General features: G+C 64.2%; 40 protein-coding genes, 2 pseudogenes and 1 riboswitch (1 of these 43 running past the window's edge). Of the genes and pseudogenes, 18 read left to right on the top strand and 24 right to left on the bottom strand.

What is annotated here, in order from left to right:
* Positions 1–272 precede the first annotated feature (272 nt).
* On the bottom strand, positions 273–2,219 hold the full coding sequence (locus B0G62_RS17270; RefSeq protein WP_103705422.1) for a TonB-dependent receptor domain-containing protein: 1,947 nt from the start codon (positions 2,217–2,219) through the stop codon (positions 273–275).
* A gap of 91 nt (positions 2,220–2,310) precedes the next feature.
* A riboswitch (cobalamin riboswitch) is annotated at positions 2,311–2,517 on the bottom strand.
* Between the two features lie 148 nt (positions 2,518–2,665).
* On the opposite strand from B0G62_RS17270, the pseudogene B0G62_RS32735 reads away from it, so the two are divergent.
* Positions 2,666–2,810, top strand: a pseudogene (locus tag B0G62_RS32735) (IS3 family transposase); the annotation flags it as partial.
* 224 nt (positions 2,811–3,034) lie between these two features.
* On the opposite strand, the gene B0G62_RS31330 reads toward B0G62_RS32735, so the two are convergent.
* Positions 3,035–3,364, bottom strand: a complete 330-nt coding sequence (locus tag B0G62_RS31330) for a hypothetical protein (protein WP_146055317.1) — start codon at positions 3,362–3,364, stop codon at positions 3,035–3,037.
* Positions 3,365–4,027: 663 nt separating this feature from the next.
* On the opposite strand from B0G62_RS31330, the gene B0G62_RS17265 reads away from it, so the two are divergent.
* Both B0G62_RS17265 and B0G62_RS17260 read left to right on the top strand, forming a co-directional pair.
* Positions 4,028–5,107 carry a tartrate dehydrogenase gene (locus B0G62_RS17265; RefSeq protein WP_103705421.1) on the top strand — a complete coding sequence of 360 codons (1,080 nt, stop codon included), beginning with the start codon at positions 4,028–4,030 and terminating at the stop codon, positions 5,105–5,107.
* A gap of 199 nt (positions 5,108–5,306) precedes the next feature.
* Positions 5,307–5,660 (top strand): hypothetical protein, encoded by a 354-nt coding sequence (locus tag B0G62_RS17260; RefSeq protein WP_146055316.1) that lies wholly within the window; start codon positions 5,307–5,309, stop codon positions 5,658–5,660.
* A 120-nt stretch (positions 5,661–5,780) separates the two neighbouring features.
* Here the strand turns inward: B0G62_RS17260 and B0G62_RS17255 are convergent, their stop codons facing one another.
* The 4 genes from B0G62_RS17255 to B0G62_RS17240 all read right to left on the bottom strand — a co-directional run bounded on the left by B0G62_RS17255 (position 5,781) and on the right by B0G62_RS17240 (position 11,248).
* Positions 5,781–6,845: a helix-turn-helix domain-containing protein gene (locus tag B0G62_RS17255; RefSeq protein ID WP_103705419.1), complete on the bottom strand. Its 1,065-nt coding sequence runs from the start codon at positions 6,843–6,845 to the stop codon at positions 5,781–5,783.
* 738 nt (positions 6,846–7,583) lie between these two features.
* Complete coding sequence (locus tag B0G62_RS17250; RefSeq protein ID WP_103705418.1) at positions 7,584–8,546, bottom strand: PDR/VanB family oxidoreductase; 963 nt, start codon at positions 8,544–8,546, stop codon at positions 7,584–7,586.
* Positions 8,547–8,622: 76 nt separating this feature from the next.
* Entirely contained in the window at positions 8,623–10,083 is a 1,461-nt protein-coding gene (locus tag B0G62_RS17245; RefSeq protein ID WP_103705417.1) for an NAD-dependent succinate-semialdehyde dehydrogenase, read from the bottom strand.
* A 16-nt stretch (positions 10,084–10,099) separates the two neighbouring features.
* Positions 10,100–11,248: an aromatic ring-hydroxylating oxygenase subunit alpha gene (locus B0G62_RS17240; protein ID WP_103705416.1), complete on the bottom strand. Its 1,149-nt coding sequence runs from the start codon at positions 11,246–11,248 to the stop codon at positions 10,100–10,102.
* A gap of 443 nt (positions 11,249–11,691) precedes the next feature.
* Here B0G62_RS17240 and B0G62_RS17235 point away from each other — a divergent pair, with 443 nt between their 5' ends.
* The 6 genes from B0G62_RS17235 (at position 11,692) to B0G62_RS17210 (ending at position 17,481) form a co-directional block, all read left to right on the top strand.
* Complete coding sequence (locus B0G62_RS17235) at positions 11,692–13,137, top strand: purine-cytosine permease family protein (protein ID WP_103705415.1); 1,446 nt, start codon at positions 11,692–11,694, stop codon at positions 13,135–13,137.
* A 65-nt stretch (positions 13,138–13,202) separates the two neighbouring features.
* Positions 13,203–14,330 (top strand): porin, encoded by a 1,128-nt coding sequence (locus tag B0G62_RS17230; RefSeq protein WP_407671185.1) that lies wholly within the window; start codon positions 13,203–13,205, stop codon positions 14,328–14,330.
* Positions 14,330–15,313, top strand: a complete 984-nt coding sequence (locus B0G62_RS17225; protein WP_103705414.1) for a LysR family transcriptional regulator — start codon at positions 14,330–14,332, stop codon at positions 15,311–15,313. The genes B0G62_RS17230 and B0G62_RS17225 overlap by 1 nt, the downstream gene beginning before the upstream one ends.
* Positions 15,314–15,340: 27 nt before the next feature.
* Positions 15,341–16,597: an aromatic ring-hydroxylating oxygenase subunit alpha gene (locus B0G62_RS17220; RefSeq protein ID WP_208624234.1), complete on the top strand. Its 1,257-nt coding sequence runs from the start codon at positions 15,341–15,343 to the stop codon at positions 16,595–16,597.
* 209 nt (positions 16,598–16,806) lie between these two features.
* On the top strand, positions 16,807–17,061 hold the full coding sequence (locus tag B0G62_RS17215; RefSeq protein ID WP_103705413.1) for a hypothetical protein: 255 nt from the start codon (positions 16,807–16,809) through the stop codon (positions 17,059–17,061).
* 111 nt (positions 17,062–17,172) lie between these two features.
* The gene (locus B0G62_RS17210) at positions 17,173–17,481 is read left to right on the top strand and encodes a high-potential iron-sulfur protein (RefSeq protein ID WP_103705412.1); all 309 of its coding nucleotides are present in this window, start codon (positions 17,173–17,175) and stop codon (positions 17,479–17,481) included.
* Positions 17,482–17,540: 59 nt separating this feature from the next.
* Here the strand turns inward: B0G62_RS17210 and B0G62_RS17205 are convergent, their stop codons facing one another.
* The gene (locus B0G62_RS17205) at positions 17,541–18,038 is read right to left on the bottom strand and encodes a hypothetical protein (protein ID WP_103705411.1); all 498 of its coding nucleotides are present in this window, start codon (positions 18,036–18,038) and stop codon (positions 17,541–17,543) included.
* Positions 18,039–18,285: 247 nt separating this feature from the next.
* On the opposite strand from B0G62_RS17205, the gene B0G62_RS17200 reads away from it, so the two are divergent.
* The gene (locus B0G62_RS17200) at positions 18,286–19,953 is read left to right on the top strand and encodes an ankyrin repeat domain-containing protein (RefSeq protein WP_103705410.1); all 1,668 of its coding nucleotides are present in this window, start codon (positions 18,286–18,288) and stop codon (positions 19,951–19,953) included.
* Between the two features lie 4 nt (positions 19,954–19,957).
* On the opposite strand, the gene B0G62_RS17195 is transcribed toward B0G62_RS17200, so the two are convergent.
* On the bottom strand, positions 19,958–20,401 hold the full coding sequence (locus tag B0G62_RS17195) for a hypothetical protein (RefSeq protein ID WP_103705409.1): 444 nt from the start codon (positions 20,399–20,401) through the stop codon (positions 19,958–19,960).
* Positions 20,402–20,593: 192 nt separating this feature from the next.
* On the opposite strand from B0G62_RS17195, the gene B0G62_RS17190 reads away from it, so the two are divergent.
* From B0G62_RS17190 to B0G62_RS17180, 3 genes are all read left to right on the top strand, one after another.
* A complete protein-coding gene (locus tag B0G62_RS17190) occupies positions 20,594–20,992 on the top strand; it encodes an FKBP-type peptidyl-prolyl cis-trans isomerase (protein ID WP_103705408.1) in 399 nt (132 codons plus the stop codon).
* A gap of 109 nt (positions 20,993–21,101) precedes the next feature.
* A complete protein-coding gene (locus B0G62_RS17185) occupies positions 21,102–23,069 on the top strand; it encodes an amylo-alpha-1,6-glucosidase (protein WP_103705407.1) in 1,968 nt (655 codons plus the stop codon).
* A gap of 70 nt (positions 23,070–23,139) precedes the next feature.
* Positions 23,140–25,857 (top strand): MGH1-like glycoside hydrolase domain-containing protein, encoded by a 2,718-nt coding sequence (locus B0G62_RS17180; protein ID WP_103705406.1) that lies wholly within the window; start codon positions 23,140–23,142, stop codon positions 25,855–25,857.
* Between the two features lie 21 nt (positions 25,858–25,878).
* Here B0G62_RS17180 and B0G62_RS17175 read toward each other — a convergent pair whose 3' ends face one another.
* The 5 genes from B0G62_RS17175 to soxC all read right to left on the bottom strand — a co-directional run bounded on the left by B0G62_RS17175 (position 25,879) and on the right by soxC (position 29,558).
* On the bottom strand, positions 25,879–26,346 hold the full coding sequence (locus B0G62_RS17175) for a YaiI/YqxD family protein (RefSeq protein WP_103705405.1): 468 nt from the start codon (positions 26,344–26,346) through the stop codon (positions 25,879–25,881).
* A gap of 90 nt (positions 26,347–26,436) precedes the next feature.
* Positions 26,437–26,571: a hypothetical protein gene (locus B0G62_RS32500; protein ID WP_277397934.1), complete on the bottom strand. Its 135-nt coding sequence runs from the start codon at positions 26,569–26,571 to the stop codon at positions 26,437–26,439.
* 206 nt (positions 26,572–26,777) lie between these two features.
* Positions 26,778–27,560, bottom strand: coding sequence for an HAD-IIB family hydrolase (locus tag B0G62_RS17170; RefSeq protein WP_103705404.1), 783 nt, complete (start codon positions 27,558–27,560; stop codon positions 26,778–26,780).
* Between the two features lie 137 nt (positions 27,561–27,697).
* On the bottom strand, positions 27,698–28,258 hold the full coding sequence (locus tag B0G62_RS17165; RefSeq protein ID WP_103705403.1) for a c-type cytochrome: 561 nt from the start codon (positions 28,256–28,258) through the stop codon (positions 27,698–27,700).
* Positions 28,251–29,558 (bottom strand): sulfite dehydrogenase, encoded by a 1,308-nt coding sequence (soxC, locus tag B0G62_RS17160; protein ID WP_103705402.1) that lies wholly within the window; start codon positions 29,556–29,558, stop codon positions 28,251–28,253. Before soxC ends, B0G62_RS17165 begins: the two co-directional genes overlap by 8 nt.
* 254 nt (positions 29,559–29,812) lie before the next feature.
* Between soxC and B0G62_RS17155 the strand changes: the two genes are divergently transcribed.
* On the top strand, positions 29,813–29,998 hold the full coding sequence (locus B0G62_RS17155; protein WP_103705401.1) for a hypothetical protein: 186 nt from the start codon (positions 29,813–29,815) through the stop codon (positions 29,996–29,998).
* Between the two features lie 65 nt (positions 29,999–30,063).
* Here B0G62_RS17155 and B0G62_RS17150 read toward each other — a convergent pair whose 3' ends face one another.
* The 10 genes and pseudogenes from B0G62_RS17150 to B0G62_RS17110 all read right to left on the bottom strand — a co-directional run bounded on the left by B0G62_RS17150 (position 30,064) and on the right by B0G62_RS17110 (position 39,948).
* Positions 30,064–31,389 (bottom strand): LLM class flavin-dependent oxidoreductase, encoded by a 1,326-nt coding sequence (locus tag B0G62_RS17150; RefSeq protein WP_103705442.1) that lies wholly within the window; start codon positions 31,387–31,389, stop codon positions 30,064–30,066.
* Positions 31,390–31,567: 178 nt separating this feature from the next.
* A pseudogene (locus B0G62_RS32730) lies at positions 31,568–31,675 on the bottom strand (aliphatic sulfonate ABC transporter substrate-binding protein); the annotation flags it as partial.
* Between the two features lie 20 nt (positions 31,676–31,695).
* The gene (locus B0G62_RS17145; protein WP_407671184.1) at positions 31,696–32,547 is read right to left on the bottom strand and encodes an ABC transporter permease; all 852 of its coding nucleotides are present in this window, start codon (positions 32,545–32,547) and stop codon (positions 31,696–31,698) included.
* Positions 32,540–33,730: an ABC transporter substrate-binding protein gene (locus B0G62_RS17140; RefSeq protein WP_103705400.1), complete on the bottom strand. Its 1,191-nt coding sequence runs from the start codon at positions 33,728–33,730 to the stop codon at positions 32,540–32,542. Before B0G62_RS17140 ends, B0G62_RS17145 begins: the two co-directional genes overlap by 8 nt.
* A 60-nt stretch (positions 33,731–33,790) precedes the next feature.
* A complete protein-coding gene (locus B0G62_RS17135; RefSeq protein ID WP_103705399.1) occupies positions 33,791–34,582 on the bottom strand; it encodes an ABC transporter ATP-binding protein in 792 nt (263 codons plus the stop codon).
* Positions 34,579–35,694: an acyl-CoA dehydrogenase family protein gene (locus tag B0G62_RS17130; protein WP_103705398.1), complete on the bottom strand. Its 1,116-nt coding sequence runs from the start codon at positions 35,692–35,694 to the stop codon at positions 34,579–34,581. The genes B0G62_RS17135 and B0G62_RS17130 overlap by 4 nt, the downstream gene beginning before the upstream one ends.
* Positions 35,691–36,278, bottom strand: a complete 588-nt coding sequence (locus B0G62_RS17125) for a carboxymuconolactone decarboxylase family protein (protein ID WP_103705397.1) — start codon at positions 36,276–36,278, stop codon at positions 35,691–35,693. Before B0G62_RS17125 ends, B0G62_RS17130 begins: the two co-directional genes overlap by 4 nt.
* Before the next feature lie 138 nt (positions 36,279–36,416).
* The gene (locus B0G62_RS17120; protein WP_103705396.1) at positions 36,417–37,379 is read right to left on the bottom strand and encodes an AraC family transcriptional regulator; all 963 of its coding nucleotides are present in this window, start codon (positions 37,377–37,379) and stop codon (positions 36,417–36,419) included.
* A gap of 188 nt (positions 37,380–37,567) precedes the next feature.
* Positions 37,568–38,176 (bottom strand): VC0807 family protein, encoded by a 609-nt coding sequence (locus B0G62_RS17115; protein WP_103705395.1) that lies wholly within the window; start codon positions 38,174–38,176, stop codon positions 37,568–37,570.
* A 179-nt stretch (positions 38,177–38,355) separates the two neighbouring features.
* Positions 38,356–39,948: an FAD-dependent monooxygenase gene (locus B0G62_RS17110; RefSeq protein ID WP_103705440.1), complete on the bottom strand. Its 1,593-nt coding sequence runs from the start codon at positions 39,946–39,948 to the stop codon at positions 38,356–38,358.
* Between the two features lie 458 nt (positions 39,949–40,406).
* Between B0G62_RS17110 and B0G62_RS17105 the strand changes: the two genes are divergently transcribed.
* The 4 genes from B0G62_RS17105 (at position 40,407) to B0G62_RS17090 (ending at position 43,871) form a co-directional block, all read left to right on the top strand.
* Positions 40,407–41,306, top strand: coding sequence for a LysR family transcriptional regulator (locus tag B0G62_RS17105; protein ID WP_103705394.1), 900 nt, complete (start codon positions 40,407–40,409; stop codon positions 41,304–41,306).
* Between the two features lie 151 nt (positions 41,307–41,457).
* Entirely contained in the window at positions 41,458–41,751 is a 294-nt protein-coding gene (locus tag B0G62_RS31720; RefSeq protein ID WP_167401297.1) for an antibiotic biosynthesis monooxygenase family protein, read from the top strand.
* Positions 41,752–41,811: 60 nt separating this feature from the next.
* Positions 41,812–42,825 (top strand): zinc-binding alcohol dehydrogenase family protein, encoded by a 1,014-nt coding sequence (locus tag B0G62_RS17095; RefSeq protein ID WP_103705392.1) that lies wholly within the window; start codon positions 41,812–41,814, stop codon positions 42,823–42,825.
* A 122-nt stretch (positions 42,826–42,947) separates the two neighbouring features.
* Complete coding sequence (locus B0G62_RS17090; RefSeq protein ID WP_103705391.1) at positions 42,948–43,871, top strand: LysR family transcriptional regulator; 924 nt, start codon at positions 42,948–42,950, stop codon at positions 43,869–43,871.
* A gap of 221 nt (positions 43,872–44,092) precedes the next feature.
* On the opposite strand, the gene B0G62_RS17085 is transcribed toward B0G62_RS17090, so the two are convergent.
* Positions 44,093–45,483, bottom strand: partial view of a peptide MFS transporter gene (locus tag B0G62_RS17085; RefSeq protein WP_103705390.1) — the 3' portion only. The gene runs 118 nt beyond the window's last position; only the last 1,391 of its 1,509 coding nucleotides appear in the window; its start codon lies beyond the right edge, outside the window; its stop codon occupies positions 44,093–44,095.

Genomic DNA, 45,483 nt, shown 5'->3' with positions numbered 1-45,483 from the left:
CCGCTGCGCGCGTAGCGAGCAGCGGGATGAATGAGTCCTTTGTCACTCCGATTTAAGGCGCGACAAGCGAGCAATGCCCAGTCACCACTCCGCTGGTGGGCGAGTGGTGAACTGCGTCACATTGGCGGTGTGAGCGGCTTTCTTTGCTTACTTTCTTTGCCGCCGCAAAGAAAGTAAGTGCCGCCCCGCACAGGGGCAACACTGGCATACCGACACGATCACAAGGAAATGCCAACCCCCAAGAACAACGACAAAAAACCACAAGCACCAGATCAGAACGTATAACTCACCTTCCCAAACGCAGTCCGCCCGAGCGAGTTATACCCATAAGCCGTCACATACTGCCGATTGAAAAGATTGGCAATCGAAGCAGAAAGCACCAGATGAGCATTAACCTGATACGACGCACGCAGACTCACCGTAAGGAACGAAGGCAAATAAACCGAATTGAGCTGATCATCAAACGTCGAGCCGTTATATAACAGCGAAGCACCCGTACTCAACGCATGCAGATGAAACTCATCCCAAGTGTGATCGATGCTCAGACTCGCGGTTTGTCGTGGGCGGCGATTCAACCACGTCTGATCCGTCTCGTCCTGCGGATTCAAAAATCCCACCGCGAGACTCACAGGCGTAGCCTTCCCAAGCATCCCCTTATACGAAAGATCGATGCCCTGAATATGCGCGCGCACCACGTTCACGGGCAAAAAAGTCTGCGAATCATAAGTGATCAGATCGTGCACACGCGTGTCGTAAACAGCCGCCGTGAAAGTACCCAAAACGGTATTGGCATCGAGCGCAGCCTCGACCGTATCGCTACGCTCCGGCAATAGATCCGGATTCGAATAGCCAGGATAATAGAGGTCGTTAAACGTCGGCAGACGGAACGCATTGCCATACGACACACGCGCCGTGTACACCGGCGTAATCGCCCACGAGAGCGCCGCGTTGCCGGTATTCACAGACTTCCCCTGCACGACTTCATGACGCCCCGCGAGAAATAGCGTCACGTCTCCAAGCGTCGCCGCCTGGTGCAGCGACGCGGCGGAGTCGTAGCGCGCCGGCAGGCCGCTCGGGATATCGACAGGCAAATACGCCTGCTCGCGCGTGAAGTCATAAGCCAGCTTTGTTTCGCCGGAAAGAGGCAGGCCAAATAACGTATGCCCTGCTTCTTGATGCGTGATCGATGTCGACGTACTCAGCCGCGTCGAATCGATTTGATCGGTCGCGACAGCAGGATCGTTCGCGTAGATAAACTGGCGATCGTTCGCGTAGCCTATCGATTGATCGAACTGCGTGTCCGGCGTGATATCGAGGTGGAACGCGAGGCCTGTCGTGAGTTGATGGTCGAGTTGGCGGTCCGCGCCGCCCAGGTTGTCATAGGACAGGTCGGAACGGTGGTAGAGCATGAAGGTCGAAATCGACCAGTTGTCGCGCGCGTAACCCAGGCGCGCATCCAGATCCTGCGCGTGATACGGATTGCGGCCGTCCTCGTGGCCATAGGCGCCGGGCTGCGTGGCGTCGATGCCCGCCGTGTTGTAGTCGTGCAGGCCCAGCGAGTAGGTCAGGCCGCCCAGCGCCGCGAGCGGCCCCGTCGAGGGCACGGTGCCCGAGGTGCGCAACTGCGTGTCGAAGGTCTTGTTCGAGCCGCCGCCGAACGACACCGTGGTCTGGTTCGGCAGGTTCGAGGCGTGGCGCGTGAAGAGCTGGATCACGCCGCCCATTGCATCGGCGCCGAACGACGCCGCGGCTGGCCCCGAGATCACTTCGACGCGATCGAATGCCGAGGTCGGCAGGTCGGCCCATTCAGCGGTGCCAGTCGTCGCGGAGCCGATACGGATGCCGTCGATGAACACGGCCACCTGGCTGGCCGACGAGCCGCGAATGCTCACCGTCGCGAGCGAGCCGGGGCCGCCGTTTTGCACGACCGTCACGCCCGGCAGCGTCGCGAGCGCCTGGGTGATGCTCGGGTCGGCGGGCGAGAGGCGGTCGAGGTCCGTGCGCGTGAGCACCTGGGTGCTCGCGTAACGGCCGTCGAACGACTGCGGCAGATGCTGCGTGTCGCCGGTCACGAGGATGTTGGGCAGCGTGGTGTCGTCGGCGTGCGCGCTTTGCCAGGCACAGGCTGCAATGCCAGAGACGACGAAAGCCAGATACGTGCTGGCGGCGCGATGGCGCAGGCCGCTTCGCGTGGCGGCTAAGGGAAACTCGGTGGACATGAAACGGTTCCTGAGGTCGGGCTGTCCTTGCAACGGGCGGCCGCGCACGGGCGGCGCCTGGCGCATCGGGACACCCCGCCCGTTGCGGCTGCTTGGACCTCGGTCGATGGCAGGTCTCCTGGCTCGCGGGTCGTCGTCCGTGCCGGCCTTCCCGGTGACCCGTGCAGGTTCCCAGTGGCGCGTGTGGCGCGGACTCGCCGTTCACAGTTGCGGGGGCAGCCGCAGATTGAAGGCGCGTGCGCCTTGCCTGCGTTCCCTTTTGATCCCCTCCCGGGGAACCATCTCAACAGGGCGGGATGATATCAAACTCAACCCTATTCCACCAAAGCCAATATCGACGGGCCTTTCAGCAGGGTCGGTACACTCTCAATTGGCGCCAAAGTTGTCCAAAATCACCTGGAATTCAGCGATGCTTTACGCCAAGGCGGGGGCATGGCGGCATACAGAAAGTGGGGGAGTACATTGAACTGGCAACGCTGGAGTGGGTGGCCTGGTTCGGTCATCATCGGTTGATGGAATCCCTCGGCTATCTCCCGTCCGCCGAAGCTGAGGCCAAACTGCTATCGGCAACTTGAACCCGCATCAACTTAAACCAACCAGCCTCCACGATTTCCGGGGCGGTTCACGACTACTGCTCGATGCGGCCGGCTACGCCAGTTCGTTCGAACGGAACGTGCCACACTAGGCCCGGCAACGGCTGTTCGATGATGGATATACAGCGACGCAGGCTACCGTTGTTGGCATCAAGTCAGCGATCTCGATTCGCATGGCGGCCATGCGTTCAGAGGCCACTTGATAGTGGCCACCCGGGACTCTCAATTGGCTGTCGGACCGCTCTCTAGCCGGCAAGGATTAGCGCGTACACCAATTTGACGAGGAGTGAAATGACTTGCTGCGGTGTCTGCGACCAAAGACAGCGCCAGCTTTGTAGCGTTGATCGACAGCCCTTCCTTGCCCCACTCAACGGCCGAAGCGGTCAAGCGTTCGCAGTCGTTACCAGGACGATTGCCGGTCGCGTCGCGCATGCTGTATTGCAGGTTTTGTTCAACGATACTGCCGAACGAAGCACAGGGGGATGCGACTAACATGGTCACCAGCACTGCGCGCACCGCACTGATTTGCCGTCTCCAGTTTTTACTGGGCATGCTGTTCCTCGACATTACGCTTTACGTCTGTTTGTGAATTATTCTAGCCGTGCAAGCATTGCGGAGTCTTGGTAGGGGCAATCCGCAACGGTCGCATTATAGATCGGTTCGTCGGCGCTTTCGCGTTTTCCTGATTGCTCACCTTCCTTCGTTGATCCGTGCTTGGGACACCGGGATTAGTGCTGTGGTGCTGTGGCGGCCATTTTGGGCGCAAACGAAAATTTCAATGGTTCGCCTTGAAGTGGGCGCAGAGTGGAGGTCGCGTGGCTGTTTGACGCCGGGCTGAGTGGCGTAAGCCCAATACGCCAAATGGGGGGCTTCCATGGTGGATATGAGTTGCAGGGATTTTCTGATCCCCTCCCGGGGAACCATCAGCGCGCAAGGGTAGGGCCGCTCACGCTTAGCGTCAACTGCGAGCCGCGCGTAGCGTTGTGAAAATGTGCCATGGCATGGCGGCCACGCGGGCGCTACTGAAGTGGACGCTGAGCGGATTGGGCGCACCTTTGGCGCGTCTTCGCCAATCGGCTGCGCCGCTTTGTTCACGAATCGTGTTTAATGTCTCCACGCCTCGCGGGCTAATGTTCCAGCGCCACCTGAGGCATGCTTGCAGTTATCGAAGCGCGCCAATCGGGGCGCGCCGCAACGAGCAACGGAGAACGAGACATGAGCAAGACCTACCGCATCGCGGCGATCGCAGGCGACGGCATCGGCCAGGAAGTGATGCCCGAGGGCGTGCGCGTCGTGGAGGCGGCGGCCGCGAAATTCGGCCTGTCGATCGAATTCACGCATTTCGACTGGGCAAGCTGCGATTACTACCTCGAGCACGGCAAGATGATGCCCGACGACTGGTTCGCCACGCTCAAGGGCTTCGACGCGATCTACTTCGGCGCGGTCGGCTGGCCCGACAAGGTGCCCGATCATATTTCGCTGTGGGGGTCGCTGCTCAAGTTCCGCCGCGAATTCGACCAGTACGTGAATCTGCGCCCGGTGCGTCTCTTGCCCGGCGTGCCGTGCCCGCTCGCCAACCGCAAACCCGGCGACATCGACTTCTTCGTGGTGCGCGAGAATACCGAAGGCGAATACAGTTCGGTGGGCGGCAAGATGTTCGAGGGCACGGATCGCGAATTCGTGCTGCAGGAATCGGTGTTCACGCGCCAGGGCGTGGACCGCATTCTCAAGTACGCGTTCGAACTCGCGAACCAGCGCGGCCGCAAAAAACTCACGGCGGCGACCAAGTCGAACGGCATTTCCATCAGCATGCCGTATTGGGACGAACGCGTGGCCGCGATGGCGCAAGCGTACCCGGACGTGAAGTGGGACAAGCAGCACATCGATATCCTGTGCGCGCGCTTCGTGCTGCAGCCGGATCGCTTCGACGTCGTGGTGGCGTCGAACCTCTTCGGCGATATTCTTTCCGACCTCGGCCCGGCGTGCACGGGCACGATCGGTCTGGCGGCATCGGCGAATCTGAACCCGGAGCGCAATTTCCCGTCGCTGTTCGAGCCGGTGCATGGATCGGCGCCCGATATCTTCGGCAAGGCGATTGCCAACCCGATCGCGATGATCTGGTCGGGCGCGATGATGCTCGACTTCCTCGGCAACGGCGACGCGCAGTTCAAGGCGGCGCACGACGCGATCATGCAGGCCATCGAAAAGGTGCTCGTGGAAGGCCCGCGCACGCCGGATATGGGCGGCACGGCGAAGACGGGGGACGTGGGGCAGGCGGTGGCGGCGCAGCTTTAAGCGCGGGATCACGCTCGTCAATCATTTGACGAACTTCTGAACGGCGGGAAACGCGGCCTGGTAGCCGCGTTTCCCGCCGTAGTCGTATGTGTGTCCCTTGTCAGCAACGGTGAGGGATGAAGCCGCCCCTTTTTCAGGATGACCCTGCGCCCACTCGGGTTAGCGTTGACCCTTTGCAGGCATGACCGCGGAGTGGGAGATGCGTGAGAAAGGGGAGTTGGCGCAGCGCCTGATCGAGGCGATGCGCGATGGTGTGAGCGGCACGACTTCGGAACTGGCGCTGCGTGCGCAGGTCGACGTGCGCAGCGTGCGCGCGATCCTGCGGATGTGGCTGGATGCGGGCATCGTTCATGTGTCCGAGGTGGTCGCGCCGCGCCGTACGCTGGTCTATCGCTATGGCGAAGCGACGGCCGAGGCGGCAGGCGCCGCGGCGGTACGTCAACCGCGAGCGCGCGAGGCCGCCGCGGCGCCGCCCGATCGCTGGCCGCAACTGGACCCGGTTGTGGCAGCGGCTGTCGACGCCATGGTTCGAGTTAATCCGGGCGAAGAATGAAACGATGTATGTCATTCCTCGGATATTTCATTTACGCCAATTGAAATTTCTGGCAGCCGGTTTTCGCCTATTTCTTCGAATAATCGTTGCGGCTTGCTGGAGCAGTCGGCCAGGTGGTCTTCAGGCCGCGCCGTCCTGCGCCGGTTGCGCGCCGGCTTGCATGTCGGCAGGCTGCGCCGCGCGGCACAGCGCGGTGAGCCACACGTCTTCGCCATGCGGCGCCACGCGCGCGTGGCCTTGCTCCACCACGAGCCGCCACGTGTCGTCGGGCAGCGACGCGCGATACAGCACCCGATAATCGGCGCGCCGCGCCAGCGCGTCATTCACCGCGGCCTCGCGGGCGGCGCGATCATCGGGATGAATATGCTGCGAGAGTTCGATGTAGTGACGCGGCGCCTTCGCGGGATCGACGCCGAATAGCCGGCACCATTCGTCCGACACGATCAGCTCGTCTTGCGCGCGCAGCCAGCGCCAGGCGCCCACGCCCGCGATGCGCGCGGCGTCGTTGAGCAGTTGCAGGCGGCGCAGCAGCGCGGATTCGGCCTCCTTGCGCGCGCTGATGTCGATGGTCGTGCCCACCACGCGCACTGGCCGGCTGGCATCGTCGAGCAGCGTCGCCACGCGCGATTCGATCCAGCGGATCTCGCCGTCGGGCAGGATGATGCGGAAGTCCCAGACGCGCGGCGCCTTGCTCGCGACCATGTCCTTCAACGCATCGGCGTTGAGCCAGATCGAGTCCTCGGGATGCAGGATTTCCCAGAATTCTTCATTGCTATGGATTTCGCGGCCGTAGAGCTTTTCGCAGTTGCTCGAATAGATCAGTTCGTCGGTGACCAGATTCCATTCCCACGTCACGATGCCGGCCGCTTCCTGGGCGTGCTTCATGCGCGCTTCGTTCGACATGATCTCGGCGGTATAGCGCCGGCGCAGGTCGGTCATGGGCAGCTCGGTCGTGCCTGCTAGTCCGAGGTCCCGCACGGCTTCGTCGCCGTAGCGCAGCCAGACCCAGTTCACGTCGAGGAAGGCCGCGAGGCGGCGCAGGTTCGAATAGTCGATCTCACCGCCGCGCGTCCATTTGTGCACGGCCGGGCGTGATATGCCGACGGCGTCGGCGACTTGCTGAAGGCTCAGCTTCTTGTGCTCGAGCAGCACCTTGAGACGGAACGCGAACGTATCCTCGGACATCCATTTCCCTCTATGACGTATCGCGATTTGGCGGCTGGGCGCCGCTGTTTCAGGATTGTGCGCGCGGCTTGAGGCTCGCCCGTTGCTCCTCGTTGGAGGCGTTAGTTTAGCGGATCGGGGGCTGTGTCGTTTTGGGGGGGCGCTGTGGTGTCGCAGGGTGGGGGTGGGTTTTGTGTTTTTTTGGTTTTTTTGGGTTTTGGCGTTTCCTTGTTTTCTTGTCGGTATGCCAGCGTTGCCCCTGTGCGGGGCGGCACCTACTTTTCTTTGCCGCGGCAAAGAAAAGTAGGCAAAAGAAAGCCGCTCAAACCGCCAGTGTGACGCCGTTCACCACTCGCCCACCATCGGAGTGGTGACTGGGCAGCGCTCGCACCACGCGCCGTATAACAGAGTGGAGACGCCCGCCCATCCGGGGGCGCTGCGCGCCCCGTGGGGCATAACCAGCAAACCGTCGGGTGTTTCACCGTGGGTGTCCCAGGCAGACCCGACCGCTGCGCGCGTAGCGAGCAGCGGGATGAATGAGTCCTTTGTCACTCCGATTTAAGGCGCGACAAGCGAGCAATGCCCAGTCACCACTCCGCTGCAAGGTTAGTGGTGAACGGCGTCACATTGGCGGTGTGAGCGGCTTTCTTTGCTTACTTTCTTTGCCGCCGCAAAGAAAGTAAGTGCCGCCCCGCACAGGGGCAACGCTGGCATACCGACACGAAAACAAGGAAATGCCAACCCCCCAAGAACCACACCTCAAAGATCGATCACCAGCCTGGCTGTTCTTGCCCGCGACACACACAAAAGAATGGTCTTCTGCGCGGCCTTCTCATCATCGTCGAGATACTGATCGCGATGGTCAGCCTCGCCTTCAAGAATCGCCACTTCGCACGTCCCGCACACGCCTTCACGGCACAGCGACTCGACGGTCACACCGGCGCGCTCGATGGCTTTGAGGATGGTTTCATCCTCGCCGACCTCAAGCTCAATGCCCGATTTCGCAAGCACCACGGTAAAAGCCTTGCCCCCCGTGTCAGTGGCGGCAAACTGCTCCGAATGCAACTGCGCCTTGGGCCAGCCGAGCAGCGCGGCGTTGGCATAAACGGCGTCATTCAGACCTTGCGGCCCGCACACGTAAACATGCGCATCGGCGTCCAACTGCTTGAAAAGCTTCAGCAGATCGAGCCGTTGCCCTTCGCTATCGACATAGCAATGCACGTTGCCCGCGTGCGGCCCGGCCTTCAGCTCATCGACAAACGCGCCATGCTCGGGGCTACGAAACGCATAGTGCAATTCGAGATCAAGCTCACCGCCCGTATGCTCATTCAATTGCGCAAGAAACGGCGTAATACCGATCCCGCCCGCAATGAACACATGCTTCTTCGCGCCCCGCGCGAGTTCAAAGAGATTCGCAGGTGTCCCGATAGCGAGCCGCGTACCCGCCTGCACGCGCTCGTGCATGAAGGCTGAGCCGCCACGCGAGGCCTCTTCGCGTCGCACGGCGATCTGATACTGCCGCGTATCGTGCGGCGAACCAAGCAGCGAGTACGCATTGTGATACCACTGGTCGCCATCCTGCATCGAGACCAGCACGTGGGCGCCCCCGCTGAAGGCAGGCAGCGGCGCGCCGTCGGGCAGCGCGAGCGTAAAGCGCTTGATGAGCGGAGTGAGTTGCTCGACGGCGACAACGTCGACAGTGATCGATTCGCGGGCGTTCATGGTGTTTCTGGATTCGGAATTCGGATAAATAGCGGATGCGGTGGGCGCCGCATCCGCGTCGGGGATGCCGCGAGCCTTAGCGGGTCACGCCACCCATGCAGAGATACTTGATCGACAGATAGTCTTCGATGCCGTACTTCGAGCCTTCGCGACCGATGCCCGACTGCTTGACGCCGCCGAACGGCGCGACTTCGTTGGAGATCAGCCCCGTGTTGATGCCGACGATGCCGTACTCCAGCTGCTCGGCCACGCGCCAGATGCGGCCGATGTCGCGGCTGTAGAAGTACGCCGCAAGTCCATAGATCGAGTCGTTGGCAAGTTGCACGACTTCGGCGTCGCTCGAAAATCGCACGATCGGCGCGACCGGTCCGAAGATTTCTTCGCTGAGCACGGCCATGCCGGGTTTCGCGTCGGCGAGCACGGTGGGCGCGTAGAAGTTGCCGCCGCGCGCGTGCGGCGCGCCGCCGGTCACCACGCGCGCGCCTTGCGCCACGGCGTCGCGCACGAGTCCTTCGACCTTGTCGCGCGCCGCTGCCGTGATGAGCGGGCCGATGTTCACGCCGTCCGCGAAGCCGTCGTCCACCTTGAACGCCGCCACGCGCGCCGCGAAGCGCTCGCAGAATGCGTCGTAAAGCGAGTCGTGCACATAGAAGCGGTTCGCGCAGACGCAGGTTTGCCCCGCGTTGCGATACTTCGAGAGCAGCGCGCCTTCCACGGCGGCGTCCAGATCCGCATCGTCGAACACGATGAAGGGCGCGTTGCCGCCCAGTTCGAGCGAGACCTTCTTGACCGTGTCCGAGCATTGGCGCATGAGCAGGCGGCCCACTTCGGTCGAGCCCGTGAAGCTGAGCTTTTTCACGAGCGGGCTGGACGTCATCTCCAGGCCGATTTCGCGCGACTTGCCGGTGACGATGTTGAGCACGCCGGCCGGAATGCCCGCCTGTTCGGCGAGCGCCGCGAGCGCGAACGCCGACAGCGGCGTTTCGTTGGCGGGCTTGACGACCATCGTGCAGCCGGCGGCAAGCGCCGGCGCGGCCTTGCGCGTGATCATCGCGGCCGGGAAATTCCACGGCGTGATGGCGGCGCACACGCCGATCGGCTCCTTCGTCACGACGAGGCGCTGGTCCGGGTTCGGGCTCGGGATCACGTCGCCGTCGATGCGCTTGGCCTGCTCCGCGAACCATTCGATGAACGAGGCCGCGTAGGCGATTTCGCCGCGCGCTTCCGCGAGCGGTTTGCCTTGCTCGCGCGTCATCAGCTCAGCGAGCGTTTCCTGATTCGCCATGACAAGCTCGAACCAGTTGCGCAAGAGGCGCGCGCGCTCCTTCGCGGTCGTGGCGCGCCAGCCGGGCAGGGCGCGTTGTGCGGCGTCGATCGCCGCGCGCGTTTCGCTCGCGCCCATGTTCGGCACGTTCGCGATGCATTCGAGCGTCGAGGGATTGTTCACGGCGAGCGTGGCGCCGTCGTCCGCGTCGCGCCACTGGCCGTCGACATAGGCCTGCTGGCGGAACAGGCCGGGATGTTGCAGCGAAGTCATGGTCAGTCCTCGGCTCTCAGTCCTGGTAATGCTGCGCGAGCAGGTTGTGGAAGTGGGCGATGCCGTGTTCGCTGATGCCGCTGCGCTTTTCATCGACCATGATGCGGCCCTGGCCGCGATAGCCGCGCGACTTCAGGCCCTTCTGCACGCTCTCCACGAGGCGCAGGTCTTCGGGGCGGAACACGGTGCGATACCACTCGATCAGCTTTTGCTGCTCTTCGGTCGGCTCGTCGTTGAGGAAGTAGATGTCGTAGTGCTGGAGCGTGACTTCGGCGCTCATCGGGAATTCGTAGATGACCGTCATGAAGTTGCTGCCCGGCGGCACGTTGAACATCGTGCACGGCCAGGCCCAGTAGCCGTGGAAGCTCGGGTCCGTGATCGACGGATCGAGCTTGAACGAGCGCTCCGACGATTGTGCGTGCCCGAATTGCAGCGTCCATTTGCCGTGCAGCGTATGCGTGTACTGATCGACCTTGACCGAATCCGAGAAGCCGGGGTGCGCCGGGCCACAGTGATAGCACTCGAGGTAGTTATCGACGATCGACTTCCAGTTGGCGGGCGTCTCGGTCACGAAACGCGCGGCCAGCTTGAGGTCGTCGATCACGGGGCAGGCGTTGCGCAGGCTCGCTTCGAGGCCGGGCAATTGGGCTTCCACGTTGTCCGCATTCGGGTTCAGGTTGATGAACACGAAGCCCGCGTATTCCTCCACGCGCACCGGCACGAGCGTCGAGTTGTCCTTGTCGAACGACTGGACGTGGTCGCAGTTATTGGCGTGCGCGAGCGCGCCGTCGAGCTTGAACGCCCACGCGTGGTACGGGCAGGTGATGACGTTCTTGGCCTTGCCGCTGCCTTCGAGCAGTTGATGGCCACGGTGCGGGCAGACGTTATAGAACGCGCGCAGCACCTTGTCCTTGCCGCGCACGAGCAGGATGCTCTCGCCGACGATTTCCCGCGTCACGTAAGCGTTGGCTTCCGCCAGTTCGCTGCGGTGCGCGACGCAGATCCAGGTGTCCTCGAAGATGCGCTTTTCTTCCGCCTTGTAGACCGACTCGGCGGTGTAGTAGCTCGCCGGGATGGTCCAGGCGAGGTCAGGATTGGCGCAGAAGTCAGCCGGCAGCTTCGGCAGGTCGGGTTGCTTGTGGAATTCGATCGGGAGATAGGTCATGGGGTCCGCCGCAGTGAGAGAGCGTGCTAGGAAATTAACTGATGGTTACAACAAAACTATAGGTTAACTAAAGGATAAGAGATATTCCATCGCAGGGGGATCAGGGTTATCCCTCTCCGATCCGGCGAGCCTCGCGAAAAGGCCATGAAAGGCCGTGAAACCTGTTCCGTCTCTATGCGTACCGCGTATTCTTACTGTTAAATATCCGTAGCGTTTGAGTAGCCGCAAAGCAAATCGATTTCGTGAAGGTCGTCAATAGGAGGATGCGATAGTGCGTCTCCTTCCTCCAGGATGCGTACTATTGTTAACCAATGGTTTGTAGTTAACCATAGGATAACCGCGACGTGGCCGGAACCGGAAAAGCTTTCCGCAGCCTCGCGCGGCGCGCGGGACGGCTTCGCTTGACGCGGAGCCGACCGCGCCACCCCACAACTGGAGGAGACATGACACAAGAGGCAATGGCCGAAGCGCTGGCCGGCGAGCCGTCGCGCGCCAAATCACGGATCGAATCGCGCTCGATCGATTACGTCCCGCTCGCCGAACGCAAAGGCAAGGCGTGGCACCTGTGGCCGGTCTGGTTCACGGGCGACGCGAATCTGGCGACCATCGCGGCGGGTGCGATCGGCATCAGCATGGGCGGCAATCTGTTGTGGAGCGCGATCGCCATCGTGCTCGGCAATGTGCTGGGCACCTTCTTCATGGCGTTCCATTCGAGCCAGGGGCCGCAACTGGGCCTGCCGCAGATGATCCAGTCGCGCCCGCAGTTCGGCTATATGGGTGCGCTGCTCGTGTGGGTGGTCGCGCTGGTCACGTATATCGGCTACAACTCGTTCAATCAGCTGATGGCGGGACAGACCGCGCATCATCTGCTGGGCACCGAGCCGCATCTGAGCTATATCGTCTTCACCGTGCTGGCGGTGGGGCTCGCGGTGTTCGGCTATGACCTGATTCACAAGGCGCAGCGCTGGCTCGCCTTCGCGCTGCTCATCGCACTGACGATCTTCAGCGTGGGCATGTGCGTGAAGATGCCGTTCCCGGCCGCGCAACTGAGCTTCGCGGGCTTCAAGGCCACGCCGTTTCTCGTGCAGCTTTTTTCGGCGGCGGCTTACCAGCTTTCCTGGTCGATCTACGTTTCGGACTACTCTCGATACCTGCCGCCCAATACAGGTGTACGCGCAACGTTCTGGTGGACGTTCCTGGGCGCGCTGATCGGCGGCGTGTGGATGATGCTGGTGGGCACCGCCGCTGCCGCGCTCAATGCGCAGATCGAGATTTCGGATGCGGTCCAGCGCGCCGGCGACCTGATTTTCCCGGGCTTCGGCACGGTCACGCTGCTGCTCGCGTTGCTGGGTCTGCTCGCAATCACCGGACTGAACTTCTACGGCGCTTCGCTCACGCTCCTGAGCATCACGGATTCGTTCAAGCCGCTCAAGTCGAACGCGAGCAAGCGCATCGCGAGCCTGATTGTCGTGGCGCTGGTGGCGACGTCGCTGGCGTTCTCGGCGTCGGATAACTTCATGGGCAAGTTCGGCGACTTCCTCGGCATTCTGGGCTATCTGTTCACGCCGTGGACCGCCATCAACCTGATCGACTTCTTCGTGGTGCGCCATTCGCACTACTCGGTACGCGAGATCTTCAACCCGCGCGGCATTTACGGACGCTGGAACTGGCGTGGCCTGACGGCCTATGCGGTGGGTTTCGCCGCGATGATCCCGTTCTTCAAGACGGATATATACACCGGCCCGGTCGCCCGCATGTTGGGCGGCACCGACGTGGCGATGCTCGTGGGTCTGCCCGTGGCCGCGTTGGTCTATCTGTGGACCTGCCGCTCGCTCGACATCGAACAGGAACGCCGGCTCGTGCGCGAAGCCGATCGCGGCCTGAACTGATCCAGCACGATAACAACGACAACACTGACAAACATCGCGACATGAATTCGATGAAGACTCTGCGCATGAGCGCACTGTATGCGGCCGTGCTGACGCTTGCTGCACTACCCGTTGCGGCGAGCGCGCAAAGCAGCGTGACGTTCTACGGCGTGCTCGATGCGGGCGTCACCTATGTGAGCAATGCGGGCGGCGCGCATCAGGTGAAGTTCGACGACGGCATTTCGTATGCGAACCGCTGGGGCATCAAGGGCACCGAAGACCTGGGCGGCGGCCTGAAGGCCGTGTTCGAGCTGGAGAGCGGCTTTCACGTGGGCAACGGCCAGATCTCGAACGGCGGCTCGCTGTTTGGCCGCGCCGCCTTCGTGGGCCTGAAGAACGACTGGGGCACGCTGACCTTGGGCAACCAGATCGACATGACCGAGGAGATGGTCTATCTGTACAACGTCTCTGCGTGGGCGAGCGGCTACGCCATCAACCAGGGCGACTTCGACCGCATGAACGGCGACCATCTGCCCAATGCGGTGAAGTTCATGTCGAACACGTTCGGCGGATTTCAGTTCGGCGGCATGTATTCGTTCAGCAATACGCCGGGCAGCTTCCACAACGGCAGCGCGTGGAGCGTGGGCGCGCAGTATCAGCGCGGCGCGTTTTCGATGGGCACGGCTTATACGCAGTTGAACAACCCGTCGGGCATTTACGCGTTCGATCCTTACGCGATGATCGGCGTGCACTCGTTCTTCGGGCAGCCGACCGTGAGCGTCGATCCTGGCACGGGCGCCATCAACGATCTCTACGCGAATACGCCGTTCCCCGTGGACAAACAGGGCGCGTTCGGCGTGGGCGCGAGTTACGCGATCGGCAACGTCACGCTGATGGGCGACTTCACCTATACGCAGATCAAGGCGTTGGGCGAAAGCCAGCACATGCAGGTAGGCGAAGGCGGCGCGAACTGGCAGGTCACGCCCGCTTTGAGTCTCGTGGGCGGCTACCAGTACACGCACTTCGATGCGCATCACTGGAACCAGTTGTCGGCGGGCGTGCACTATCTGCTCTCGAAGCGCACGGACGTGTACCTCTCCGGCGACTGGCTCAAGGCGTCGCAAGGCGTCGATGCGGTGATCGGCTATAGCTTCACGCCGTCGACCACCACGACCCAGGCCGATGTGCGTATCGGCATGCGCCATTCGTTCTGATGCTCAATCTGCCTGGCACTCCAGAACTGGACGACTTGCGCGTGTTCTGCACGGTCGCGCGCAAGTCGAGCTTCAGCGGCGCGGCAGAAGCGCTGGGCGCGTCGGCGGCTTATGTGAGCAAGCGCGTGGGCGTGCTAGAGGCATGCCTCGGCACGCGCTTGCTGCATCGCTCGACGCGCCGCGTGGCGATCACGGCGGCGGGCGAGCGCGTGCTGACATGGGCCGAGAAGATCCTCGACGACGTGGACCAACTGGTCGAAGACGTGTCGAGCACGCAGCGCATTGCGCGCGGCACGCTGCGCGTGTCGAGCAGCTTCGGCTTCGGGCGCAAGTTCGTCGCGCCCGCACTGGCAACGATGTCGGAGCGCTATCCGCAACTGAACGTGCGGCTCGATCTGTTCGATCGCGTGGTGGACGTGGCGGGCGAGGGCTTCGATCTTGACGTGCGTATCGGCGACGAGATCGCGGGTCATCTGATCGCGAAACGTCTTGCCGCCAACTATCGCGTGCTATGCGCCTCGCCCGCCTATCTCGCGCTGCATGGCGCGCCGCGCACGATTGCCGATCTCGAATCGCACGCCTGTCTCGCGATCAAGGAGCGCGATCACCCGTTCGGCGTGTGGCGTCTCGATGCGGGCGGCGAACCGGTCTGCGTGAAGGTGACGGGACCGCTCTCGACCAATCACGGCGAGGCCGCCGTGCAATGGGCGCTGGCCGGGCGCGGCATCGTGCTGCGCTCGATCTGGGACGTGCAGCCGTTACTGGACGACGGGCGGCTCGTGCGCGTGCTGCCCGACGTCACGCAGCCCGCCAATGTCTGGGCCGTGTTTCCCGAACGGCTCGCGCAATCGGCGAAGGTCAAGGCGTGCGTGGAATTTCTCGCGGAAGCTTTCGCGTTGGCCGGACTCGGCGAGGCTGCGGCGATTGGCTCATTCGCGCCCGGCGACACTCGCGCGCCTGAACCCTTGTTTGAATCCGAATAACAAGGAAACGGAAAAAGGAACCGAAACGTGATCGATCCCGCCCATCTGCGCAGCCTGCTTGCCGCGCGCCGCGAAGGCTACAGCCTCGAACGCCCCTTTTACACCGACGCCGCGTTTCACGAACTCGATATCGACGCGGTGTTCTCGAACGAATGGCTGTTCGCCTGCAATGTGGCGGAGATTCCGCGCGAAGGCGATTACATCACGTTTGCGATCGGCGAAACTCCGGTGGTCGTGCTGCGCGGCAAGCATGGTGAAGTCGGCGCGTTCTTCAACACCTGCCGTCATCGCGGTTCCGTGATTTGTACCGAAGAGTCGGGGCACGCGAAGCGGCTCGTGTGTCCGTATCACCAGTGGGTCTATGAACTCGACGGTTCGCTCAAGAGCGCGCGTCAGATGCCCGCGGATTTCGATCGCGGCGAGCACGGCCTGCGCCCCGTGCACGTCGAAGTGATCTGCGGCATGGTCTATATCTGCATCGCCGATACGCCGCCCGATATCGCGCGCTTCAAGGCGGCGGTGACGCCGTACATCGCGCCGCATCATCCGGAGCGCACCAGGGTGGCGTTTTCGATGACGATTATTGAAGACGCCAACTGGAAGCTCGTGATCGAAAACAATCGCGAGTGCTATCACTGCATCGGCAGTCATCCGGAGCTGCTGGCCACGCTGATCGAATTCGCGTTGCCCGACGATCCACGCGCGAACCGCGATTTCCAGTTGCTGATGCAGGAAAAGACGGCGCTGTGGGATAGCCTTGGCCTGCCGCATCAGCCGGCCGACGGCGGCACGGAATTCCGCTGTATCCGCTTGCCGTTCCATCGCGGCGCGGTGTCGTTCACCTCGGACGGGCGGCCCGCGTGCAACAAGCTGCTCGGCGACTTCACCGAGCGCGATCTGGGATCGGTGAGAATGTTCAGGGTTCCGAACAACTGGAATCACTTCCTGTCGGACCACATCATTCACTTTCGCGTGCTGCCGATATCGGCGACGCAGACTGCGCTGAAGACCACCTGGCTCGTGCATGAAGACGCGGTGGAAGGCGTTGATTACCACATCGATACGCTCATCGATGTCTGGCGCGCCACCAACGCGCAGGACGCGACGCTCGTGGCGCATAACCAGCGCGGCGTGAGTTCGAAAGCCTATACGCCGGGACCCTACGCGCCCTCGGAATTCATGCTGACCAATTTCACGAACTGGTATGCGCGGAAGCTCGGCGAGCACGTCGAGCGCATGGCGGGAGGCGAGAAAACGATACGCCTGGCGGTGGCGCAAGGATGAGCGCTATGGGGGGCGCGGACGTATAACGCGCTGACGACGGCGCGCAACGCCGTGGCATGGATGCGCTCAAGGGCTGTCCCGCGTGCGGCTGGGCCTGAATGCCGATGCGTAGCCGGTTTCGTTCCGGCCCGAAATGAGGGTCGCAGACGTCGCCGGGAACCCGAGGCCACCTTCCTAAAGTTTGTTCGCCGTCTGCCGAAAATCCAGGCATGACGCACGAACAACCCAAACTTCCCGATAACGACCCGGTCTGGGCCGAGGCACGTGCTCTTGAGGCCAGCATCCGTGCGATCCGGCGCGCCCAGGGCAAAAGGAACCCCGAGGACTACGCCCCGGACGACCCCGAATGCATCGCGGCGATGGAAGAGTTCGTGCGCGATGTCGGCCGCGTGCTGACGCTTTACGCCCGGGAAGCCGCCCGAGGCGACGACAGCGATCTGTACGGAGCGGGCGCGACGGGCTAGTTCGCCACGCTGCATGAAATCAAGCAGCCTGAGACACTACGGGGCGGTGTGGCCGTTCATTTGAGCGAATCGCACCGGAACCCCACTCATACAAAAAGTGTCTCCTCCACGATGAATACTTCGCGTCGAAAGTTTCTGGTTTTGAGCCTGTGTTCCGCCACTTCGCTGGCGCTCGCCCCCGAAGTCCTGGCCGATGAGCCAACACTTGCCGAATCCGACGAGCAGGCACGCCGCGTGGGTTACAAGGCGGTCGCCACGACCGTGGACCCGAAGCAATTCCCCACCTACAAGCCGGGCCAGGATTGCCGCAGCTGCTCGCTGTTTCAGGCGGGCACGGACGACAAATGGGGCGATTGTTTGCTGTTCAGCGGCAAGCGGGTGGCCGCAGGCGGTTGGTGCAGTTCGTTTAGCACCATGTGACGCTGGCGATTGCGCAGCGTTCGGGTCATTGCGGCCGCGCGCGGCAATGACCCAGAGCCTTATTCGCCCTTGGCCGGACGTCCGGTCTTGACGGTTTCGAGCGCCGAGATGGCAGCCAGCAGGCGCTTCGACGAAGCCGCGTCCAGCAACTGGATGCCGGCGCGCAGCAGCTCGCTCTTCTTGACGGTGATGCCCGCGTCGAGGCACTTGCGCTTGAGCACGGCGATGCGCTCATGATCGGCCTTCGGCATCGTGAAGCTGTCGCGAATGACCTTCTCTTTCTTCGCGTTTTTGGCTTTCGCCTTAACGGCGGTTTGCTGCGCGCGCGTTGCTTTCGTCGACTTTGCTGCCTTTTTCGTCGCCTTCACGGCCTTCACGGCTTTCGCGGTTTTCGTCGATGCAACGTCGTCTGCCTGCGCGTCGGGCTCGATCGCGACGTTGGCGGCTTCTGCGGCTTCGGCTTTCGCCGCGGCCTTACGCTGCGCTCTTTTCACATCCCCCGACGTCGGGAAGTAAAACGCTTTCTTCGTGGGCTTGCGGGCGATTTCGGTGGTCATACTGGATTCTCGAATGTAAAACAATGAAACAGTATATACGGTTTATGCGCCGGATTTATGTCCGCTCCCGGCTTCAGGCAAGCTTGACGGCGTCGCCGGCCGTCCCATACGATCTGCCTCAGAGCGGTGCAGGCCGCTTCCGGGTCCGCGGAAAGGGTTGAACCCACCTGTCGCCATCAGGCCCGGATTTCTCCATCCTTTGTGCTGCCGGTATTGCGGACCTTCGGCACGACTGCACGAGGATGTCATGCAAACCTTGCCTCCCAGGGCTCATCCCGATCATCTGAAAAAGCAGGCCAAGGAACTCTTGCGCCTGTATCGCGACGGCGACCCGCAGGCGCTCGCGCGCTTGATCCAGTCGCTTCCCGCCGCCGCCCATCGCACCGCTGCCGAGGTGATCGCGCTGCAACTGCGCCTGCACGATGCACAGTCCTGCATCGCGCGCGAATATGGCTTCAGTTCGTGGGCGGATCTCAACGCCTTCGTGGAGGCGGACGCCGTGGCCCGGCAAGCGCAGTCCACGCTCGTGCGCCGCTGGCTCGATCTGGCCTATGGCGGCGACGTGACCGGCAACTACGACGCGGCGCGTCCGCGGGTCGCGGCCCAGCTTCTGCTAGCGCATCCGGAACTGGTTTTCGCCGATGTCTGGGTGGCTTGCGCGGCGGGGCATCTCGAAGCCGTGCAGCGGGCTATCGACGCCGATTCCGCCTGGGTCAACCGCGTGGACGGTCCGCTTGCGCTCGTGCCGCTCGTCGCCGTCACGCATTCGCGCCTGGGGCAGATACCGGAGTACGCCGGACGCTTGCGCGATTGCGCGAGATGGCTGCTCGATGCAGGCGCCGATCCGGATCAGCACATCGGCAACCGTTATCCGCCTGCCTCGCTCGCCGCGCCCGACGAAAACGGGCCGCTCAGCGCCTTGTATGGCGCGGCGGGCGTCAATCGCGATCCGGCGCTCACGGCGATGCTGCTGGCGGCGGGCGCGAATCCTAACGATGGCGAATCGCTGTATCACTCGCTGGAGAACCCGGCCTGCACGCGCCTGCTGCTCGATCACGGCGCGCGCGTGAGCGGCACGAATGCGCTGCGCCGTGCGCTCGATATGCCGGACTCGACGGCGCTTGAATTGCTGCTCGCGCACGGCGGCGATCCGAACGAGCCCGCGGGCGACGGGCCGACGAAAACATGGGGCGCGCCGCTGTTGCGAGCGATCGCGGTGCGCCGCTCCGTTCGCCATATCGATGCCTTGCTGAAAGCGGGCGCCGATCCCCACGCGCAGACCGCAACGGGCGTGAGCGCCTGGCGGCTCGCGATGCGCACCGGTCTGGTCGATGTGGCCGAACGCCTGCGCGCCGCCGGAGCGCACGACGCCTTGAGTGATGAGGACCGCTTCGTGGCCGCGTGCGCCCGCGCCGACGCCCGCGAAGCCCGGCGCGTCCAGGCGCGGCGTCCGGAATTGCCGCGCACGCTTACGGGCGACCCCCTACGTCTTTTGCCCGATGCCGCTGCCTGGGGATCGGACGATGCGGTCCGGCTCATGGTCGAACTGGGCTGGCCCATCGATGCGCGCGGCGGCGACTGGGACGCCTCGGCGCTCAACCACGCCGTATTTCGCGGCGACGCCGCCTTGACGGCCTTCCTGCTCGAACACGGCGCGAACTGGCGCGAGCCGCACGGCTACGGCAGTGACGCGCTCGGCACGCTGTCATGGGCGAGCGTCAACGAGCCGGCGGGGTTCGCGCAGCCCGACTGGCCCGCGTGCGCACGTGCGCTGGTGGCCCACGGCTTGCCGACGATCGAATGCGACCCCGCGCATCCTGAGCGCGTGCTGATCGAAGGGCGGCCGATGCGGTTTTCGGAGGAGGTAAGCGAAGCGTTGCTACAGGCGAGCGGCGCACCGCCCGCCTCGACGTGAAGCTTTAGTGATACGTCATCTTCGACGACGTCAGTTTGGTGAGCGTGCCGTTCCTGAAGCGGAACCAGCCCTCGGGGCCTTGCATCACGACTTCGTCGGGTTGCCAGAACACGCGCTTGACGGTCATGGCGGTGCGCACGTGTTGCACGAGCGGCGGCTGGCGGCGCAGGTCGTACAGCACCGGGCCGTAAGCGCTTTGCACCAGCACGCGCGAGACCGTGTCGCCCTGGGCGCCGGTTTCGTCGAAATGCGTGAGCGTTTTCGCGTCGAAACGATCGATGACGTCGCGGTCGAGCATGGCCACGAAATCGTGGTCGTCTCGCACGAACTGCAGGGTGCCTGCGGGCGTGTTGAACGGGCCGGGCGCGCTGAGCTGCGCATGAGCGAGCGTCGCGAATGCGCAGGCCGAAAATCCCGCGATCAGGAGGCGGTGTAAGAGTCGTTTCATCGTGCTTTCCAGGGTTCAGGCGTTTGACAGACGTGGGCGGGGAGCATTGTCGCCAATCCTGCGCGAAACGTCGAATCGCGTCGAATGCGTCGAATCGCGCCGGATCGAAGTGCTGACGGTTCGCCGCCACGCAGTTGCGGGGCCAGAGGAGGCTCCCGATATAATCGGCGCTCTATTCAACGAGGACCTCGCATGAAATCCCTGATTGCCTTGATCGCCGCTGCGACTGTCGCATCGAGCGCCTTCGCCGCCAATCCCGTCGAGAAGCTGCCCTCGGGCGTCGTCGTCGAAACGCTCAAGCAAGGCACCGGCCCGTCGCCGGCGGCACAAGACGTCGTGCGCGTGAACTATCGCGGCACGCTGGCGGACGGCACGGAATTCGATGCCTCGGCCAAACATGGCGGCCCGGCGAGCTTCCCGCTCAACCGCGTGATCCCGTGCTGGACGCAAGGCGTGCAGAAAATGAAGGTCGGCGGCAAGGCGAAGCTGACCTGCCCGGCGGACACCGCTTACGGCGACCGCGCGGTTGGCCCGATTCCGCCCAACAGCGTGCTCACGTTCGAAATCGAATTGCTCGGCATCGGCCAGTAATTCGTTTCAGAAGTAGAGAAGCCCAGGACGCGCCCGCCGCGCGAGCGCTTCCAGGGTGGCTTCCATTACACTCGGCGTCATCCGCCAACCTCCGCCGCGAGGCCACCCGATGACGCGTCTTGTCCCTCCCTTCGATGCAGAGCGCCTGGACGCCGAATGGCTCGAAGCCGATGGCGAGGGCGGATTCGCCTCAGGCACCGTCGGCACCGCGCGCACGCGCCGCTATCACGCGCTGCTGCTGGCGGCGACCCGACCGCCCACGGGCCGCGTGGTGCTGGTCAATGGCATCGAAGCGTGGCTTGAACACGGTGGCGGCAAGATAGCGCTCACCATGCAGCGCTATGCGCCCGATCTGCTTTCTCCCGATACGTCGAATCGCATCGCGAGTTTCGACACATCGCCGTGGCCGACCTGGCGCTACGCGCTGAACGATGGCGCGGCGCTCGTCGCCGAGGTGTTCGTTGCCAAAGCGAGCCGCGAAACCGTGCTGCGCTGGCGTCTTGAAGCACCCTCTGAAGCCCGCTCCGAAGCCACAACATTCACGCTCAAAGTCCGCCCGCTGCTATCGGGCCGCGACTATCACGCGCTCCATCACGAGAACCCGGCCTTCGCCTTCGGCGCGCAAACCGACGGCGAGCGGGTGCGCTGGCAACCCTACGGCGATCTGCCCGCGATCGTCGCGCAATCCAACGGCGGCTATACGCACGCGCCGGACTGGTATCGCCACTTTTACTATTCGCGCGAAGAGGAACGGGGTCTCGACTGCATCGAGGATCTCGCGACGCCCGGTGTATTCTCGTTCGACCTCGACAAAGGCGACGCCGTGCTGCTGCTGCGAGCGCAGACCGGCCCTCGTGCGGCTGATCCTGCCGAAAGCGCGGCGGACCGCGCGCGGCGCCTGGCGGGTCTGGAGGCCTTGCGCCGTGCCTCGCGCGGCACGCGGCTGCGAGGCTCGGCCGACGCCTACGTGGCGGCGCGCGGCGATGGCCGCACGATCGTCGCGGGCTACCCGTGGTTCACCGATTGGGGGCGCGACACCTTCATCGCCATGCGCGGCCTGCTGCCCGGTAAAGAAACGCAGGATCGCGAGGATGCGGGCGCAATCCTGCTCGAATGGGCCGCCACGGTCTCCGAAGGCATGCTGCCGAATCGCTTCCCCGATGCGGGCGGCGTGCCCGAATACAACTCGGTCGATGCGTCGCTATGGTTCGTCGTGGCGGTGCACGATTTTTTCGCGGCGGCGAATGTGCCTGCGCAAACGCGGTTTGTGTTGCAAGGCGCGGTGGACGCGATTCTCGACGGCTACGCGCGCGGCACGCGCTATCGTATCGCCGCCGATGAGCGCGATGGACTGCTGCGCGCGGGCGTGCCCGGCGTGCAACTCACGTGGATGGACGCGAAGGCGGGCGACTGGGTCGTCACGCCGCGCATCGGCAAGCCGGTGGAAATTCAGGCGCTGTGGATCAACGCGTTGCGCATTGCAGGCGCATGGGACACGCGCTGGCGCGAACTGGAGGCGCGCGCGAGCGCGGCATTTGCGCAGCGTTTCGTCGATCCCGCGACGGGTGCGCTGTTCGATGTCATCGACGCCGATCATATCGACGGCAAGCTCGATCGCTCGATCCGGCCCAATCAGATTTTCGCGGTCGGCGGTTTGCCGTTTGCGCTGCTCGAAGGCGACACGGCGCGCGCAGTCGTCGCGCAGGTCGAAACGCATCTGCTCACGCCGATGGGTTTGCGCACGCTCGCGCCCTCCGACCCCGGCTATCGCGGGCGCTATGCCGGCGGCGTGCTGGAGCGCGATGGCGCGTATCACCAGGGCACCGTCTGGCCGTGGCTGCTCGGCCCCTTCGTGGACGCCTGGTTGCGTGTGCATGGCGATGACGCGGCGCAGCGTGCGAGCGCGCACAGGCGCTTCGTCGCGCCGCTGCTCGCGCATCTCGATCGTGCCGGACTCGATCACCTCAGCGAAGTCGCCGATGGCGACGCGCCGCACCATCCGGGCGGCACGCCATTCCAGGCGTGGTCGCTCGGCGAATTGCTGCGCATCCTCAAGCGGCTCGGCGAGCCGGGCTAGCCCGGCGATCAGCAAACCGCGCTAGCATGAGCATCCCGGCGCGCCTCTCGCGCCGACCCATGAGAAGGGGATGCCCATGCTGCAGCGCGCCGCCGGTCTCGACCTCACTGCCGAGGGCCAACGCCTCTATTCGAGCGACTATGCCCGCTGGCAGCGCTGGGGACCGTACCTGAGCGAGCGCCAGTGGGGGACGGTGCGCGAGGATTACAGCGAGCACGGCACCGCATGGGACTACTTTCCGCACGATCACGCGCGCATGCGCGCCTATCGCTGGGGCGAGGACGGCCTGGCTGGTTTCGCCGACGAGCGGCTTGGCTGGTGTGTCGCGCTGGCGTTGTGGAACGGCCGCGATCCGATCCTGAAGGAGCGTCTGTTCGGCCTCACGAACGAGCAGGGCAATCACGGCGAGGACGTGAAGGAGCTGTACTTCTACCTCGACGGCACGCCCACGCATTCGTACATGCGCATGCTCTACAAGTATCCGCAAGCGGCGTTTCCGTATCAGGATCTGATCGACGAGAACGCGCGGCGCGGTACATCCGTGCCCGAATACGAGATTCTCGACACCGGTGTATTCGACGACGAAAATTATTTCGATATCCATATCGAATATGCGAAGCACACGCCCGAAGACGTCGTGATGCGCGTCACGGTGGAAAACCGCGCGGGACGGCATGCGTCGATCGACGTGCTGCCGCAGATCTGGGCCCGTAATACGTGGTCCTGGAAGCCGACAGGCGGCAAGCCGTCGCTCACGCTCGCTTCATCGGCAGAAGGCGATCATGTGTTCGCGCGCGGCGACCGGCACGAGCCGCTGATCGTGACGGCCGCATCGAAGGATGCGATGAGCGTCGAGTGGCTGTTCTGCGAGAACGATACCAACGTGCAGCGCCTGTTCGGCATGGACGGCGCGGGACCGTTCAAGGACGGCTTCAACGAGTACATCGTGCACGGCAACGAAGCGGCGATCCGCCGCGACGCCGGCACGAAGGCGGCCGCGCGCGTGCATTTCGAACTCGCGGCGCACGCACGCGCGGTCGTTACGTTTCGCTGGCGGCCCGTGTCCGCGCCGAAAGAGGATGTGCCGCTCGATATCGACGCGCTCTTCGCGCACCGCATCGCCGAAACCGACGCATTCTATGACGCGCTTCAGCGCGATACCGAAAGCGCCGACGCGCGCCTCGTGCAGCGTCAGGCGCTTGCGGGCCTGCTGTGGTCGAAGCAGTACTACGAGTACGACGTGCATCGCTGGCTGGAAGGCGATCCGTTGCAGCCCACGCCGCCCGCAAGCCGCCGGCGCGGGCGCAATGCGGACTGGCAGCATCTGTGCAACGCGGACATTCTGTCGATGCCGGACAAATGGGAATACCCGTGGTACGCCTCCTGGGACCTCGCGTTCCAGGCGGTCGCGTTTGCGCTGATCGACCCGATGTTCGCGAAGAAGCAGATGCTGCTGCTCGTCAAGGACCGCTACCAGCACCCGAACGGCCAGCTTCCCGCCTACGAATGGGCATTTGGCGATGCGAATCCGCCGGTGCATGCGTGGGCCGCATGGCGCGTCTATGAGATCGACCGCGCGATTACCGGTCACGGCGACCGCGAGTTTCTTGAGCGCGTCTTCCACAAGCTGCTGCTGAATTTTTCCTGGTGGGTCAACCGCAAGGACGCGGACGGCCACAATATTTTTCAGGGCGGTTTTCTCGGCCTCGATAACGTGGGCATCTTCGACCGGTCGTCGCCGCTGCCGACGGGCGGGCGTCTCGATCAGGCCGACGGCACTGCATGGATGGCCGCGTATGCGCTGGATCTGATGCGTATCGCGCTCGAACTCGCGTTCGACAATCATGTCTTCGTCGATATCGGCGTGAAGTTCTTCGAGCACTTCCTGTACATCGCGGGCGCGGTGAGTTGCGACGATGGCTGCGATACGGGCCTGTGGGATAGCATCGACGAGTTCTTCTACGACAAACTGCGGCTGCCCGACGGCACCAGCGAGCCGCTGCGCATGCGCTCGATCGTCGGCCTGATCCCGTTCTTTGCGGTGCGCGTGCTGGAAGAGCAGGTGCATGGCGGCCTGCCCGGATTGCGTGATCGGCTGGTCTGGTTTCTTGAACACCGGCCCGATCTGGCGCGGCTGGTGTCGCGCTGGAATCAGCCAGGCAAGGGCAATTCGCTGCTGCTGTCGCTGTTGCGCGGGCATCGCATGAAGGCGCTCCTCAAGCGCGTGCTGGATGAAAGCGAATTCCTGTCCGCCCATGGCGTGCGCGCGCTGTCACGCTCGCATCTGGACGAGCCGTTCGTGTATCGCCACAACGGCTGCAAATTCGGCGTGCAATATCTGCCAGGGGAATCGGATTCGCGCGTGTTCGGCGGCAATTCGAACTGGCGCGGGCCGATCTGGATGCCGGTCAATTATCTGCTGATCGAATCGTTATACGAATTCCACCGCTATTATGGCGACGATTTTCTCGTTGAATATCCGACGGGCTCGGGCAAAAAGCTGTCGCTCGCGCAGATCGCCGATGAACTCGCGCGGCGCGTGACGACGCTATTTTTGCTGGACGGCAAGAACGAGCGCCCGGTGATGGGTGCGTACCCGCAATTGCAGGCCGACCCGCGTTGCCGCGATCTCGTGCTATTTCACGAGTATTTTCATGGCGATAACGGGCGAGGCATCGGCGCTTCGCATCAGACGGGCTGGACGGCGCTGGTGGCGCTGATGCTCCAGCCCCGCGCGATGAGCGTATCGGGCAACGTGCCGGTCGCGGCGGAACTCGGCGAGGTGTAATTCGAAAAGTAATTCGAAAAACTACGGCGTTTTGCGAGGCGAATTGCCGTGGCGAGCCAGGAATCGATCGAGCTGGCTGGCAAAGGTATTACTGTCGCGTGTGGAAAAAGGCGCGGGACCGCCTGTTTCAATGCCGGTGCTGCGCAATTGATCCATCACGTCGCGCATCGTCAGGCGCTCCTTGATGGTGTCCGGCGTGAACCAGTTGCCGCGCGGATCGAGCGCATGCGCGCCCTTGTCCAGCACGGCTGAGGCAAGCGGGATATCCGCGGTGATGACGAGATCGCCGGATTCGGCCATCTCGACAATGCGGTTGTCGGCGACGTCGAAGCCCGCCGGAACCTGGATGGCCTTGATGAACGGCGACGGCGGGGTGCGCAGATATTGATTGGCAACCAGCGTGACGCAGATCTCGACGCGACGCGCGGCCCGAAACAACATGTCTTTGATGACGGACGGACAAGCGTCGGCGTCGACGAGGATCTGCACGGGGCAATCTTCCGAAAAATCAAACCGGGATCATATAGCAAAAGCGGGCAAAAACGCCCGGCCTGCGCTCAGAACCCCGCCGCTCGCGCGTCAGTGATGGCAGCGCGTCTCCCAATGATGGTGCACCTTCACCTTATGGCAGTTGTGATGATCGTAGGCGAAAGCCGGTTGAATGGCGGCGAGCGAAACAAGTGTCGTAGCGGCGATCAGAAGCAGCTTTTTCATTACGGATTCTCCCTGTGTTGAGGCGGCCGGAATGGGGAATTGCGTGGCCGCGCTCTGCAACAGCAATTTGCTTGCCCGAGCGAAAAAATGCAAGTGCTGGCTAGATGCGAATGCCGCTTGCGACTTCAATCGATGAGCACAGCAGCCACTCCTGGCGGACAACCGGATGCGGTCGAGGCGCTCGGCCGGCTGACGCCTCGTTCAAATCATGGGCTTCGTGCGCGCAGGATCGCATTGGCGAACTCGACAAAACCCGCACCGCCCGGACCTTTGGTAATCCACCGGGGCGCGACGGGGAGTTGCGGCAGATAATCGACGACCGTGCTGACCCCAACCGTGTGCCTGAAATAGCTGAACATCGGCGCATCGTTGGTCGAGTCGCCAGAATAGGCGACCACCTCCGTTGCCGTCCCCGGCGTGACGCCGAACGTTCCGGAAAGCACCCGCAGCGACATCGACAACTTGTCGTAGCCGCCGAGCCAGCCCAGCACCCATAGGTTGTTGACGGTTGCGTCGGCACCGGCGGCTCTTAGCGCCGCGACGATCTGCTCGTCGCGCGCGGTACCGGTGCGTTGCCACGCGAGGCTGGAAAGGCGGAACGCCTGGTCGTCCGCGGCATGGGCTTCGGGCACGGCGGCCTCGACACGCTTCGCGATCGACGCGAGTTGCGATTGCATCGACGTCACGCCTTCCGCTCCAACCCACCATGACCGCTCGACGCCATGGCCGCCGGCCTCGCGCCGCATGAAGATGCCGCCATTTTCGGCGATGACGCCGTCCACCGGCCACATACGGGCCATCTGGTCACACCATCCGGCGGGAGCCGCGGTGACGGGGATGACGCGAATACCGGCCGCCTGCAACCGCTCAAGAGCGTCATAGGTGGCCGCCGCGAGACGGCCCCGATAGGTCAACGTCTCGTCCATGTCGGTCAGAACGAACTGAACGCCGGAAAATTCGTGAGCTGGCGCCGACGACAACGACTGCATAGGCATACCTTCAGGGTTTGAATAATCGTTCGTGCTGGCAGCGCCACGCCGGCGGCCGACAGCAATAGACCCCGCCACCAGCAGGCTTGCGTGTGCGAACGCCCGGCGTACGCGGCAAAGGTCTCCAACGGCACAGTCTACAGTTTGCCGGGCCGTGGATCGGGCACGAACCCATCGCGATTCGGCATGCGGATGGCGGCGAGCGTACGCGCATCGAGCCGCGCATCGTCCGGCACGATCCCATTCCGGTTAAGGATCCAGGCGCTCACGGCGTACACCTCGTCGGCGCTCAACGACTGCGGCGCGTTGTAGGGCATCGCGCGGCGGATGTAGTCGAACAGCGTGGTCGCAAAAGGCCAATAGCTGCCGACCGTGCGCCTGGGCGCGGCGCTCTGGAGCGTGCCGCTTCCGCCCACCAGCGGATCGCCGATCAACCCCTGGCCCTGGGCGCCATGGCAGGCTGCGCACTTTTGCGCGAAGACCAGGGCGCCCGTCTTGACGTCGCCACTACCGGGCGGCAGGCCGCGTCCGTCCGGAGCCACGTCGATGTCCCAGGGCGCGATGGCCGATGCGCCCAGCGGCGTGCCGACCTCGCTCGCCATGCGCGACACAGCGGCTGTTTGCGTCGTGACGCCAGGCGTGCAGGCGCAGGCGAGCAAGGTGGTTGTGAGGACAACGAGGCCGCGCGCCTTACGCATTGCTCACGCTCCCGTCCGTGCCGATCCGCCACGATTGAATCCCGTTGTAGTGGTAGTAGGAATTCAGACCGCGTGCGGCCACGAGCGCTTCGCGCGTGGGCTGGACGTAGCCTGTGGAGTCGGTGGCGCGCGAAAGCAGCGTAGCCGGCTTGCCTTGCCATGCCCAGTCGAAGGTGAAGCGCGTCAGCGCCCGGTCCCGTATGGGGGCTTCAAGTCGCGCGGTCTGCCAGTTCGCGCCGCCATCAGTCGAGATCTCGACGGTGCGGATCGAACCGCGTCCGGACCACGCCAGGCCGACGATCGGATAGTAGCCGGGCCGCGTCAGCCGTTGGCCCGGCGACGGGCGGGTGATGACCGACTTCGCATCCATTTCGAACGCGAACTGACGGGCGCGGCCATCGGGCAGCAGCCCCGTGTATTTCGACGTCTCCTCGCGGGTTTCGAGCGGACCATCGACCACCTTGAGGCGTCGCAGCCATTTCACGTGCGTGTTGCCTTCATAGCCGGGCACGATGAGCCGCAGCGGGTAGCCGTTCTCAGGTCGCAGCCGCTCGCCGTTCTGCGCGTACACCACCAGCGCCCGGTCGAGAATCGCATCGAGCGGCAGCGAGCGGGTCATCGCGGCGGCATCGGCCCCTTCGGCGAGTATCCAGCGCGGCGGCGCGCCCGATGCGGGCCGCGTGCTGCCGCCGACCGCTTCGAGAAGTGTCGAAAGCCGTACACCGGTCCATTCGCAACATGACAGCAAACCGTGCGTAAGTTGCAGCGGCAGCCCGCTCGAGCCCTTCCATTCGCTGGCGGTGTTGCCCGAGCATTCCATGAAATGAACCCGCGATTCCGAGGGCAGGCGCAGCAGATCGTCCATTGTGAAGAGTTTCGGCTCGGCCACGAGGCCGTGAACCGCGAGGCGATGCACGTCGGGATCGATGTCGGGCACCCCGCCATGGTGGCGCTCGTAGACGAGTCCATTCGGCGTCAGCGTCCCGTGCAGGTCGGCGAGCGGCGTGAGCGACGAAGCGGCGCCTGGCATGGGCCACTGGCGCGCGGCGCGGCGCACGACATGCGACTCGAACGAGGAGGGAAGCCCATAAGGGTGTTCGAGAATCGGCGCGCCCGGCGTGCGGGTCCACGGCGGCACGGCGAGCGGATCGAGCAGTTGCGCTGGCGTGGCGGTCGCGGCGCGCGCGTGCGAGGCGGCAAGTGCAGAGAGCGCGGCGCTCCCGAGCAGCCGTCGACGGCGCGAAGATGTCGGCGCGCCATCGGCTGGGAGCGAAGGCTTGCGATCGGGAATAAAACGCATGTTTCGTGTCTCGGGGCCGTGCCGCCCGCAGGGTCCGTATCTGGCGAAGCGGGCAGTATAGGAAGGGGCGTGTGCGTTGCCTAATAGCGATTCGGACTACGTATATATGAAGACGTGATAACGCGGCAATACGCTGGACAGGCGGCAAAAGCGGCTTCTATGTCGAATACGAAGAAGCATCGTAGAAATGCTTGTTTGGCCGATCGGGAAACGCTAACTAGATTTGATCGTATGCCTTACGCGAGGACTTTTTCATGTCGAATCTCATCTTCCCCCGCCTGCGCCGTTTCTTTACCCGCGATCGTGTCGAAATCGAGTCAGAGCGTCCCGATGCCCACGAGCAGGCCGAGCGCGCCGCGCTCTATGCGAGCCACGGCTACTTTCACTCCAGCTTCACGCCGCTTCTTTTTCCCTTTGTGCCGGAAATCCCGCTCGAATAGGTCCGACGCTTAACTCTTGCGAGCCGCGCGCCCGGCCTTCCCGCGCCGGGCCGACCATCCGGCAATCAAACGAAGAAGCGGTTGAGCGGCCGCCGCAGGCCCAGATGGTCGCGCAGCGTCGTCCCCGTATATTCACGCCGGAAAATACCGCGTCGCTGCAACTCCGGCACCACCTTGCCGACAAAATCCTCCACGCCCGCGGGCAGCCAGGGGAACATGATATTGAAGCCGTCGCTGCCTTCTTCGACGAGCCATTGTTCCATCTGGTCCGCGATATCTCGCGCCGTGCCCACCATCTCCAGCCCTGAGTAGCCACCCACCCGCTGCGCCAGTTCGCGGATCGTGAGCTTTTCCTCGCGTGCCCAGTCAACGACGCGCTGGCGCGCGCTGCGGCTCGCATTGGATTCGGGAATCTCGGGCAGGGGGCCGTCGGGATCGTAGCCAGAGACGTCATGACCGAGCGCGATCGACAGCGAGGCAATGCCGCTGTCGTAGTGCACGAACGTATCGAGCCGCGCGCGTTGCGCCGCAGCTTCTTCGCGCGTCTCGCCCACGACCACGAAGACGCCGGGCAGGATCTTCAGATCGTCGCGCGTGCGGCCAAAGTGTTCGAGCCGGCTTTTAAGATTCGCATAAAAGCGCTGACCGGCGGCGAGCGTGGGCTGCGCGGTAAACACCGCATCGGCGGTCTGCGCAGCCACCTGCATCCCGGCCTCGGAAGAGCCGGCTTGTACGACCACGGGCCAGCCCTGCACGGGACGCGCGATGTTGAGCGGCCCGCGCACGGAAAAATAGTCGCCGCGATGATCGAGAACATGCAGCTTCGCGGGGTCGAAGTACAAACCCGTGTCGACTTCGCGCACGAAGGCGTCATCGGCCCAGCTATCCCATAGGCCGGTGACGACCGCGTGGAATTCGAGCGCGCGCCGGTAACGCTCGTCGTGTTCCATGTGGGTGTCGCGGCCGAAATTGCGCGCGGCCTCGGGATTCGACGTGGTGACCAGATTCCAGCCTGCGCGGCCGTTGCTGAGATGGTCGAGCGAGGCAAAGCGGCGCGCGATGTGCCACGGCTCTTCGAAGGTGGTCGAGGCGGTCGCCACCAGGCCGATGCGCTCGGTGACGGCAGCCAGCGCCGAGAGCAGCGTGAACGGCTCGAACGAGGTGGCCGTGTGACTGCGCTTGAGCGCGTCGATCGGCATGTTCAGCACGGCGAGGTGATCCGCCATGAAAAACGCGTCGAAGCGCGCTTTCTCCAGCAGTTGAACGCAATGCTTCAGATGCGCGAAGTTGAAATTGGCGTCGGGCCACGCGCCGGGGAAGCGCCATGCGCCGGTGTGGAGGCTGACGGGGCGCATGAACGCGCCGAGGTGGAGTTGCCGGTTGCGAGTCATCGTGTGGCCTATGCGGGGCGTGCGCACGTGCTGTGCTGTGTGCACCATCCAGTGATGATGGTGGCCCGTGCTCGCAATGGTCAACGGCCGGCTTAAAAGTATTTCTGCTTCGCAATTCACGCTGACGGGAATAGGGCGCGCGGCGCGATGGGGCGGTGAGGCCAGCGGGTCGGATCAGGGCGAGAAGCCATGCAGCGCGCGCACGCTTGACGACGATGGCCCGCGCGCCCGGCGAAGGCGCTTCCTGCGCCACGCAGACGAAGCGTGCGTGGGCGGCCTGAGCGAAGAACGCGCTCGCCGCCGTGTTCACTCGCGCTCGCGCACCGTCCCAAATCGCTGATAGACGACGCGCGCGGCCGTATCAAGCAGAAAACCCAGCGCGCCGATCACCAGCACGACCGCCATCAGCTCAGCGTACGCGAGCCGGTCGCGGCAATCGAGAATCAGAAAACCCAGCCCGGAATTCACACCGAGCATTTCCGCGGGCACCAGCACGATCCACAGAATGCCAATGGCGAGGCGCACGCCGGTCAGCACGTGCGCCGCGATGCCGGGCACGTAGATGTGCCAGAGCATTTCGGCGCGCGTTGCGGCGAGACTTTCGCCAAGCTGGACCCAGCGCGCGTCGATCTGCTGCACGCCGGCCGCCGTGCTGATGACGATGGGCCACACGGCCGCGAAGGTCAGCAGGAAATACACCGGCGGGTCGCCGACGCCAAGCGACATCACGGCGATCGGCATCCACGCGAGCGGCGAAATCATGCGCAGCAATTGGAGCGCGGGCGACAGCGCGGTTTCGAGCGTCTTGAAGCGGCCGATCAGAAAGCCGAGCGGCACGCCGAACAGCATCGCCCACGCGAGGCCCACGCCGATCCTGCGCAGACTCGCGCCGATATGCGTGAACAGCCGGTCCTCGGAGACGAGTTCGGGAAACGTGCGCCACGCCGCCAACGGCCCGAACTGCGCCGCCAGTGCGCTATGACGCGACGCCAGCGCCACGCCGATCCACCACGCGAGCACGATCGCCGCGAGTCCGGCCATGCCGAGCAGCCAGCGTGTCGCGCGCCGCCGCGCGCGCCCGGCGTCGGCGAGTGCATCGACGACCTGGCCGCCGCTTACGCCGTCTGGCGCGCCCGAGTGTTCGCTGAGGCTAGACAACGATGGTCTCCGTGCGCGCGTAGGTGTCCGGCAGCCCGAAAGTCTTCATGCCGCCGACGGCCTCGATGCTCTTCTTCACGAAACGGTCGTCGACGAGATCGCGCGCGACGAAGGCCGGGTCGAGCGCCGCGAGGAACTGCCCGTTGCCCTGCAACTGCGTCGTCTTGAGCCGCCGCACGAGTTCCTCGGTATAGGCGGGGTACGGGTACGGCTGGAAGTCGATGCGCTTCTCGTGCCAGTCGGCGTGCACAATGGCGCGGTCGGCCAGATAGCGGCCTTCGTCGGCGGGCGAGGGCGCGAGCACGTTTTGCAGAATGCCGGCCGGGTGCGGCGTATAGCGGTTCGGGCCGCTCTTCGAGAGCAGTTGCGCCGCTTCCTGAGGATGCGCGCGCGTCCACGCCTGCGCCTTGACGATCCCGTCGACGACTTTCTGCGACCACGCGGGTCGCCCGTTCAGGTCGCGCTCGTGCATGAAGACCACGCAGCACGCGTGGTCGCGCCATACGTCGCCGGTGAAACGCAGCACCTTGCCGACCTTGAGCGCTTCCGCGGCGGCGTTGAACGGCTCGGCGACGATGAAGCCCGCGATCTGCTTCGCCGCCAGCGCGGGCGGCATGTCCGAAGGCGCCATGACGACGAGTCTGACTTCGTTCGGCTTGAGCGCGCCGTCCTGGCTGAGCACCGGCGCGAGGCCCTGCGTGCGCAGCATGTCCTGAAGCACGACGTTGTGAATCGAATACCAGAACGGCACGGCCACGGTCTTGCCGCCGAGGTCCGTCAGCTTGTCGATCTCGGGGGCGACCGTGAGCGCGGATCCGTTCACGTGGTTCCACGCGACGACTTTCGCGCTCGCATGGCTGCCGTAGCGTGCCCAGATCGTCATCGGCGCGAGCAGGTGAACGACATTGATCTGACCGGACAGAAAGGCCTCCACCAGTTGCGCCCAGCTACGCAGGAGCGTGGGCTTTTCGACGTTCAGGCCCGCTTGCTCGAAATAGCCGTTGTTGTGCGCGACGAGCAACGGCGCGGCGTCGGTGATCGGCAGATAGCCGATGCGCAGCGGCGCGTCGGCTTCGGTGGCCGCGCGCGCGCTGGCAGCGCCAAGCAGCGGCGCGGCGCCCGCGACGGTGAACATCGACGCGAGCTTGAGCCATTCGCGGCGGGTCATGGGGAGCTGGCACATGGGCGGGCCTTCCTCTTGTGGATATCGGTCTGTGTATCGGACTGTGTATCGGTCTGTGTTTCAGGCGGGATGCGGCGCGCGCGCCATCGTCGCGTGCAGCGCGCTCACCAGCCGCACGCGTAGCGCGCCGAGCGCTTCGACATGCGCATCGCGCGGCTCGGGCAGTCCCACGGCGAGATCGAGCGCGATGCCGTCCGGGCCCAGCACGGCGACGCGGTCGGATACCAGCAGCGCTTCGTCGATGTCGTGCGTGACGAGCAGCGTCGCCGCGCCGCTTTCGCGCACGACGCGTACGAGCAGGCGTTGCATGTCGCCGCGCGTGAGTTCGTCGAGCGCGCCGAACGGTTCGTCCAGCAGCAGCGTGCGCGGCGCACGCGCCAGGGCACGCGCTAGCGCCGCGCGCTGCGCCATGCCGCCGGACAACTCGCGCGGGGAGAAATGCGCGGCGTGCGCGAGACCCACGGCGTGCAGCGCGGCGTGCACGCGCGCGTCACGTTCGCGGCGCGACAGCTTCGGCTGCTTGCGAAAGCCGAGGCCGAACGCCACATTGCGCTCGACCGACAGCCACGGCAGCAGGCACGCGTCCTGAAAGGCGAGCGCGACGTCCGGGCGCGGCCCGTCGAGCGGCGCGCCATCCACGCGCACGGCGCCCGCATGCGGCGCGATCAGGCCCGCCGCGACGCGCAGCAGCGTGGACTTGCCCGCGCCGCTCGCGCCGATGATCGAGACGAGTTCGCCGGGCGCAACGTCGAGATCGACGTTCGCAAGCACGCTGCGCTGCTGACGGCGCAAGCCGATGCCGCGCAGTTGCAGACGCGGCGCGCCGCCCGACGTGTCGACGAAGCCGTTCATGCGGCCTCGCTGCGCCGTTGCTGCGCGAGTTGCGATTTCAGTTGCACGAGGCTCGGCGTGACGATCGGCACGAAGGCGGCTTCGCGGCTGCGCCGTGCGGTGTCGTTCGGGCCGGGATGCGAAGCGTGCGCGCGCAGATAGCCGCGTCCGCCCGCGGCCTGGACGTCGAGGCGCGTTGCCGCGTCCACCACGGCGGCCAGCGCGATGCGCAACTCGAACTGCGCGGCGGGCGCGGCGACGAATGCGCCGCTCGCCACACCTTCATGGAGGCGCACGGCGAGGGTGTCGAGTTCATGACGCAAGGCGTGGGCGTCGTCGATGAGCGCGGCACGCACGGCCGGGCTGCTCGCGTCCACGGCGTCGAGCGCGCGACGCGCGAGGCCGATCGACATCCCGCATTGCAGGCCCAGAAAGGCGGGGCGCGCACGGCCGAGAAAGGCGCGCGCATCGGCGTCGATCAGCCATCCGGCGTCGAGTTCGGCGCCCTCAAGCGTGAGCGCGGCGGTATTGCTGCCGCGTAACGCGATCAGGTCGAGGTCGTCGCTGCGCGTCATGCCGGGCGCGTCATGCGGCACCGCGAAAATCGCGGGCGGCGCGCCATCGTGACGATCGAAGGCCGCCGCGACGACAAAGCCCTCGCGGCGCAAGTTGGTGATCCACGGCAGCGCGCCGTCGAGCGCGAAGCGCGTGCCGGCGGTATCGAGCGGCCTCGCGTGCATCTGCAACGGCTCGATTGCGCTGAGGTATTTCATGGCGTTCGAGAGGCCGGTGGCGCCTGCATGGTCGCCCGCGAGCAGCGCGGGCAGCCAGCGCGCACGCAGGTCCGCATTTGAGCTTTGCAGCAGATATTCGATGAAGGTGCGCTGGCCCCAGAACACGAACGCGCTCGCGAGCGAGCGGCGGGCAACGGCGGCAATGGCCTCGATCGCGTCGCCGGTGGTGCCGCCCGCGCCGCCGTGCGCCTCGGGCACGCCCACGCGGAAAAGGCCGGAGCGGCCCAGACGCGGCACGACATCGGCCGCGTGCGTGGCGTCCGTGTCGAGCGATTCGGCGTGCGCATCGAGCCAGCCTGCGAGATCGGCGGGCAGCGCGTGCTCGGCGGGGCGCGTCATGACGTCTGTTCCACGGCGCGGTTCGTGTAGTCGTCCGGGTTCCAGCGATAGTTCGCGAGTTGCGGATTCAGATCGTTCTGCGCGAAGTTGTTGGCGAAATTGCAGAGCGTGGCGAGACTCACGCCCAGGATCACTTCGAGCGCGTTGGCGTCGCTGAAACCGGCGGCGGCGAATGCAGCGCGCGCGTCGTCCGCCACGGCGCCGCGCGTGGCGATCACGGCGCGCGTGAACGCGGCCACCGCGTCAAGGCGCGCGTCGCCGCTCTCGCGGCCCGTGCGTAGCGAATCGACCACGGGGGCGGCCAGTTGCGCCTTCTTCAATGCCACGGCCGTGTGGCCCGCGACGCAGAATCCGCAGCCGTGAATCGCGGCGGCGGTGATCTGCACGGCTTCGCGTTCGGCGAGCGTGAGGCCGCTGCGGCCATTGATCTCGCCGACGCTCAGATAGGTTTCGAGCGCGACGGGCGCATTCGCGAGCGACGCCACCAGGTTGGGCAAAAAGCCATTCGCGGCCAGAGAGCGCTCAAGGAACGGGCGGCTCGCCTCGGGGGCGCTTTCGACGGTATGCAGCGGCAAACGGCTCATGAGTAGTCCTCGCGGGTAGGCAGATCAATGCACCGATTCTCCGCGCGCCGACGTGCGCGGAGAATGCGCCGCTGTCCGCGATTCATGCGGGATTGTCTTGCTCGGCGGGAAGCCCGGTTGCGTCCGGAACGGCGTGGCTTAGTGTAGCGCGGCAAGCGCTGCGTCGCCCGCGGCCGCGCGCCGCCATGCGCCGGGCTGAACGCCGGTCACGCGTTTGAACGCCTGCGCGAACGCCGATTCGGACTGATAGCCCACTTGCCCGGCGGCATCGAGCAGGCTCTTGCCGGTGCTCAGCATCGACGCGGCGAGCTTCATGCGCACGAGCGTGAGGAATTGCGCGGGCGGCTGACCGCACAGTTCGGCGAACTGTTTGCAGAAACGCGCGCGTGACATGTGAACGAAGTCGGCCATGTTCGCGGTGGTCCAGCGCTTGCCCGGCTCGGCGACGATGGCCGCGACGAGCGGCACGAACGCCGGGCGACGCAGCAGCGCCCAGAAACACGGCGTCAGTTCGACGTTCGAGTCGAGCGCGCGCAGCGTGTAGAGAAACAGCAGGCTTGTCAGACGCGCGATCAGCGGCGAGGGCGTGTGCGGATCGAGATGCGCCTCGGCGCGGATCAGCTCGAAGATCTGGCGAGCGCCGTGCAGCGCGGGTTGATCGTGCCGCGCGATCACATAATCGGGCAACAGATCCAGCATCAAGCCATCGAGACCGGACTTGAATTCGAAGAAACCGCAGGCAAGCCCGAGACTGCCCGGTTCGGGTTCGTTGGTCGTGCCGAGCGGCGTCATCGCACCGTGGCGCGCGCTTTCGTGGCCAGCCTGCGGAGGCCGCGCCTGGGGCGACAGACAGTGCGTCACGTCGTCGAGCAGGAATACGGCGTCACCGGCCGCGAGCGGGACGCTGTGCGCCGGGCGGCCGGGCCGCGCCGGGAGATGCAGCCAGCAGCGCCCGTGCAGGACGAGGTGAAAACTGGCGCGGCGATGGCCACTCGTGGAGGCTTGCCAGGCGCCGCAATACTGACCGACGTGAAACAGCGTGCTGGTGACTTCGAGGCCTTCGATCAGCCAGGCGGAAAACGCATCGACGTTGGGCGGCATGGAATCGGGACGCGACAAAACGCGCGCGGACGTCGCGCACAGTATCTCACCGTAATGCTTTTTGGCCGCAGGCCCAACCAAGTTATCGTTCGATACTTATGCGGTCTGGCGCATTGGTGCGCCGCCGACTCGTTGTGCACGTTCGCTAACACCCAATCCGGTGTCAGTTGCAGTCTTTAAACGGGTGGTTATGCCCTCTTTAAATACGCGTGTCGGTACAGAATCGACCACGCTGTCAGCCCGGCATAAGTTCCATATCTGACCAAAGTGGAAAGTCGATCGACATCGTGATCGCCGACGTGCCTCACGATAGCGACACGGATCACGCATTCACCAACAAGGCCGACTCCCCAGACGGCCGTCATTACCCGGATGGATTTTCTGAGTCCCGGGCGGGACATCCACATCTCGTCGAATTCCTGCTCACGCCCCTGGTGCTCGCGCGCCAACGTCGATCTCCCAAGATAGAACACGAGTGGGCGACTAACCAATAAAGAGACGAGGAAGAGCACGCCAATAAAGCCGCTCACCAGTGGTTCACCTGATTCGCGCAGCCATCGACCGGCAGGCGACATGAGCAAAAGCAGCGACATGGCGAGGCTTGCAAGCACGATTGCGCTCAACGCATCAAAATGCCTGAAACGAGCGAAATCGAACGTCATCCAGCCGAGCAACGGTAGGCTCGACGCCATCAGCGCGCCCGACAGCCCCCAGTCGGGAAGTGTCATCCGGTAAGTCACTGCGGGCAAGGCCACGTTGACAACGAATGCCAGGACATACCGGGCGGAGGGAATCATCTTGGGCGCGCGGAGTCAGGCGAGGGCCGGTATTGGCGCGAAGTGGACGTCCAAACGTCCGGGACGCCCTACCGCCGGTTGATCGCCGATGGCCGCACTGCGAGCCGCGAGCCGGCACACCGCGAAGCGCTCGCTTACGCATCGACGGCGCGTACCATGCCGTCCCCGCCTGTATGGCTTCATTGCGGGCTCAAGCCATCCAGCCAGCACCTGATTGCAGCGCCCGAACAGTCGTCACTTCTCCAGCCAATATGACCGTCTGGTCTGGCGATCCATACTTCACCGCCCTTCGCATGGAACGTCCTCGCAAAGTCACCCGTGGCGTCCGTCACTATCGTCATGAGTTCGGACACGGGCAGTTCGCAATCCGCAGGCGTGACGAGCACGGCCGATGCGGCGCCGGGTAGCGACTCGGCAAGCGCGCGACATCCCTCGATGAAGGCGTGATATTGCGGCCCGTCCGCGTCAACATAGCCGATGAGCCAATGTCGCCCCGCGCCGACATAGTCATGCAATCGCCTTGCATGGCCGACGAAGCGCTCGGCCAAGCCCTGCGCATCAGGCAGGCGGTCACCGGGGGCGGGCGATTCATCATCTGCGTGAGCACAAAGGTCAGTAACAATGGGGCTCCCGCGATAGGTGACCAGCAGTTGGGTCTCACGCATCGCCGGGTTGGCGGCCTGGCGCGTGAGGACTGCATTAAGCGCCGCACTCGTCGACTTGACGACATCGATGCCCACGGGACGCCGCTCTGCGGCATAGCTGTCGAGCAATGCCGGACCCGCCAGTCCCTTCGCGACATGCGCAAGTTTCCACGCGAGATTGTGCGCGTCCTGGAGGCCCGTGTTCATGCCCTGTCCACCGACGGGCGGATGAATGTGCGCGGCGTCGCCGGCAATGAACACCCGGCCTCGCCCATAAGCGGATGCGATACGATGGCTGACCCGATAGACCGACGACCATCGCATCGACGATAGTCGTGTGCCTTCCGGCAGGGAGGGCAGCATGAGGCTGCACATCGTTTCGAAGTCGGGAGCGTCAGTGCCCGCGAGTGAAGCGGCACGTTCTTCGGGCACGATCATCGAGAGCCGATAGCGCTGCGCGGAGCCTCGAATGGGGACAGCCGCGAGGCTGGTTTTCGCGCGCGCTGCATCGGTCCACTCGAATCGATACATGGGCCCGCGCGGATACGGCCAGTCCACGTCGAGATCGGCCAGTGCAAAAGTTTGCGGGTATCGCTCGCCTTCGAAGGTTAGTCCCAGCCCTGACCGGACCTTGCTGTGCGCGCCATCGCACCCGACCAGCCATTTGCAATGAACAGTGAGCGCTTGACCCTGCGGTCCGGTCAAATGGGCCTCGACTGCGTCGCCGTGATCGATGAAACTATCTAGCGTGCAGCCGTAATTCACCTGACCGCCGTGTTCCGCGTACGTCGCTTCGAGCAGCCGTTCCGTCTCGTATTGCGCAAGCGAAAGGGACCCATAGGGCAAGCCTTCTTCTGGCACCTGCATGCTTCGCTTAGGCACCATTGCCCCGTCGACCCACGTTTCAACGCCGGTGAGCCATACGCCGGCAGCGATTGCGCGATCGGCGATTCCTAGATCATCGAAAATCTCAAGCGTGCGAGGCGTCACGCCGAGCGCTTTGCAGAAAAACCCTCTTCCCGCCATGCTGTCGATCACTTTCACCGCGACGTGGTCGCGTCGCAACTCGGCGCCCAGCAGCAATCCGACCGGGCCCGCGCCCACGATGAGTACGTCCACGTCTTCCATGATCTGCTCCTGGCAGGGCGTTTGCCCATCCTCGGATATGAACAAAAGCACTGTACGGGCAATGGTCTGGCCCTTCTTCGAAGGCTACTTTGTCAACCATGTGCCCTTGATTGTCGCCGATTCGGGCGACCGAATCGAGTGACCGTTTCTCGGGCGTACCGCCGCGCTTCCACGCACGATAGCCGTTGACGCTTACCCTGAAGATCTCGCACAACGCCGACTTCTGGTCTAATGCTGCCCCAGAAGGTAAGGTAGCTGAACAAGAAGAAAGACGCGATGCGGGTTATCCGCCGAACAAAAATCGTTGCTGTGGAAGCGATGGAAGGACGCTGAGTCGTCAAGCGACATCGGCCGTTCGTCGGGCAAGCACGCTGCTCGATTTCCTTGAATAGAAATTCACTACGGTATCCGAAGTATTTAAACCTTATCTGGCGTAACAGGACCGTCCACGCAAACTCATGATCCGACTCGAAGACCTCGTGATTTTTGTCTCCGCGGCGGCTAACGGCAGCCTTTCGGCCGCTGCGCGCCAGCTCGATCTCACGCCCGCCGTGGCGAGCGCGGGCCTCAAGCGGCTGGAGGCGGAACTCGGCGCGCGGCTCTTCGCGCGCTCGACCCGCAGCCTGAGGCTGACCGCCGATGGCGAGCGCTACCTGGCGTTCGCGCGCAACGCCATCGAGCAGCTGGAGGCGGGGCAGAACGCCGTCGCACATGGACGCAAGATGATCGGCGGCACGGTGTCGCTGTCGATGCCCTCGGATCTGGGGCGCAACCTGCTGATCGGCTGGCTCGACGATTTTCAGGCCCAATATCCGGCGGTTTCGCTGCAGGTGCGCATTGGCGACCAGATCGCGGATATGTTCCGCGCGCCGATTGGCCTCGCGATCCGCTACGGCGTCCCCGAGGATTCGAGCCTCGTGGCGCTGCCGCTCGTGCCCGACAATCGCCGCGTGCTGTGCGCCACGCCCGATTACTTCGCGCGTCACGGCAAACCCGCGACGCCCGCCGATCTGGCGCGTCACAACTGCCTGCGTTTCGCCTTGAGCGACACGTTGCACGACCGCTGGACCTTCTTTAGCGACGACGAACCCGTCGTCGTGAGCGTGCACGGCAACCGCAGCAGCGACGACGGCGAACTCGTGCGCAAATGGGCACTGGCGGGAATGGGGCTGGCCTACAAGTCGCGCCTGGACGTACACGCCGATCTCAAGGCTGGTTTGCTGGAGCCGGCCATGGCGCACTTTGGCACGGAGCATGCGCCGCTCAATCTCGTCTGCGCACACCGCGCGATGCTTTCGCCCACGGTTAGCGCGTTGCGCGACTTTCTCCAGCAGCGCTTCGCCGCCTATCTCGGCTGAGCCGCTGCTTGTGCCTCCTTGTGCCTGCTCGCGCAGGCGCATTTTCAATCGTGCTTTGAAACTGCTTGCGCGCCTGGCCTCTGGGCCGGGCGCGCCACTTCGTCCATCATTCCATCCCATGACGAACAGCAAACGCAATGGGAGGCGCACCGTGCTGATCGCAATCGCGCGTTTTCATTTGCGGCCCGAGAAGGCATCGGCGTTCGAAGCAGTGTGGCAGACGGCAAGCGGTTTGCTGGCGAACAAGGAGGGCTATCGCGGCCATCGGCTTGGTCCACAATGCGAAGACGCGGGCTGCTACGTGCTGGAAATCGAATGGGATAGTCTCGATGCCCAGAGCGCTTTTATGGCGCACGCCGATTTCGCGCCGTTTCTGCATATGCTCTGGCCGTATTTCGCGGCGGACCCCGAACTGATTCATTTCGAGCCGCTGCACGTCCGTTGAGGTTTCGCTGTTTTTCCTTCGAATCAAATCAATTCAAGTGTTTTCAACCGGAGAAGCATGATGAAAGCGATTGGCTACCACCGCAGCCTGCCGATTACCGACCCCGAATCGTTGATCGATCTCGAACTGCCCGATCCGACGCCGGGCGCGCACGATCTGCTGGTCGAAGTACATGCCGTGTCGGTCAATCCCGTGGATGCGAAGGTGCGGGCGCGCATGGCGCCCGAAGACGGTCAGCCGAAGGTGCTGGGTTGGGACGCGAGCGGCGTGGTGCGCGCGGTCGGCAAGGATGTGACGCTCTTCAAGCCGGGCGATAAGGTCTGGTATGCAGGCTCGCTCGTGCGGCCCGGCACCAATAGCGAACTTCATGTGGTGGACGAGCGCATCGTTGGCCACATGCCCGCGACGCTGGACTTCGCGCAGGCGGCGGCGCTGCCCCTCACGGCCATCACGGCGTGGGAGTTGCTGTTCGACCGGCTCGGTGTGCCGGAAGGCCGCGAGGCCAATGGCCAGGCCTTGCTCGTGATCGGCGCGGCGGGCGGTGTCGGCTCGATTCTCGTGCAGCTTGCGCGGCAGTTGACGGGCCTCACGGTGATCGGCACGGCCTCGCGTCCCGAGACGGCGCAATGGGTCACGGAACTGGGCGCGCATCACGTGATCGACCATACCCGACCGCTTTCGCAGGAACTCAAGCGCATTGGCTTCGACGGCGTGGAATACATCGCGAGCCTGAACCAGACCGATCGTCACTTCGACGAGATCGTGGCGTCGATCAAGCCGCAAGGCCGCGTGGGTCTGATCGACGACCCCGAGATCATCGACTTCCGCAAGCTCAAGACGAAGGCTGTGTCGCTGCATTGGGAGTTCATGTTCACGCGTTCGATGTTCGGGACGGCGGACCAGATTCGCCAGCATGAACTGCTCGACCGCGTCGCGCGCCTGATCGACGAAGGCGTGCTGCGCACGACGCTCAACGAACGCTTCGGCAGCATCAATGCCGCGAATCTGCGTCGCGCTCACGAACTGATCGAGACCAATCGCGCGCGCGGCAAGATCGTGCTCGAAGGCTTCTAATCGTCTAAAAGGCGCATGGTCGCCGGATATACTTCGCTTCGTCATTTGACACCGGCAAGCGCACGCGTTAGCCGCGCTTGCCCACCCTTCATACGAAGCAACGATAATTCCGGCGGTGATCCATGGACCTCGTCCAAAGCATGCGGGTCTTCATACGTGTCGTGGACGCGGGCAACTTCACGGCGGCAGCCAACGCGCTCAACACGACCACGGCCTATACCTCGCGTGCGGTGTCCGATCTCGAAGCGCATCTGCAAACGCGTCTGTTCAACCGCACGACGCGCAAGATCACCCTGACCGAAGCGGGCGAGCGCTTTCTCGCGCGCAGCCGGCCTATCCTCGACGATCTCGAGCAGGCCGAATCCGAGGCGCGCAACGCAACCGTGGTGCCCTCGGGACGACTGCGCATTCATTCGATGAGCGGCTTCGGCACGCGTTATGTGGTGCCGCTCGTGTCGCGCTATATGGAGCAGCAGCCGCTCGTCGAAGTGGATCTCACGCTGCATCAGCGCATCCCCGATCTGCTCGAAGAAGGACTCGACATCTCCATCGTGCTCGCGCAATCGCTGAAGGAGTCGAACTATATTTCCCGTTCGCTCGGCCGTTTCCATAGCGTGATATGCGCGTCGCCCGATTATCTCGAACGGCATGGCACGCCGCAGACGCTCGCCGATCTCGATCAACATGCCTGCCTGAAGCTCGTCATGCCCTCTGGCGAATCGGAATCATGGGTGTTCGATAGCGACGCGGGCGAAGAGATTTTCGCACCGCGCAAGCTGCCGTTCTCGGTGAATCTGCCCGAGGCGCTGGCGGAAGCGCTCGCATCGGGCATGGGCGTGGGCGTGTTGCCGGCCTCGACGTTCGCACGCGAACATGCGCAAGGACGTCTTGCACGCGTGCTGCCCGATTACCGGCTCGATGTGCGCAACATCTACGCGATCTATCCTTCGCGCAAGTATCTGGATGCGAAGGTCCGCACGTGGGTCGAGTTCGTGGGAGAACATCTGCCGGCGTTGCTGGCAAGCGACAACGCCGTGATCGGTTGAGCGATCGGGTCACCCGTCATTGCGCGCGCAACCTTTCTGCGTTCATGCACCGTTGCTGTGCAGACGCGGTGCGCCCATCCTGAACCAGGCTTTCGCGATCTTGCCTTCGACGATTCTAGGCTTGCCAGTCGCACAAAAGAGAACGGGATCGATGCGTTGGCAACGATCCCGCTCAAGAAACGAGGCCGGCGAGAGGTGTATCGCGTGGCCTTACGACAGTGTTACTTCGTCGCGAGTTCGCCTTCGGCGTTCGAGGCGGTTTGCTCGCCTTGCTGCTGGTGCGCGCGCGAGAGGCGGCCCATCAGCGGCAGCAGCAGGATCGCGAGCAGGGCGCCCGCAGCCGCGAGCCAGCCAAGGCCATCGAACAGCTTCGTGTAAAGCGGCAGCGATTCGAGCGGCGAGAGGTTGCCTTGCGGCATCTTCGCGAACGTGGCGACCACGCTGCCCAGGTATTGCGACACGCCCGTGGCCACGAAGTACGCACCCATCATGAAGCCGCTCATGCGGGCCGGCACATAGCGCGCGATCATCGCGAGGCCCAGACCGCTCACGAGCAGTTCGCCCAGCGAGTAGAGGCCGTAGCCCGCCACCATGAACCACGACGACACGCGGCCATCGACGGCGTAGCGGCCGCTCAGCGCATAGACGAAGAAGCCCGCGGACACCACGACGAAGCCCAGCGCGTACTTGGCCGCGACGGGCACGTCGCCGCCACGGCTGGCGAGGCGCGAGTAGAGCGTCGCGAGCACCGGACTCATGATCATGATCCAGATGGGATTGAGCGCCTGGAATTGCGCCGCGCTCCAGCTGAACAGCGTCGTGCCGAACAGGCGGAAGGCCGGATCGACGTTATGCACCGCGAACAGCGTGAGCGAGGTGGACATCTGCTGGTAGAACACGAAGAACAGGATCACCTGCAGCACGAGGATCAGCGCGGCCACGAGACCCGCGCGCTCCTGGCGCTCGCAGGTCATCAGCATCCAGCCGAAGATCGCGAGGATCGCCACGCCCGCCGTGTAGACGCACGTTACGGCAAGCTTCTTGTCCTGCAGCACGAAGATGGTCGCCACGCCCAGTACGACGCCGCCCGCGATCACCCACGCCAGACGACGCCACTGGATCGGCTCCGCATCCGGCATCGAGCCGATCTGCGCGAGCGTGCGATGCATCAGGAAGAAGTTGGCGATACCCAGCAGCATGCCGCCGCAGCAGACCGCGAAGGCGGCGTGCCAGCCCCAGTGGTCCTTGATCCAGGGCGTGAGCAGCATCGACACCGTCGAGCCGATGTTGACCGCCATGTAATAGATCGTAAACGCCGCGTCGATGCGCGATTCGTCCCCTTCATAAATGCGGCGCACGAGGTTGGCGGCGTTCGACTTGAACAGACCGTTGCCGACCACGATCACGCCGAGCGACGCATACATATGGACCAGATGATCGTTGGGCATGGCGAGCATGAAATAGCCCGCGAACAGGATGGCGGCGCCCAGCACCATCGAGCGGCGCGAACCGAGCACGCGGTCGCCGATCCAGCCCCCAATCGAGGGCGATGCATACACGAGCGCCGCGAACGCGCCCCAGGTGAGGGTGGCATGCTCCTCGTTGAAACCCA

Source organism: Paraburkholderia eburnea (assembly GCF_002917095.1).
In the GTDB taxonomy this organism is placed as follows: Bacteria; Pseudomonadota; Gammaproteobacteria; order Burkholderiales; family Burkholderiaceae; genus Paraburkholderia; species Paraburkholderia eburnea.
This window is presented reverse-complemented; position numbering and strand designations above follow the sequence as displayed.

Bases quoted from the DNA above. Each gene is read 5' to 3' on its own strand.
- B0G62_RS17270 (WP_103705422.1), bottom strand. From the start codon at position 2,219: ATGTCCACCGAGTTTCCCTTAGCCGCCACGCGAAGCGGCCTGCGCCAT.
- B0G62_RS31330 (WP_146055317.1), bottom strand. From the start codon at position 3,364: ATGCCCAGTAAAAACTGGAGACGGCAAATCAGTGCGGTGCGCGCAGTG.
- B0G62_RS17265 (WP_103705421.1), top strand. From the start codon at position 4,028: ATGAGCAAGACCTACCGCATCGCGGCGATCGCAGGCGACGGCATCGGC.
- B0G62_RS17260 (WP_146055316.1), top strand. From the start codon at position 5,307: ATGCGTGAGAAAGGGGAGTTGGCGCAGCGCCTGATCGAGGCGATGCGC.
- B0G62_RS17255 (WP_103705419.1), bottom strand. From the start codon at position 6,845: ATGTCCGAGGATACGTTCGCGTTCCGTCTCAAGGTGCTGCTCGAGCAC.
- B0G62_RS17250 (WP_103705418.1), bottom strand. From the start codon at position 8,546: ATGAACGCCCGCGAATCGATCACTGTCGACGTTGTCGCCGTCGAGCAA.
- B0G62_RS17245 (WP_103705417.1), bottom strand. From the start codon at position 10,083: ATGACTTCGCTGCAACATCCCGGCCTGTTCCGCCAGCAGGCCTATGTC.
- B0G62_RS17240 (WP_103705416.1), bottom strand. From the start codon at position 11,248: ATGACCTATCTCCCGATCGAATTCCACAAGCAACCCGACCTGCCGAAG.
- B0G62_RS17235 (WP_103705415.1), top strand. From the start codon at position 11,692: ATGACACAAGAGGCAATGGCCGAAGCGCTGGCCGGCGAGCCGTCGCGC.
- B0G62_RS17230 (WP_407671185.1), top strand. From the start codon at position 13,203: ATGAGCGCACTGTATGCGGCCGTGCTGACGCTTGCTGCACTACCCGTT.
- B0G62_RS17225 (WP_103705414.1), top strand. From the start codon at position 14,330: ATGCTCAATCTGCCTGGCACTCCAGAACTGGACGACTTGCGCGTGTTC.
- B0G62_RS17215 (WP_103705413.1), top strand. From the start codon at position 16,807: ATGACGCACGAACAACCCAAACTTCCCGATAACGACCCGGTCTGGGCC.
- B0G62_RS17210 (WP_103705412.1), top strand. From the start codon at position 17,173: ATGAATACTTCGCGTCGAAAGTTTCTGGTTTTGAGCCTGTGTTCCGCC.
- B0G62_RS17205 (WP_103705411.1), bottom strand. From the start codon at position 18,038: ATGACCACCGAAATCGCCCGCAAGCCCACGAAGAAAGCGTTTTACTTC.
- B0G62_RS17200 (WP_103705410.1), top strand. From the start codon at position 18,286: ATGCAAACCTTGCCTCCCAGGGCTCATCCCGATCATCTGAAAAAGCAG.
- B0G62_RS17195 (WP_103705409.1), bottom strand. From the start codon at position 20,401: ATGAAACGACTCTTACACCGCCTCCTGATCGCGGGATTTTCGGCCTGC.
- B0G62_RS17190 (WP_103705408.1), top strand. From the start codon at position 20,594: ATGAAATCCCTGATTGCCTTGATCGCCGCTGCGACTGTCGCATCGAGC.
- B0G62_RS17185 (WP_103705407.1), top strand. From the start codon at position 21,102: ATGACGCGTCTTGTCCCTCCCTTCGATGCAGAGCGCCTGGACGCCGAA.
- B0G62_RS17180 (WP_103705406.1), top strand. From the start codon at position 23,140: ATGCCCATGCTGCAGCGCGCCGCCGGTCTCGACCTCACTGCCGAGGGC.
- B0G62_RS32500 (WP_277397934.1), bottom strand. From the start codon at position 26,571: ATGAAAAAGCTGCTTCTGATCGCCGCTACGACACTTGTTTCGCTCGCC.
- B0G62_RS17170 (WP_103705404.1), bottom strand. From the start codon at position 27,560: ATGCAGTCGTTGTCGTCGGCGCCAGCTCACGAATTTTCCGGCGTTCAG.
- B0G62_RS17165 (WP_103705403.1), bottom strand. From the start codon at position 28,258: ATGCGTAAGGCGCGCGGCCTCGTTGTCCTCACAACCACCTTGCTCGCC.
- soxC (WP_103705402.1), bottom strand. From the start codon at position 29,558: ATGCGTTTTATTCCCGATCGCAAGCCTTCGCTCCCAGCCGATGGCGCG.
- B0G62_RS17155 (WP_103705401.1), top strand. From the start codon at position 29,813: ATGTCGAATCTCATCTTCCCCCGCCTGCGCCGTTTCTTTACCCGCGAT.
- B0G62_RS17150 (WP_103705442.1), bottom strand. From the start codon at position 31,389: ATGACTCGCAACCGGCAACTCCACCTCGGCGCGTTCATGCGCCCCGTC.
- B0G62_RS17140 (WP_103705400.1), bottom strand. From the start codon at position 33,730: ATGTGCCAGCTCCCCATGACCCGCCGCGAATGGCTCAAGCTCGCGTCG.
- B0G62_RS17135 (WP_103705399.1), bottom strand. From the start codon at position 34,582: ATGAACGGCTTCGTCGACACGTCGGGCGGCGCGCCGCGTCTGCAACTG.
- B0G62_RS17130 (WP_103705398.1), bottom strand. From the start codon at position 35,694: ATGACGCGCCCCGCCGAGCACGCGCTGCCCGCCGATCTCGCAGGCTGG.
- B0G62_RS17125 (WP_103705397.1), bottom strand. From the start codon at position 36,278: ATGAGCCGTTTGCCGCTGCATACCGTCGAAAGCGCCCCCGAGGCGAGC.
- B0G62_RS17120 (WP_103705396.1), bottom strand. From the start codon at position 37,379: ATGCCGCCCAACGTCGATGCGTTTTCCGCCTGGCTGATCGAAGGCCTC.
- B0G62_RS17115 (WP_103705395.1), bottom strand. From the start codon at position 38,176: ATGATTCCCTCCGCCCGGTATGTCCTGGCATTCGTTGTCAACGTGGCC.
- B0G62_RS17110 (WP_103705440.1), bottom strand. From the start codon at position 39,948: ATGGAAGACGTGGACGTACTCATCGTGGGCGCGGGCCCGGTCGGATTG.
- B0G62_RS17105 (WP_103705394.1), top strand. From the start codon at position 40,407: ATGATCCGACTCGAAGACCTCGTGATTTTTGTCTCCGCGGCGGCTAAC.
- B0G62_RS17095 (WP_103705392.1), top strand. From the start codon at position 41,812: ATGAAAGCGATTGGCTACCACCGCAGCCTGCCGATTACCGACCCCGAA.
- B0G62_RS17090 (WP_103705391.1), top strand. From the start codon at position 42,948: ATGGACCTCGTCCAAAGCATGCGGGTCTTCATACGTGTCGTGGACGCG.